Below are 56,420 nucleotides of genomic sequence, written 5' to 3'. Positions count from 1 at the left end.
CGGAAGAGGACAACGTTTTCCAAGGGGCGGCCAGGGCAGACGGACAGGCATGAAGCGTGAGGTGCGAGCGGGAGCGGAGGCCACTCCGCGCCGGCTGAGGCCGGGCGCCCGGTGGGCGTCGTGGCTGTACGCGCTGATGCTCTGCGGGAGCGTCGGCCTGCTGGTGTGGCGGGTGACCGACGGCGATGGCGCGGGCCAGGTGCTCGTGGCGGCCCTGCTGGTCCTGTCGTGGATCTGCCTGCTGGCCGCCAACCTGAGGGCGCGAAACCGACAGCCTTCCTCCTGACGGGAACGGCAGCCCTTCTCCTGACGGGTACGGCAGCCCTTCTCCCGCGCGGTTCGCGATACGGCCGCACGATCTTTCAATGGCGCCGGTGCACCGCGGCTAAGCTGCGGAGTCATGCAGGGGACACGCCTCGACACGGCCCGGATCCGGGCGGCCCGCCGGGTGATCGACCCGGTGTTCCTCGACACTCCGCTGTACCGCTGCGAGGCGCTGGAGCCCGGCTTGGGGTGCGCGGTGAGCGTGAAGCTGGAGACGGCCAACCCCATCCGCAGTTTCAAGGCCCGCGGCAGCGAGGTGGTCGTGAGCCGGCTGATCGCCGACGGCGCGAGGGCCGCGGTGTGCGCCAGCGCGGGCAACCTGGGCCAGGCCCTCGCCTGGTCCGGCCGCGACCGGGGAGTGGAGGTCACGGTCGTGGCGTCCCGGTACGCGACCGCGGCCAAGCTGGAGCGCATCCGCGCACTGGGCGCCCGGCTGGAGCTGGTGGACGGCGATCACGAGAGGGCTCGCGAACGTGCGGCGGCCATCGCCCGCCGTGACGGCATCCGGCTGGTCGAGGACAGCCTGGACATCGAGACCTGCGAGGGCGCCGCGACCATCGGCCTGGAACTCGTGGACGCGAAGCCGCCGTTCGACGTCGTACTGGTGGCCCTCGGCGGCGGGGCGCTGGCGACCGGCGTGGGCCATGTGGTGAAGGCCGTGGCGCCGGAGACCGAGGTGATCTGCGTCCAGCCGCTGGGCGCGCCGGCGATGACGCTCTCATGGCGCCGGCGGAGCGTGGTCACCACCGAGACGGCCGACACCATCGCCGACGGGGTCGCGGGCCGGTACCCCATCCCGGCCGTCCTGGAGGACCTGTTGCGGGTCGCCGACGACGCCGTCCTGGTCCAGGAGGCGTCCATCGTCGCCGGGATGCGGATGCTCCTGGACCACGCCGGCCTCGTGGTCGAACCGTCGGCCGCGCTCGGTATCGCCGCGATCCTCGAGGACCGGGACCGCTTCGCCGGCCGGCACGTGGCGACCGTCGTGTGCGGCGGCAACGTCGACCTGGACGCGTACCACCGCTGGGTGGGCGCGGCGTGACGCGGCATGCCCGGCCGCGTCCGTGCCGAGTGTGTGCGCGGCGATCTCGTCGAACAGCCTGTGCAGGGGGAGGCGGGCACCGCTCGCGGCGGCCTCGGCGCGCGTGCGTTCGCCGAGCTGGTCGCGCAGCCGCCGCTCCTGCTGCCGGACGACGAGGTCGCAGGCCAGGGCGCCGAAGTCGGCCCGGTGGCGCGCGGTGAACGAGCCGAGCAACCGGGCGAGTTGGACGGCACGGCGTACGGCGTTCGGGTCGTAGCAGGTGTCGACCTGTCCGGCCAGCACACCGACGGCCGCCGCGGCTCCCGGGCCACGCAGCTGGGCCAGCGCGCGCCCGACGTACGCCGAGGATTCGGACGGCACCGAGGGTCCCCGGCCGAGCGCCGCGAACGTGCCGAGCCTCAGCAGGAGCGCCGCGCTGGTGAGCCGGTCCCCGCGGCGGGCCGCGCTCGACAGCGCGGCACGGGCCGTCCGGTCGGCCCGCCACCGACGGCCGAGGCGGAATTCCGCGCCGCACAGGTCGAACTCGACGGCGACCGCGCCCGCCTCGTCCCCGATCGCCCGGTAGCGCTCGGCCGCGCGCCGCAGTTGTCCGGCGGCGCGGGCTCCGTCGGTCGCCTGCAACGCCAGCCCGGTGGCGAACATCCGGTGCGCGTCCGCGGCCTCGCCGACCCGCACCGCCGTCGTCGCGACCCCACCGGCCGCCTCGGTCGAGCCGAGTGCCGCCTCGTACTCGCCCAGCCTGGCGAACACCTCGGCGGCCAGCACATGCAACCGGTGTGCGGCACGGTCCGACAGCGACGGCTGACACCCCATCAGCTCGATGACCCAGGAGCGCAGAGTGGGCAGTCCGGCCAGCCACCGCCAGTACGGAGCGAGCGCGGCGACCACCGCCACCGCCCGGCCCTCGCGGCCGTTCTCGACCGCCCAGCGCAGCGCCGCCGAGATGTTGCGCTCCTCCTGCCGCAGACTGAGCAGGGCACCGGACTGCCGCGGCGTCCACACCCCGGCGGCGTGCACCTCGGCCAGGCGCAGGTAGTACGTGCTGTGGGCGCCGCCCAGCAGCCGTTCACCGGCGGCGTCCGGACGCGCCGCCGCGAGTACGGGGACGGGGAGGCGGTAGCGGTGGGCGACGGGTGCGCCCATGGTCGCCGAGAACACCTCCAGAAGCTCGAACCGGCCGTCCACCGTCAGGTGCTGGAGCACGTCCGCCACCTCGGGCAGGCCCGTGAGATGGCTCATCGCCTCGGTGCTGAAGCCGTCGGGACACTGGGAGGCGGCGGTCATGACGCCGCGCACGCACGCGTCGGTCCCGGACCGCCCGCCGGGATCGCGCGTCGTGTCCGTGTCCATGGCGGAAGACCCTAAGCGCTGAATCCCGGGTTCTCTGCCGTTCGGGCTGTCCGGGCTTGTCCGGGACGGCCACGGGCCTGTCCCGGACAGCGCCGGCCTCCTCGCGCCGGCCCGGAACCGGGAGACCGGAGGCAGAATCGGCAATACCCGGCTCGGTCCGGTGCCAGGCACTACGGTCGTGCGCATGATCGAAGACGACACCCTCAACAACACCCGCGAGGCCTACGACGCCGCTGCCGCCCTGTACACGGAGCTCTTCAGCGACGTGCTGCGGGACAGCCCCTTGGACCGCGCGATACTGGGCGTCTTCGCCGAAGCCGTACGCGCGAGCGGGGACGGCCAAGTCGCCGACCTCGGCTGTGGACCCGGCCACATCACCGCTCACCTGGCGGAGCTGGGGCTCGCGGCATTCGGTGTCGACGCCTCTCCGGTGATGATCGAGACGGCTCGACAGGCCCACCCGAGGCTGCGCTTCGACGTCGGCACGATGGCCGCGCTGGACATCCCGGACGGCGAGCTGGGCGGCGTACTGTCGCGCTGGTCCATCATCCACACTCCGCCGCGCGAAGTCCCCGCCATCCTCGCGGAGTTCCGCCGGGTGCTGGCACCCGGGGGCCACCTCCTGATCGGCTTCTCGGCCGGCGAGGACGCGTCTCACCCGACGCAGGTCTTCGATCACAAGGTCGCGCCGGCCTATCGGTGGTGGCCGGATCACCTGGCCGGGCTGTTGCGTACGGCCGGACTGGCCGAGGTCGCGCGGACGGTTCGCGAGCCCGAGCCCACCGACCAGCGGCAGTTCAAGGAGGTTCACCTGCTGGCCCGTAAATCGGAGTGAGGGGGGAGGGAAATCGTGGCTGGACCAGCCACCTAGGAGTACGCGTCGACTGCTAATTGAAAATGATTACCATCTCGTATAGCTTGTCGTGGTGACACGCGGCGAGCTGTCATGGACGGGATGGGGAGAATGGAAGCGCTGACACGTTCCTTGTGTGTGCTGGGGGCAGCGGGCCTGACGGTGTCGGGCCTGGTCCTGACAGGAGGCGAGGCGGACGGCGCGGCCCGGCCGGTGAACGCGGCCTACGCGTCAGCTCTGACCGCGGCAGCCGCGGCAGCCGCTGGAACCGTTGAAGCCGCTGGAGACGTGGTCGATGAGCGGATCGTCATCGACCAGGGCCATGTCGACGCCGTGGCGCCGCGCATCGTCGAGGGCCGGTTCCGGACCCTGTTCCGGGACAGCAGGACGAGTGACATCGTCTGGCGTGAGCCGAGCTCGGTGATCATGCACCTCACGGCTGCTGGCAGGGACGTCGTACCCGACCCCGCCGGCAGCCTCGCCTTCGTCGGTGAGCCGGGGGACACCTACTACTGCATTCCCCAGACCCAGGACCCCGACCTCCTGTGGGCCGGCTGGAGCACGGAGGCCTTCGGCTCCTCCTCCGTCCAAGGCGGACTCAGCTTCTCCCTGGACGAGATCGAGGGGCCGGGCGACCTTCTCGTCTTCGGCTGGTCGCCCTTCGGCGAGCCGCTGATGCGGTTCGACTCCAGCGACGGGCTCCCGGACACATACGCCGTGCCCGCCGTGACCCACGAACACGCCAACTGGGTCTTCACGGAACAGGGCGTCTACCGCCTGACGTTCACCGTCGCGGCCACGCTCGCCTCCGGTGAGCAGGTGAAGGACAGCCAGACGTACACGATGGCCGTCGGTGACGTGGATACCGACGACGTATCTCTCCCCGGTGACTCGGGCGGAAGCCCAAGCGCGGAGCCCAGTGCGGACCCCACTGCGAGTCCCGGCGCAGATCCCACTGCGGACCCAAGTGCGGACCCCACAGCAGACCCCACGGCGGACATCAGTCCTGAGCCGACACCTGACCCGAGTGCGGACAGTAGTACTGACCCCAGCCCTCGTCCGAATGCGGAACCCACTTCTGGCCCCAGTGCGGACACGAACCTCGGGTCCGGCGAAAGCGCCCCCGGCGACGGGGAGTTGGCGCGGACCGGGGCGGGTGTCGGCACCGTGCCCCTCGGCGTGGGTGGCGCCGCCCTCGTACTCGCCGGTGTCGGTGTCGTCCATCTCAGCCGGCGTCAGCGGGGCGGCGATGAGGCGTCCGCGCGTCCTGCCGGTGCCGAGCGAAGGGGCTGAACAGTGGCATCATTCGGGAACCGTCGGTGGACAGCGGCAGTGCTCGGTTCAGCGGCCATCGCCGCCGGGATCGCACCCTCGGCAGCGATGGCGGACTCGGCGGAGAACGGAAACACCGGGTCTTCCCCCTCGGCCGATGTGGTCCTGGCGCTGCACGGGGGCACGTTGAGCCTGGGCTTGCGAGAGCCGGGCGCCGGGGACGGCGGTCGGGCGGGAGAAGCCGTCTCGGAGTGGGACGCGACAGGTGTTCCGGCCGGGAGCGTGGTGGGCGGGACCGTGGAGTGGGCGCTGACCGGCGTGGACGGTCCGGGAGACGTCGCCGTGTTCCGGCCGTCGTCCGAAGCGGTGTCCGAAGCGGTGTCCGAAGGGTCGTCCGGTGCGTCGGCCGACGACCCGCAGGTGCTGTTCGACAGCCGTGACGGGTTGCCCGACGCCCAGCCAGTGGCTGCGGGGGAGACCGGTGAGGCCGTCTGGACGTTCACGGAGCCGGGGGAGTACACGATCACCTCCCGGGCGACCGCCCGGCTCGAGTCCGGCACCGTCACTACCGCTACGGCGGAATGGACGGTGAGTGTGGCGGAGGGGAGCGCCGGAGACGGGGGTGTCGTGGGTGACGGTGGACAGGCCACGGTCGCGCCCGGGGCGTCCTCCGCCCCCTCGGCCTCTCCCGCCGATGACGGGGACAGCGCCCCCTCGGCCTCGCCTGCCGACGGCGGGGGCGGCGCCCCCTCGACGTCCGTGTCCCGGCGCTCCGCAGCAGCGACAGGCGTCACTGCTGCGGCGAGCGCGGACATCGCCACCGAGAAGGTGGTGATCGACGACGGCCACGTGGACGCGATCGCCGGGAAAATGGTGAACGGCAGGCTGCGTACGCTCTTCAAGGACAGCCGTGATCCGTCCGCGGTCGTGTGGCGGGAGCCTTCCTCTGTCGTGATGCATGTGGCACCGGAGGCGAAGCAGACGGTTCCCGAGGACGGTGCCTACTCGTTCCTAGGCGCCGCCGGAAGCAGTTTCTGGTTGATCCCGCAGGTCCAGCAGCAGGGTGTGATCTGGGCCGGCTGGAACACCGAAGATCTGAGCAGTGATGACTTGAAAGGCCCCGTCGACCTGAGACTCACGCACGTGAGCGGGCCGGGGACCCTGGCGATCTGGGAGACCGCCGGGCTCGGGGCGCCGAAGGTGCTCTACAACAGCGAGGACGGGCTGCCCGACAGCCAGAAGGTCGACCTCGGCGTCCACGCGCACGGCAACTGGGCCTTCGGCAAGGAGGGCACCTACAAGGTGACCTTCCAGCTCAGCGGCGCGCTCGCGTCGGGCGGGACCGCGTCGGACACGCGCACCTACACCTTCGCGGTGGGAGACGTCGATCCGAATTCCGTGACCCCGGGCGGGAGCGGCGCGGACGGCAGCTCCACGGGCGGTTCGGACGACGGCTCGACAGGGACCGGATCAGGCTCTGGTTCCGGGTCCGGTTCCGGCAGCGGTACGGGCTCTTCCGGCGGTTCCGGCTCGGGCTCCGCGGCCGACGGCAGCGGGAGCCTGGCCCGCACCGGCGGGGGAGCGACCCTGCCGCTGGCCGCGGGCGCGGGTGCCTTGGTCGTCGCGGGCGCGGCGACGGTCGGTTACGCCCGCAGCAGGCGCCGTAAGACCTCGGACGCCGAGGCCGCCCGGTCCTGAACCGGAACCGGAACCGGGACCGCAACGCACCCCCGAACATGCTCCCCCGAACATGCCCCTCGAGCATGCCCCCCGAACACGCACCACCCCCCAATGCACCACCCCCTTGGAAGGAACTCATGACACTGCCCCTGGGGCGCGTCGCCCGACGTGCCCGTAGCGCTCTTTCACTGCTGTCGTCGGGAGGGGTGCTGGCCCTCGCGCTCGCCGCGCCGGCGAACGCGGCGACCGGCCCGGCCGACGGCCGCGAACTGGTGGGCGCCGGACAGCACGTCGACGCGGTGTACCCCGTGGTCGAGGACGGCCGCCTGGACGTCCGCTCGCTGACGGACGAGGGCGAGGCCGACCCCGACGATCTGGCCCTGCACATACCCGACACCAAGACCTCCCGCATCGAACTGCCGGAGGAGTACGCCTTCCTCGGCACTCCGGGCGACGACGCATGGATCAGCCCGCAGACCCAGGACAAGTCCGTGGTCTGGCCGGGCTGGTCCTTCGAGGGCATCGAACCCGGTGTGCTCAAGGGCACGGTCGCCATGGACTTCGAGGGCTTCGCCTACGCCGGTGAAGCGAAGTCACCCACGTTCGCCGTCACCCAGCCCGGCGGGTTCGGCGACAAGAAGGTCAGTCAACTGATCGTCCCCGGTTCGGCGTTCACGAGCGTGTCGGGAGAGGTCGGCGCGCACACGCACGCCAACTGGATCTTCACGGACCAGGGCACCTACGACATCGACTTCAATGTCCACGTCACGCTCGCCGACGGAAAGGCTCTCGAGGACAGCGCCACCGTGCGCTTCATCGTCGGCCCGGTACCCGACCGGCAGGACGCACCCGTGGCGCAGAAGGTCCGCCACTACAGCGAGGGCACCGACGGCCTGCTGCTGACGCCGAACAAGGTGGACGCGGAGTATTTCGTCGGCCAGACGATCAACCTCACCGCCGCCTCGGACGCGGCCGAAGAGGACTCCCGCTACCGCTGGTACGCGAAGAAGAAGGGCGAGAGCGCCTTCACCGAGGACCCCGAGCAGGACACGGCCGTCTACAGCACCAAGCCGGACCGCGCCCTGGACGGTACGCAGGTGTACGCGGAGCTGCTGAAGGACGGCAAGGCCGCGCAGAAGTCGGAGCCGACGACCGTGCATGTGCGCGCACTCGACCCCACGACGCGGCTCACCGTGACACCCGACCGGAAGACGTACAGCGAGGGTGACACGGCCCGGTTCACGTCCGAGCAGAACCCGAAGACCGATGACGAGCACTACCACTGGTACCTCAAGCGCCAGGGCGAGAGCAGTTACGAGTGGATCGAGGAGTCCCGGCTCGCCGACCAGGAACTCCCCGTGACCGCCGGTCTCGACGGCGCGCAGGTCGTCGCGCGGCTCTTCGACGCCGACCACGCCGTGCTCGCCGAGTCCGCGCCCGTCACCCTGTCCGTCGAGGCGGACACGGACACGGACGCGGGCAAGGCGGGAGCCGCGTCCCCGGTCTCCGTCGGGATCGACCAGGACGCCGAGCGGTACGCGGCCGGTGCGAAGGCCACGTTCACCGCCCAGGTGCGGAACGCGGGGAAGGACTACTCCGTCTCCTGGTCCGTACGGCAGAACTCGGAGAACCCCTTCACCGAGATCGCCGACGTCCACGGGCGCACCCTGGAGCAGACCGTGCCCGCCGACTGGAACGGCGCCCAGGTCCTGGCCTCCGTCAAGAACGCCGACGGGAAGGTCGTCGCCGAGGGCACCGTGCCGGTGCTGAAGGTGACGGCAGCCGGGAAGTCCGGCGTGCGGAAGACCGCCGCCGAGAGCGAGAGCGGGTCCAGCTCGACCGCCTCGGCGGTGCCATGGGCGGCGGCGGCCGTCGTGCCCGTCGTCCTCGTCGCCCTGGTCGGGTGGTGGCTCGTACGGCGGCGCAAGAACGGCACGGCGGATGCGGACGGGCCGCGGTAACGGGCCGACGGCCGCGACCCGGCCGCGACAACGGGCCGGCGGCCACGGACCGGCGCCAGTAGCAGGCCGGTGTCCGCGGACCGGCCGCGGTAACAGGCCGGCGCCGTGCCCCGTAGATCGTCCGCAGTAACAGGCCGGCGCCGTGCACCAGATGCAATAACAGGCCCTTGGCCGCCGCCGCAGTAGCAAGCCCACGCCCCGTGTCCCACACCCCGCGCCCCGCACCCGGCGGGCGCCCTGCCCCCCGACCGGGACGACCCCCTCGTCCCGGCCGGCCATTCCCCCCGTTTCCCCCAGCAGCGTCGAGTCGTCCCGCGACTCGGCGCTGCCCCCTGCCATCGGAGATGTTGCCCATGCACGTGCCCCGACCAGCAACGCGGGCACTGGCCGTCGCCGCCGTGCTCGCCATGACCGTGACCGGGTGCAAGGGTCACGCCCGATCGGGCGCGGCGGACAATCCCGACGCCGCCCTGCGCGTGGTGACCACCACCGAGATCCTGGCCGACCTGGTCAGACAGGTCGGCGGCGACCGGGTCCAGGTCGACTCCATCGTCCCGCCGGGCGGTGACCCGCACTCGTACGAGCCCACCCCGGCGGACGCGGACGCGGTGTCCCAGGCCGACGTCACCTTCACCAACCACCTGCTCCTGGAGGAACACGCGCTGATCAAGACGATCGACTCCAACGCGCGCGAGGGCACCCCGAACGTGTCGCTCGCCGAAGCGTCCGAGACCTATGGCGCCCATGTCATCCCGCTGGTCGAGGACGTGGGCCTCGACGTCATCTGGCTGGGACTGCGCGTGCGCGGAGAGGGTACGGAACGGGGCGCGTCCCGCTCCTCCGACGTGCTGCTCTCCGCGACCGACGTCGAGGGACCCGGCGACCTCGTGGCCTACCTGACGGAGTCACTGGGCCGCCCGGACGTCTACTTCGACTCGGCCGACGGCCTCACCGAGAAGGACACCACGACGCTGCCGCCGGCCGCGCACACCCACCTGAACTGGGCCTTCACCGAGCCGGGCGTCTACCGGCTGACCCTTGAGGCCAGGCTGAAGAACGCGGGCGCGGCCGCCGGCCCGGTCGGCAAGGGGACCTTCACCTTCGCGGTGGGGGTCGACCCGCACACCGTGGCCGACTCTGGTGACACGATCCTCGACGACGGCCACACCGACCTGACCGTGAACATCGACTCGGGGAAGATGTCGGCCTTCACCGACTCGCGTACGGACGGCAAGAAGCAGGAGGAGATACCGCCGGGGGACGTCGTCATCGATGTGCCCAACCGGGCGCTGGACACGGTCCCTTCGGGGTCACAGTTCTCCTTCCTGGGCGAGCCGGGCGCGGAGGTCTACCAACTCCCTCAGGCCGTCCTCGGCAAACACGTGCACGGCGAGATCGACCCGCACCTGTGGCAGGACGTCGAGAACGCGAAGGCGTACGTACAGCTGATCCGCGACACCCTGGAGAAGGAGGATCCGGACGGTGCGGGGGAGTACACCGCCGACTCACGGTCCTACGAGCGTGAACTCGACGACCTCGACGCCTACGTGACGAGCCGGACGGGCCGCGTACCGTCCGACAGGCGGCAACTGGTCACCACGCACGACGCCTTCGGCTACCTGGCCGACGCCTACGGCCTGTCGGTCGCCGGCTTCGTGGTGCCCAACCCCGCGCAGGAACCGAGCGCGGACGACGTACGGAAACTGTCGCGCACCATCAGGAACCTGAAGATCCCCGCGGTCTTCATGGAACCCAACCTCGTCCAGCGGGCCACCGTGCTCAACCAGGTCGCGGAGGATCAGCACGTGAAGGTGTGCACGTTGTACGGCGACGCCTTCGACGACGAGGTGCGGCACTACACCGACATGATGCGCCACAACGCCGACGAGCTCCTTGCCTGCCTCGGAGGCGAGAAGAAGTGATGAAGAGCATGAGCACAGCACTGCTGTCCGTGACCGGGGCACTCTGCCTCGCCCTGCCGACGGCAGTCCCCGCGGCGGCCGGGACCGCCGCGCCAGGGACGACCGCCGGACACACGGTCGTCAGTGACGGCCACATCGACATCGGGCCTAGGTTCACCGAGTCGGGCTGGACCGTGCAGATGCGGGACGACACGGCCGATCCCGCCGTGTGGCGCGACACGGACGACGTCGTGCTCCAGGTCAGGGACGCGGCGAGGATCGAGGTCCCGGAGGCCGAGGAGTTCGGTTTCCTCGGCGCGCCCGGTGACGACGTCTGGGTACTGCCGCAGGCCCAGCAGAAGGGCGTGGTCTGGCCGGGCTGGAACAGCCAGGACCCGACGGTGACCGCCGCGGTGGAGCGCGAAGTGACCTGGGAACTCACCGGAGTCACCGGGCCGGGCGACTTCGTCCTGTTCCTGAACGGCGCCTTCGGCAGCCCGCAGATCGTCTTCGACACGGCCGAGCGGCTGCCGCAGGAGACCGGGATCGAGATCAACAGCCACGTGCACGGCAACTGGGCGTTCACCGAGCCCGGCACGTACCTGCTCGACGTGCGGATGAGTGCGAGGACGAAGGACGGCAGGACTCATGACAGCCGGCGCACCCTCCGCTTCTCCGTCGGCCCGCAGAACCCGGAGAAGGCCTTCGCCCAGCAGCCGAACAGCCCAGTAGGCAGCGGTACTTCGGCGGACACACCCTGGTGGACGATCACCGGCGTCGCGGCAGCCGCCATCGCCGCCACTGTCCTCATACTCGTCGTACTGCGGCGCAGGCGGCGCGGTGACCGCGAGGACGGGACAGCCACCGCCCAGGCAGGCGTGCCCGGCACGGCCGAGGGAGGCACCGATGAGTCGGCGTGAGACGACCGGGGCGGCCGCGCTCGACGTGCGGTCCCTAGCCGTGGAGCTCGGCGGACGCCGTGCGCTGCACGACGTGGACCTGACGGTCCGCACGGGTGAGCTGGTCGGGCTGATCGGTCCGAACGGCGCGGGCAAGACGACGCTCCTGCGCGCCGTACTCGGACTGCTCAGCCCCAGGAGCGGCACCGTCCTGCTCGACGGCCGCCCCGCCGACCGGGCCCGTGGCACGGTCGGTTACGTGCCCCAGCGCCACGAGTTCGCCTGGGACTTCCCGCTGTCGGTGGAGAAGGCGGTGCTCACCGGACGGGTGCACCGTGTCGGATGGCTGCGCCGGGCCGGGGCCGAGGACCGCGAGGCCGTGGCCGGGGCGCTGGAGCGGGTGGCCATGACCCAGCTGCGGCGGCGGCCGATCGGAGAGCTCTCCGGTGGTCAGCGCCAGCGGGTGCTGGTGGCCCGTGCCCTGGCGCTGGAGCCGACGCTGCTCCTGCTCGACGAGCCGTTCACCGGCCTCGACGTGCCCACGCAGGAGCTGCTGACCTCGCTCTTCGGGCGGCTGCGCGAGGAAGGCAGGGCGCTGCTGATGACGACCCACGATCTGCCGGGGGCCGCCGACATGGCCAGCAGGCTCTGCCTGCTCAACAGGACGGTGGTGGCCGACGGGCCTCCGGACACTCTGCGCGATCCGGCGGTCTGGCTGCGCGCTTTCGGGGTGACCGGCTCCGACCAGTTGCTGACCTCGCTGGGGGTGACGAAGTGAGTGCTGTGCTCGACTTCCTGACGGATCCGTGGCAGCACCTGTTCATGCGGCGGGCCTTCGCGGTCGCCGTCATGTGCGGAGTGGTCTCGGGTGTCGTCGGCGCCCATGTGGTGCTGCGCGGTATGGCGTTCATCGGAGATGCGGTGTCCCACTCCGTCTTCCCCGGCGTCGCGATCGCCTTCGTCTTCCAGTTCAACCTGGTCGTGGGCGGCGCGGTGGCGGGGCTGCTGACGGCCCTGGCCGTCGCGGTGTTCTCCCAGAACCGGCGGCTGAAGGAGGACACCGTCATCGGTGTCTTCTTCGCCGCCGCCTTCGGGCTCGGCATCGTCATCCTCAGTACCGCGCCCGGCTACAGCGGCTCGCTCGAATCGTTCCTCTTCGGGCAGATCCTGGGCATCAGCGACGAGGATGTTCTCACCGTCGCGGTGATGGGTCTCGTACTGCTCCTCGTCGCCGGGGCGGTGCACAAGGAGCTGGTCACCGTGAGCCTGGACCGGGAGACGGCGCGCGCGGCCGGACTGCCCGTCTTCGCCCTGGACATCGTGCTGTACGCCCTGGTCACCGTGACCGTGGTGATCTCGTTGCAGGCGGTCGGGAACATCCTGGTACTGGCCCTGCTGATCACGCCTGCCGCGTGCGCGCGGCTGCTCACCGACCGCATCGGCGTCATGATGGTGCTCGCCCCGGTCGTCGGCGGCGCCTCCGCGGTGACGGGCCTGTACCTGTCCTACGCCTTCAGTCTCGCCGCGGGCGGACTGATCGTGCTGGTCGTCACGGCGGTGTTCGTCGTGTGCTGGCTCTTCGCGCCGCGCCACGGTCTTCTGACGGGCCGGGGCCGCCGCCGTGCGCGGGACGGCGCGGAGTCGGAGGCGGAGCCGGATGCCGGGGTCCTCGGCAGCGCGGACGCCCCGTTGGCGCCGTCGAAGTAGCAGAGGGGCGGTCCCGCCTGTCGTAGGCGGGACCGCCCTTCGCGCTCCGCGTTCCGTGGGCGGGACCGCCCCTCGTGCTCCGCGTCAGGCGCGCGGTCAGCCCACGGTGAAGTGGTAGTCCACCGGCTCCGAGTTCACGGTCGTGCCGTCCAGCAGGGTGCCGGTCGCCTCGAAGGTGAGCGTGTAGTCGCCCTCTGCCTCGAAGGCCCAGTTGGTGTGGTGGTGTTCGCCCGCAGTGACGTCCACGGAGTCGGGCAGGCCGTCACCGCTGTCGAATCTCTTGGCCGGGACACCGCCGGCGACGTCGTACACGCTCACCTCGGCCGGTCCGTCGACGGCGGTCAGCCGCAGCCGCACGCCGTCGCCCTGGAACACGCCGGTCTCCACCTCGTGGGCGGCCCAGCCGGCGTACAGCAGCTCGGGGTTGTTGGTCTGGGGGAGGATCCACACGGCGTCGCCGGGGGAGCCGAGGAAGGAGTAGGCGGTGTTGCCGGGGACGGTCGTCCCGGCTTCGGGCTTGACGTGCAGCACGACGTCGGCCGGGTCGCGCTCCACCTCCGTTCCGGTGGTCGCGTCGGCCAGGCCGAGCGTGAGGGTGCCGTCTTCGTAGGCGATGTCGACGGCGTCGACGTGTCCCTCGGAGAGGGTGATCGTGGCCGCCTGGGCGGGGGCGGCGGCGAGGCCGGCGGCGGCGAGGGCGGCTCCGGTGAACAGGGCCGCGCGGGTCATGGACGAGAGCAAGGCAACCTCCTGGTGCTGGCGTGAACATGAGCATCGTATGAAGAGTGATAATCATGTTCAATAAGCCGGGAGGTGACCTAACTCTCGCCCGTGCGGGCGTAGTTGGGTATCCGGATGGGTAAGGTCAGGCGCCTTCGAGGCGGGCGATCCTCGCGATGATGTCGTCGGCGATGGTCTCGTCGGGCCAGGGGAAGACGCGGGTGGCGGCACGCTGGTGCGCGAAGCCGTGCAGGCAGAGCCAGAGGGTGACGGCGTCGTGCTCCGGGTCGGTGACCGCGGACCGGCCCGCGGCGGCGCACTCCGCGAGCAGGTCGCTGAGTCTCCGCATGGCCGCCGTGCCGAGGCCGGTGAGGTCCTCCGCGGTCACGGAGCTGTCGCCGAGGGTCGGCATCCACAGGCCGCCGAACATCGTGCGGTAGCGCTCGGGGTGGCTCTGCGCGTAGCCGAGGTAGGCGCGGCAGACGGCGTACAGCCTGTCCAGCGGATTGTCCCCGGCCTCCTGTGCGGCGGCGCGGAGGTGGGCGTCGAGCGCTGCGAACTCCCGCCGTACGACGGCCAGCATGATGGCCGGCTGGTCGGGGAAGTGCGGGTAGATCGACGGGGCGGCGATGCCGACCTTGCGGGCGACCGACCGCAGGGTGATCGCGCGCTCGTCGCCGGTCTCGTCGAGCAGCGCCGCCGCGGCGTCGACGATGTCCTCGCGCAGCCGGCCGCCCTCGCCGCGCCGGTTGCGCGCGCGTGCCTGTTTCGGTGCGGCCGGGTTCGTCGCGTTTTCGTCGTTCATGAGCGTGACCTTACACGCGAAAGCTTATGAGGCGCAGCGCCTTGCGTTTCTTGAGTTAACAGCTATAACCTTACGGCCGTAAGCAAGCAGCCGTAAGGCTCTTCTCCCAGGGGTATGCCATGAACAGCACCGCCAGTGAGTCCGTCACCGCCGACGTCACCGAGGTCGTCCTGCCCGGCAAGGTCGAGCCGGCGGGCCTGGAGTTCAGGACGCGCGACCTGCCGGCACCGGCCAAGGACCGGGTCGTCCTGCGCATGGAGGCGACCGGTGTGTCCTTCGCCGAGCAGCAGATGCGCCGTGGCAAGTACTACGACCAGCCGCCGTTCCCCTTCGTGCCCGGCTACGACGTGGTCGGCACCGTGACGGCCGTCGGCCCCGCGGTGGACACGGCGCTCCTCGGACGCCGCTTCGCCGCGGTGACCAAGACCGGCGCGTGGGCCAGCCACCTCGTCGTCGACGCCGCGGACCTGATGCCCGTACCGGACACGGTGGACGCGGCCGCCGCCGAGACGGTCGTCGTCAACGGCATCACCGCCTGGCAGATGCTGCACCGCCTCGCCAAGGTCCCGGCCGGCGGGACGATCGTCGTGCTCGGCGCCAACGGCGGCGTCGGCTCCACGCTCGTGCAACTGGCCCGGCACGCCGGGATCACCGTGATCGGCACCGCCTCCACGCGCCACCACGCCACCGTGCGGGACCTGGGCGCGACCCCGGTCGACTACCGCGACCCCGACATGTACGACCGTATCCGCGCCCTCGCGCCGGACGGTGTGGACGCGGTCTTCGACCACGTCGGCGGCGACGCGGTGGAGCAGTCGTGGCAGCTGCTGCGCAAGGGCGGCACGCTGGTCTCGTACGGCACCGCGGCCACCAAGGACGAGGAGGGCAGCTCGCAGCTTCCCGTGCTGAAGCTGTTCGCACGGCTCTCGGCGTGGAACTCGCTGCCCAACGGCAAGCACGCGCACTTCTACAACTTCTGGGCGGGCAGGCGCCGTTGCCGGGCGTCCTGGCAGCGGCGGCTGGCCGAGGACCTGGACCAGGTGCTGCGCCTGGTCGCCGACGGCTCGCTGACCCCGCAGATCGCCGCGCGGCTTCCGCTGGCCGACGCCGCCGCGGCCCTGGAACTCGCCGAGTCCCGCACCGTCAGCGGCAAGGTCGTCATCGTCCCCACAGCCTGACGCGCCGCGCGGTGTTCGCCGACGCGACACCGGCCGCCGTGCGGTAGGCGACTTTCACCGAGGCGAAGGCACGCGCGCCGGGACGAGGCTGGGCAGCGGCAAGTGAAACGAAGATCCGAAGGAGAGCGTGGCGTGTTCGACCGTTTGGCCGAGCTGGCGATTCGCCGGTCCCGGCTGGTATTGATCGTCGCCGTCGTGGCCGTGGCCCTCATGGCCGCCGTGGGCCTCGGCGCGTTCGGCAAGTTGCAGGGGGGCGGCTACGACGATCCCTCCTCCCCGTCCTCCCGGGCGAAGGCCGCCATCGAGGAGGAGTTCGGCGGGCAGACGAATCTCGTCCTGCTGGTGACCGCCGCCGAGGGCGGCGTCGACGCCCCGGCCGCCGAGCGGAGCGGGCGGGCGCTGGTGGCCCAGCTCAAGAACGAGCGGGACCTCGACAACGTCGTCTCGTACTGGGACACGGGCAGCACCGCCCTCCGCTCCGGCGACGGCCGCGAGGCCATGGTGCTCGCGCACGTGAAGGGCGACGCCACACAGCAGGAGAAGAACGCCGAGCACGTCATCGACGCGTACACCGGGACGCGCGACGGCTCCCTGACGGTCCGGGCCGGCGGCGGCGCCGCCGTCAACAGCGACATGGCCGCGCAGAGCAGCGAGGACCTGGTCCTCGCCGAGGGCATCGCGGTGCCGCTGACCCTGGTGCTGCTCCTGGTCGTCTTCGGCAGCGTGGTGGCGGCGCTGCTGCCGCTGGTCATCGGAGTCATCGCCATCGCGGGCACGTTCGCGCTGCTCTACCTGCTGGGCAGCGCCACCGATGTGTCCGTCTTCGCCACCAACCTGACCACGGCGCTCGGCCTCGGACTCGGCATCGACTACGCGCTGCTGATGCTGAGCCGGTTCCGCGAGCAGCTCGCGACGGGCGCGAGTGTCGACGACGCCGTGCGGCACACCGTGCGCACCGCGGGCCGCACGGTCGCGTTCTCCGCCGCGACGGTGGCGGTGGCCCTCGCGGCGCTGCTGCTGTTCCCGCAGTTCTTCCTGCGCTCGTTCGGCTACGCGGGCGTCGGGGTCGTCGCCATCGCGGCCCTCAGCACCCTGTTCGTGATGCCGGCCCTGTTCGCCGTCCTGGGCCACCGGGTCAACAGCGGGCGGCTGCCCTGGGCGAACCGGCCGCGCTCAGGCGCCCGCGCGCCCCTGTGGGGCCGGCTGGCCCGCACCGTCATGCGGCGGCCCGCGTTCACCGCGCTGCCCGTGCTCGCCGTACTGCTGCTGGCCGCGGGCCCGCTGCTGGGCCTGAGCTTCGGCACCCCGGACGAGCGCGTGCTGCCCGAGGACGCCGGGAGCCGCCAGGTGTCCGCCGTGCTCCGGCAGGACTTCGACGGCTCCGACGACGCCGCCGTGCACGTGGTCATCGACCAGCCGGTGAGCGAGGACCCGCTGGCCGTGTACGCGACCGGGCTGTCCCGGCTGCCGGGTGTGGTCCGCGTCGAGGCGAGCACGGGGACCTACACCGACGGGAAAGCCGCGGCCGCGGGTCCCGCCGGCGCGGCGCTCGGGCGTCCCGGCGCGCAGCGGGTGACCGTGGTGAGCGGCCTCACGCCGAAGTCCGAGGCGGCCCAGAGCCTCGTCGGGCGGATACGGGCGGCCGCACCGCCCGCCGGTACGCACCCGCTGGTGGGCGGCGTCGACGCCGAACTGGTCGACTCCAAGCAGTCCGTCAGCGACCGGCTGCCGCTCGCACTCGGCACGGTCGCCCTGACCACCTTCGTGCTGCTCTTCCTGTTCACCGGCAGCGTCGTGCAGCCGCTGCGCGCCCTGGTCCTCAACATGATCAGTCTGGGGGCGGCCCTGGGCGTCATGACCTGGATGTTCCAGGACGGCCACCTGTCCTCCGTGTTCGGCTTCACGGCGCAGCCCATGGACACGTCGATGACCGTGCTGATGTTCTGCATCGCCTTCGGCCTGTCGATGGACTACGAGGTGTTCGTCACCAGCCGCATCAAGGAACTGCACGACCTGGGCGAGTCCACCGAGACCGCCGTGGCCGACGGTCTCGGGCACACCGGCCGCATCGTCAGCGCGGCGGCCTGCCTGCTCGCGGTGAGCTTCTTCGCCTTCGGCACGGCGAAGCTCAGCTTCATGCAGATGTTCGGCCTGGGCAGCGCCCTCGCCATCCTCATCGACGCCGTCGCCGTGCGCGGTGTCCTCGTGCCGGCCGCGATGCGGCTGCTGGGCCGCTCGGCCTGGTACGCGCCGGGCTTCCTGCGCAAGGTCCACGGCCGGTTCGGCCTCAGCGAGGGCGGCCCCGCACCCGAACCGGCGCTCACGCCGGAAGCCGCGCAGCAGCCGACCCTCGTCCGGGACTGACCCCCGCGAGGGCGGATCGATCGACGGAGCGGCATGACATCGGTTCACCGTCCTGGTCAACTCGTCGGCAGGCAGCACGAGATGAGGCACATCGACGAGCTGACCGGCGCCGCGCGCGCCGGCCGGGGTGGGGCCCTGGTCCTGCGGGGCGAGGCGGGCATCGGCAAGAGCGCACTGCTGGAGCACGCCCGGAGGACCGCCGGGCTGCGGACCGTGGCCGCGTCCGGATCGCAGTACGAGCAGGAGCTGCCGTACGCGGCCCTGCACCAGCTGTGCGTGCCGGTGCTGCCCCACCTCGGCGAGCTGCCCGCCCCGCACGCCGAGACCCTGCGGAACACGTTCGGACTGGTCACCGGCGCCCCGGACGTGTTCCGCGTCGGTCTCGCGGCCCTGGAGCTGCTGTCCCGCGCGGCCCGCGACCAGGCCCTGCTGTGCCTGGTCGACGACGCCCACTGGCTGGACACCGCGTCCTCGCAGGTGCTGGCCTTCCTCGCCCGGCGCATCGCCTGTGAACCCGTCGCCATGCTGTTCGCCGCAAGGCCCGGCAGCGTGGCGGATGAGCTGGACGAACTGCCGGGCCTGGCCGTCGGCGGGCTCGGCGACGCCGACGCACGCACGCTGCTCGGGGCGAGGAGCCATATGACCCTCGACGACCAGGTACGCCGGCGGATCCTGGCGGAGGCTCGCGGCAACCCCCTGGCGCTGCTGGAACTCCCCGCGGCCGGAGGCTTCGCCCCGCCGGACGCGCCGTCGGTACCGACCCGCGTCGAGCGCGGCTACCGGGCGAGACTGGCCGGACTGCCCGCGGACGCGCGGCTGCTGCTGACGGTGGCGAGCGCGGACCCGACCGGCGATCCCGGCCTGCTGTGGCCCGCCGCACGGCACCTGGGCCTCGATGTGAGAGCGGCCGGCGAGGCCGCGACCGCCACCGGCCTGATCGAGTTCTCCACCCGGATCGGCTTCTGCCACCCGCTGGCCCGCTCCGCGGTCTACCGGGCCGCGGACCCGGAGCAGCGCCGCACGGCCCACCGGGCGCTGGCCCAGGTCACCGACCCGGCCGCGGACCCCGACCGGCGCGCCTGGCACCGCGCCCAGGCCTGCACGGGACCCGACGAGGACGTCGCCGCCGAGCTGGAACGCTCCGCGTCACGCGCCAGGTCGCGCGGCGGAACGGCGGCCGCGGCGGCCTTCCTCGAACGCGCGGCGGCCCTGTCCCTCGACACCGCGCGCCGGACCGAACGGACCCTGACCGCCGTACGGGCGCAGCTCGACGCGGGCGCCGGTGACACCGCGGCGCGGCTCCTGGAGACCGTCGAGAACACGGCACTGAACGAACTCCAGCACGCCCGGGCCGATCTGCTGCGCGGACAGCTCGCCTTCCTGCGGCACACCGACCTCGACGGCCCGGCGCACATGCTGCGCGCCGCCGAGCGGCTCGCGGACCTGGACCCCGGCCGGTCCCGCGACTGCTTCCTGGACGCGCTGGAAATGAGCCTGGTCGTCGGCCGGGCCACCGGGGTGATGGACACGGTCCTGACGGCGGCCCGGACCTCAGCGCCCGCACCGGACTTACCGGACGTGCTGAGCGCGCTCGTCCGGCTGGACACGGACGGGCACCGGGCCGCCTACCCTCTGATGCGGTCCGTCCTCGACGGGGACGGCGGCACCCCCCTGTGGACACGGCGCCCGGCGCTCGCCGTGATGCTCGCCGGTGAACTGTGGGACCCCCACGCCCGTGCGGCGATCACCGAGTGGCTGCTGAAGACCGGCCGAGAGTCGGGCTCGCCGCTGGTGCTGCGGCTGGGCCTGGCCCAGCAGGCGTCCTGCGCCGTGCTCTCCGGTGACCTGGGGCAGGCGATCGCGGCGATCGCGGAGGAGGAGGCGATCGCCGACGCCGTCGGCGGGCCGCCGGTGACGTACCACCGGCTGCAACTGGCCGCGGTGCGCGGCCGGCGCCGGGAGGCGCTGGAGCTGTTCGGGGCGGTCACCGGGGCGGCGACGGCGAGCGGTGCCGGACAGCTGATCGCCAACACCCACTGGGCGGCGGCCGTGCTCCACAACGGCCTGGGCGACTACCCGGCCGCACTGGCCGCGGCCCGGCAGGCGGCGGCGCACGGTGACCTGTTCCTCGCCGGGGTCTGTCTGCCCGAACTGGTGGAGGCCGCCGTCCGGTGCGGTGAGCATGCTGCCGCCGACGCCGCCCTCGCCTCGCTGACCGAGCGCACCGAGGCCAGTGGCACCGCCTCGGGCCTGGGCGTCGCGGCGTACGCGCGCGGGCTGGTGACCGGGGTCGAGGACCACTACCGGGAGGCCGTCGAGTACCTGGAGAAGAGTCCCCTGGTCGTCTACCGGGCCAGGGCCCACCTGCTGTACGGGGAGTGGCTGCGGCGCGCGGGCCGCCGGCGTGACTGCCGCGGACACCTGCGCACCGCCCACGAACTGCTGTCCGGGGCGGGTGCCGAGGCGTTCGCCCGGCGGGCCGCCGACGAACTGCGGGCCACCGGCGAGAAGGCCCACGCCCGCTCCGGAAGCGACTACGACCGGCTCACCGAACAGGAGCTGTACATCGCCCGCCTGGTCGCCACCGGCGCCACGTCCAAAGAGGTCGCCGCCCGGCTGTTCCTGAGCCCGCGCACCATCGACGCCCACCTGCGCAACATCTTCCGCAAGCTCGGCGTCACCTCGCGCCGCCGGCTCAGGGACCACCCCGGCCTGGGCCTGTGACGAGCGCGCTACGGGACGCCGGGGGCGGCCGGGAGTACGTGGTCGCCGACGCTGTCGGTGCTCAGGCACAGCGAGCAGACGACCGCGTCATGGGTCGAGCAGGCGGCCAGGTCCGGGCGCTCGTAGGGCTGCCGGCAGACGTGGCAGTCGTACGTCGTCGCGCTCGGGTTGCCGTCGGCGTCGAGCAGCGGCTCCTCGATGCCGTCGTCGGTGCGTCGCAGGTAGTAGCGGCCCTTGGTGACGACGGCCGTCAGCGGGGTGAGGACGAAGGCGATGACGGCCGCGGCGACGGGGGAGTACGGCTGGAGGGTGTCGCCGAGGGCGTGGAAGTACAGGGCGATGGACAGACCGGAGGCGGCGACGAACGCCACGACGCCGACCGGGTTGACGGCGTACAGCATGCCGCGGCGGAACTCCGGCCGCAGCGGGGAGAGTTTCAGCAGGTACTTGTTGACGCCGATGTCGGTGGCCACGGTGACGACCCAGGCGATGGCGCAGTTCGAGTAGAAGCCCAGGATGTCGTTGAGGAAGCTGAACATGTCGGCCTCCATCAGCGCGAGCGCGAAGCCGAGGTTGACCAGGACGAAGACCATGCGCCCCGGGTAGTGCCTGGTGACGCGGGTGAAGGAGTTGGTCCAGGCGAGCGAGCCGGAGTAGGCGTTCGTCACGTTGATCTTGATCTGGCTGATCACGACCAGTGCCACGGCCAGCGGGACGATCATCCAGGAGGGCAGCATCGCGTCGAAGGCGCCGCGGAACTGCTGGATCGGTTCGGTGGCCGAGGCCGGGCCGACCTCGGCCAGGATGTAGACGGCGAGGAACACACCGATGGCCTGCTTGAGCGCGCCGAGCACCACCCAGCCGGGCCCCGCCATGACCACCGCGGTCCACCAACTGCGCTTGTTCGCCTCGGTCTTGGGCGGCATGAAGCGCAGGTAGTCGATCTGCTCGCCGATCTGCGCGATGAGGGAGAGGCACACCCCCGCGCCGAGGAACACGGAGGCCGTGTCGACGCCGCCCGTGCCGTCCGTACCCGCGTAGGAGAGGAAACGGTCGACCGTGCCGGGGTCCTTCGCGATCAGGTAGACCAGCGGCGCGACCATCAGCAGCAGCCAGACGGGGGTGGTCCACACCTGGAGTTTGCTGAGCGCCTTCATGCCGTAGACGACCAGCGGGATCACCATCAGGGTGGAGACCAGATAGCCCAGCCAGAGCGGGAGTCCGAGGCCGAGTTCCAGGCCCTGGGCCATGATCGACCCTTCGAGGGCGAAGAAGATGAAGGTGAAGCTGGCGAAGATGACGCTGGTCAGCACCGACCCGTAGTAGCCGAAGCCCGAACCCCGGGTGATCAGGTCCAGGTCGATGTTGTAGCGGGCGCCGTAGTACGCCAGCGGGAAGCCGGTCACGAAGATGACGGCCGCGGCGACGCCGATCGCCACGAGCGCGTTGCCCGTGCCGTGGGCCAGGCCGATGCCCGCGCCGATGGAGAAGTCGGCCATGTAGGCGATGCCGCCCAGCGCGGTCGTCGCCACGACCATGGGCGTCCAGCGGCGGTAACTGCGCGGTGCGAAGCGGAGGGTGTAGTCCTCCAGGGTCTCCTTCGTCGCCTGGTCGGTGGAGTTCGACGGATCTGTCGCTGCGGGCCGGGACTCGGTCGCGCTCACGCCACGCCTCCTTGCTGCGGGTCGGGGACGGCGGAGGGCGCAGGGACGGGGTGGGCCGGCGAGGGTGTTCAGGCGGCTCCTGCGGCCCCTCAGGTGCGGACCACGCCCTCGTGGCCACGGGGGAGGACGCTAGGCATGAGTCGTTTCCCCTGAGGACTTCCCCGATGAAGGAGATGTTTCGGCCGGCGGCTCCCCGTGGGGCGCCGCCGGCCGACGAACGGCCCGTACCGAAGGCGTGCCCGCGGCCGGCCGGTCCCGCGCCGCCGGGTCAGGCGCCGGCGCCGCCGTCCACCGGCACGAGCGCGCCGGTCACCATCGAGGCGCGGTCGCTGAGCAGCCACGCGGCCACCTCGGCGATCTCGCGGGGCTCGGCCATCCGGCCGAGCGGGGTCCTGGCGACGTTCGCCTCGATGATGCCGGGGGTCGCCGCCTCCCACGCGTCGATCATCTCCGTGGCGGTGCCGCCGGGCGTGATGCCGTTCACCCGGATCCGCTGCGGCGCCCAGGTCACGGCGGCGGTCTCGGTGATGCTGTTGAGCGCGCGCTTCATCGCCCCGTACGCCGGGAGGGCGGGGTTCGCGCGGCGGCTGCCGATGCTGGAGGTGTTGACGATGGCCCCGCCGCCGCCCTGCCGCATGAGCGCGGCCTCGACGGTCATGGCGGTCCAGTGCGCGCGGAAGTTCACCGCGAACTGCTCGTCGATGTCCTCGTCGCTGGTGGTGTCGAGCGGTCCGGGCCGCTGGATGGCCGCGCCGTTGTTGAAGGCGCCGTCGAGCCGCCCGTGCAGCTGCGCCGCGCGGTCGACGGCCGCGCGGATGCTCGCACGGTCGGCGAGGTCCACGGGCACGGCGTCCGCGACGCCGCCCTCGGCGCGGATCCCGGTGACGATCCGCTCCAGGGCGTCGGTGGAGCGGGCGGCGAGCACGACGGCCGCCCCCTCGGCGGTGAAGAGCCGGGCCGCCGCCGCCCCGATGCCGCGGCTGGCGCCGGTGATGAACACGACCTTGCCGGTGAGCAGGCCGATGGCGGGGTTGCCGGTGCCGTCTGTCTTGTTCGTGTCGTCGGTGCTGTTCGTCATGGTGGCAGTGTCGGCCGGTTCCCGGAACGGATGCAGGTACAGGCGGTACCAGGGTGTGTCGCCGTCCGGCAGGCAGACTGGGGGTATGGACAAGCAGGAACTCGGGGCATTCCTCCGCAGCCGCCGCGAGCGGCTCAGCCCGCAGGACGTCGGCCTCCCCTCGGGACCGCGACGCCGCACACCGGGACTGCGCCGCGAAGAGGTCGCGGTGCTCGCGCACATCTCCACCGAGTACTACGTCCGGCTGGAGCAGGCCAGGGCGCCGCGCCCGTCGGGCGAGGTGCTGGCCGGGATCGCGGGCGCGCTGCGGCTCACGGACGCCGAGTCCGACCACCTCCATGTCCTCGCGGGCACGGCGCCGGCCCACGCCGGACTGCACCGGCGCGACGTCCGCCCGAGCATCCTCGCGCTCCTTCAGCGGCTGCCGCGGACGGCCGCCTTCGTGACGTCCGCCGCGTTCGAGGTGCTCGCCTGGAACAACCTCGCGGCCGCCCTCATGGAGGACTTCGCCGAGCTCGCTCCCGAGGACCGCAACCTCGCGCGCCGGGCGTTCCTCGCACCGGCGGACGCCACGCCGCTGTACGGGATCTCCGACGCCGCGGAGTTCCGCCACCACGTCGTCGCGCAGCTCCGGTCGACGCTCGCCCGCTACCCGTCCGACCCCGCGGTGACCGGACTCGTCGGCGAACTGCGCGACGGCAGCGGCGAGTTCGCCCGGCTCTGGGAGCGGCACGACGTACAGGCCGCGCCGATGCTCACGAAGACGTTCCGCCACCCGGTCGTCGGTGAGGTCACCGTCGACTGCGACACGCTCGCGCTCACCGACCGCGGCCAGCACGTCGTGCTCTACAGCGCGCCGCCGGGCTCCCCCGACGCCGAAGCGCTGGCCCTGCTCGACGTGCTGGGGGCGGACGTCGGCGCCGTCAGGTGAGGAGACCGGCGCTGGTCAGCCAGATGTGTGCGCAGGTCGCGGATGCCTCCTGCAACTTCTCGCGGGACTCCTGCGAGGCGTGGTAGAAGGTCCGCTCGATCATCCAGCACAGGACGCGCGCCATCGCCGACGCCTGCTCCGGTGCGCTGCCCGGCCGGACGCCGGCACGTTCCAGGACGGCGGTGATGGCCGCGATGAACAGGTCGGCCGTGTGGTTCCACAGCTCGCCGATCTCCGGCACGGTCAACGACCGGTCGATCGCCGTCCGCATGACCAGGCCGTGGTCGTTCCACAGCTCCACGGTGCGCCGCAAGGCCGTCGCGACGGCCTCACGCGGATCGTCCGCCTCGGCGGTGGCCCGTGACCGCTCCCACAGGTGCTCGACGGTCCGGGCCACCAGCGCCGTGACCACCTCCTGCTTCGAACCGAAGTAGAAGTACAGGGCACCGCGCGTGATCCCGGCGCCCTGCGCGATGTCGCCGACGGTCATGGCGTCGTAGCCCTTCTCCGCCAGCAGGGCCTCGCAGGTGTCGAGGATGGCGCGCTCCCGGAGATCGCCCTTGCGTTCGGTGGCGCGCCGGCCGCGCGCGGGGGGCTGTCCGGGCATCAGAGCTGAGCACCCTCGGGGAAGTCGGTCGTACGCGAGAGCGTCTCCCACGCGCGGATGTCCTCGTCCACGGCCATGCGCGCGGCGGTGACCAGCCGCAGCGCGTCCGTGCCCAGGACGAGGTGGGCCGGCGGCCGCTCGACGGTCGTGATGTGTACGACGGCGTCGCCCGCCTTGGCCGGGTTGCCCAGCTGGTTGCCGCTGGCCTTCTGCCGGGCTTCCCGGATGGGGGTGAACAGCTCGTCGTAGTCGTCGACGGTCCGCGCGGCGCGGGTCATGGACCGGCCGGACCAGTCGGTGCGGAAGGATCCTGGCTCGATCGCGGTCACGTGGATCCCGAACTGCGCGACCTCCTTGCCCAGCGCCTCGAGGACGCCTTCGAGGGCGAACTTGCTGCCGCAGTAGGCGGACATGCCGGGCACGGCCATGAGCCCGCCCATGGAGGTGACGGCCATCAGGTGTCCGCGGCGGCGCCGGCGCATGTGGGGCAGCGCCGCCTGGAGGGTCGCCATGGCCCCGAAGACGTTGACCTCGAACTGCCGGCGCACCTCGGCCGGCGGGGTCTCCTCGAAGGTGCCCTCCAGGCCGTAGCCGGCGTTGGCGATGACGACGTCCAGGGCGCCGACGTTCCGCTCCGCCTCCGCGACCACGGCCGAGACGGCCTGGTCGTCGGTCACGTCCAGGATACGGCCGTGGGCGTCCCCGGGCCTGAGCGCCTCGAAGGCGCGCAGGTCCTGCTCGGAGCGCACCGTGCCGACGACGGTGTGCCCGGCGTCCAGGGCGGCCTGGGCGAAGGCGCGGCCGAGCCCCGTGCTGACGCCCGTGATGAGCCAGTTCCGCTTCTGCGCTGCTTCTCGCACTGCTCCTCCAATGGTGTCGGCCCGATGAGGCCGGACGACGGTGCCGGATGTCAAAAGTCTACACCGTGTCGATTTTTATCGTCGAGGTGTAGATTCCGTCGGTGCGCGGCGCGGGAACCGGCTTCGGAGGGTGGGCGTTCAGCCGCAGAATCCGGCGGCCGCGGTCAGGGCGTGGCGGCCGGACTTGAGCGGGCCCAGGTTGTTCAAGGTCTTGCAGACGGGGACGGCTTGCAGGGGGACGGCCAGTACGGGGCCCGTGGGCAGGTCGGCGTTGCCGCACTGGTTGACCGGTCCCGTGAGGGGCAGGCCCACCAGAGCGCCGCCCGCGACGTGCGGGCCCGGGGCGGCGGCGCCCCGCGCGATGACGGCGCCGGCGTCGTTGGCGCAGCCGTTGCCCAGGGCGGGGGACAGCAACCCGCCCGCGCCGCCCGCCCATGCCGCGGACGCCGCGACCCACGGGCCCGCCGCCAGCGCGGCGCAGCAGACAAGGACGCGGAACAAGTCGGCACGTTGCTTCATACCGGGGCAACTGTGCGGACGGTCCGTCGGTCACGGAGCCCGTGGGGTCCGACGCGGGGGACGGAGGAAGCGCCGTCCCGCCCCGTATCCGGTCAGCCGGTGACGGTGGTGAGAACGAGCTTGCCGCGGGTGCGGCCGGCTTCCCCGCGGGCATGGGCCTCGCCGGCCCGCTCGAGCGGGTAGGCCGTCTCCACCTCGACGGTGACATGCCCGGCGTCGATCAGGCCGGCGATCTCCGTCAGCGCCGCGCCGTCCGGCTCGACCAGGAACGGGGTGGCCCGCACGCCAGCTGCCCCGGCGGCCCGGGCCAGCTCCTCGGAGACACCGGCCGGGACCGGGATCAGCAGGCCACCGGGGCGCAGCACCTTCAGTGAACGGGTGCTCGTCCCGTCATGGGCGTCGCCCACCAGGTCGATGACGACGTCGACATCGGCGGTGGCGTCCTCGAAGCGGGTGGCGGTGTAGTCGATGGTCTCGTCGGCGCCGAGTTCCTTGAGCCAGGGATGGCGGGCGGCGCTGGCGGTGGCGATCACATGGGCGCCCAGGTGCCGGGCGAACTGGACCGCGAAGTGGCCGACCCCGCCGGCGGCGGCGGTGACGAGCACGCGCTGCCCGGCCCGGACGTGAGCGGTGTCCACCACGGCCTGCCAGGCGGTCAGCGCCGCCAGCGGCACGGCGGCGGCGTGCACATGATCAATACTGGCGGGCTTACGGGCGAACTGGCGGGCCGGAGCGGTCACATACTCGGCGTAGGCGCTCGCGGCGCGCGGGAACCACGGCATGCCGTACACCTCGTCGCCCGCCTTCAGCGTGGTCACACCGAAGCCGGCCTCCTCCACCACACCGGACACGTCCCAGCCGACGGTGAAGGGCGGCTCGCCCAGTACATGGGCCATGCCGTGGCCCTCGCGGGTCTTCCAGTCCACCGGATTGATCCCGGCCGCGTGCACTCGTACCAGCACCTCGGTCGGCAGCGGCACCGGGCGCGGAACCCGCTGGACCCGCAGCACCTCCGGACCGCCGAAACCGTCCTGGACCACCGCGCGCATCGTGTCTGCGGACATGCGTCATCTCCCTGAGAAGTGCCGTGAAGGGAGGCGCACGGCGCCTCCCCCGTCGATGACCTCGAAGCTATCCCCGCGCATATACTTACCTTCAAGGTCTTCTACTTCCCTTTGGGAAGTTACCTGGCCAGGCGCCTGTTGGGGACACCTGTTGAGGGCGCCTTCTTGAGGAGAGCGAGCATGACGACCACCTGCCCCAGCGGCCGGCACGCGCACCACGACGTCTACGCCGCGCAGTGCCCCTGCCGCGCCCTGCTCGACCTGCTCGCCAACAAGTGGTCCGCGCTGGCGATCGGCGCGCTGGAGGACGGTCCGAAGCGGTTCGGGGAGTTGCAGCGCACGCTCCAGGGCGTCAGCCCCAAGGTGCTCACCCAGACACTGCGCCGCCTGGAGGACGCGGCCATCCTCGACCGCACCATCTACCCCGCCGTCCCCCTGCACGTCGAGTACGCCCTCACCCCGCTCGGCCAGAGCGCCGCGGTCCCGCTCAACGCCCTCCGCTCGTGGGTCGAGGCGAACATCGACCTCGCGGTCCGGACGGAACCGGCCACACCGTAACGGCGTGTCCGCACGGAACCGGCCACACCGTAACGGCGTGTCCGGACGGAGCCGACGGCACCGTAACGACGGCGTGTGATGTCTTGACCGTCGTCCCGCCGGGCAGTTGGATCTTCCGGCATGACGACGGTGACGGGCATCGACGCCCGCGGTATGCGGCACTGCGAAACGACGGCTCTGGGGGTGTTACTCCGGCACGAGGGGCTCGAGCTGTCCGAACCCATGCTCTTCGGCCTCGGCTCCGGTCTGTCCTTCATCTACTGGGACAGCAAGAACATGGACTTCCCGTTCCTGGGCGGGCGGGTCAAACCCTTCGAGCTCACGAAGAACCTGGCCACCAGGCTCGGACTGGAACTCCTGGTCCAGGAGACCACCTCCCCGCGCAGGGCATGGGAGAACGTCACGTCCGCCCTCGCCGCCGGCCGCCCCGTCGGACTTCAGCTCGACAGCTACCACCTCGACTACTTCAGCTCGAAGGTGCACTTCGGCGGCCATGTCGTCGCCATGTACGGCTACGACGACCGGGACGCCTACCTGGTGGACACCGAGCAGCAGGGCGGAGCGGTGTCCACCAGCCTGACCGGTCTCGCCGAGGCCAGGGCCGCACGCGGCCCGATGACCGCCAGGCACCGGTCCTTCACCCTCACCGCCCCGCAGACCCCGCCCCTCTCCCCGGAGAGGATCACCGCCGCCGTCACGGCCTGCGCGGACGCCTTCCTGAACCCGCCCATCGCCAATCTCGGCCACCGGGGCATCGACAAGGCCGGCAAGCTGGTACCCGCCTGGCTCCGGCGCACGGACGACCCGCGGCGGGACCTGCCGCAGGCCGCCCTGCTGATGGAGAAGGCCGGCACCGGAGGCGCCCTGTTCCGCAACCTCTACCGGGACTTCCTCGCCGAATGCGGCCAACTGATCGACAGCACTCACCTGCGCACCGGCCATCGGCTGTACGCCGAGGCGGCCACCCTGTGGACGGAGGTCGCGGCACTGATCGCACAAGCCGGTGAGGCAGGCGATGCGCAGTGCCTCGAACGGGCCGGTGCCGTGCTCGGCGATCTGGCCCGCATCGAGCGCGAGGCCATGGGAGCGCTGAGCCGCCTGGGGAGTTGAGCCGCCCGGGAAGCCGGGACGGCCGGGCACCGCTTCCTTGGTGCCGCGCGGGTTGTATGGGTATCGGCGGCCGGACGCGCACGGCGTGACGGCCTGTGGACGGACTCGTTGACCCGCCATGAGCAGCCGGAGATTTACCCGTACAGCAGTTGTCGCGGTGAGCGTCATGGTCGCGGCCCAGGCGGTTCCCGCCTGGGCGGGCGGCGTCGGGGGTGTGCTCTCGCCGGTGTTCGGACAGAGCTGTGCCATCCGCGAGGCGGCGGTGGACGCCGGTCCCGGCCCAGCGGACTCGCCCGGTGGCGACGCCGGCAACGTCGCGCAGGTTCCGTTCATCGCGCCCTACAGCCAGTGCGGCGACGGCGTCTCGCCGGTCGGCGCGCTGGACGGAGGTGTCGGCTGAGTCTCGGCGCCGGTGCGTCCGGAGCCGTTACGCCTCGGCCGGGCCCTGAGTGAAGAACGCGGTCATCCGCTCGAGGCCGTCCTCGCCGAACATGGTCTCCAGGCCGGCGGCTGACTCGGCGGCGGAGGCCGCGCTGCGCGGGAAGAGCGCTGCCTCGTAGGCGGTGAGGGCGGCCTCGGTGTCGCCCGGGTGGGCGGCGACGGCCGACGCGAGCTCGGCTCCGTCGAACATGGCGAGGTTGGCGCCCTCGCCCGCGAAGGGCGACATCAGGTGGGCGGCGTCGCCGAGCAGGGTCACGCCCGGGACGCGGTCCCAGCGGTGCCCGACGGGCAGGGCGTGGATACGGCGCGGGGTGATCGTCTCGGCGTCGGCGACGAGGCTCCGCAGCCCGCCGTCCCAGTGCTCGAAGCGGGCGAGGACGGCGGCCTTGGCGGTGGCGTGGTCGGTGAAGTCGATCGTGTCGATCCAGTCCTCGTCGGCCCTGAGAGCGGTGTAGACGTGCAGGCTGCCGTCGGTCTCGCGGTGGGCGAGGAAGCCGCGCCCGTCGCCGAGGCTGATGAAGAAGCCGCCGCCGACGAGGGCCGCGCCGCGCGGATGGCGGGTGTCGGCCTCGTACAGGTCGGTCTCCACGAAGGAGATGCCGGTGTAGGCGGGCCGGGCGGCCGAGACCAGCGGCCGGACCCGGGACCAGGCGCCGTCGGCACCGATCAGCAGGTCGGTGGTGATGGCGGAGCCGTCCGCGAAGGCGACCTCGTGGCGGCCGTCGCCGAGCGGGCGGGCGCCGGTCGCCTTGCGGCCCCAGCGGATCGTGCCGTCGGGCAGGGAGTTCAGCAGCAGGTCGCGCAGCTCGCCCCGGTCGACTTCGGGGCGCTCGCCGTGGCCGTCGTCCTCCGTGGCGATGTGCACCGTGCCGTCGGGGCCGACCAGGCGCATGGCCTGCCCGCCCTCATGGATGATCTCGCGGAAGCCGTCGTGCAGACCGGCCGCGTGCAGCGCCTTCTGCCCGTCCTGCGCGTGGATGTCGAGCATGCCGCCCTGGGTACGGGCCTCAGGACCCGCCTCCAGGTCGAAGACCGCCGCTTCGATCCCGTGGACGTGCAGAACCCTGGCGGCGGTGAGCCCGCCGAGTCCCGCGCCGATGATCGCGACGGGGTGGTGGCTGGTGTTCATGGGGACCTCCGGAGGCGGGCGTGCAGGTACGGGGACCGGCGGAGCGTCGGCCCGCAGGGCGGACCGCGGCCGGACATGTCCAGCGTAACGAACGCGTTCGTTCCGAACAAGTTCGTCGAAGCGTAGCCGTCCCTCCGGCCGTGCGTGGAGGCGCTTCTCAGGCGGTCGGGTTTTCCTCGATGCCGCCGGGAACGGGCGTGCCCGTGATGCCGTTGACGAGCACGTCGAAGCTCCAGCGCATACGGTCCCCGCCGGCGCCGCCGACCAGGGCGGGCAGATGGGCCGCGATGGCCGGATGCGTGGACGCGTCTGCGGCGTGCAGAGCGCGGACGGTGGCGTTCCAGTCGTCCTGGGCGGTGGGGTCGTGCTCCTGGGTCGAGTGCTCGGCCGCCGTGGCCGTGGCGTCCTGGAGCAGCTTGTCGACGCCCCAGGCCACCTGTTCGCGCGAGGCCCCGCTGCGGGAGAGCAGATCGAGGATCCGCTCCACCAGACGCAGGTAGTTCTCCCCGCTCGGCCGGGCCACGAGCGCGGACCGGGCGAGCTGCGGGTGCGCGAACAGGGTGAGGGTGTACGAGGTCAGCACGGCCCGGAGCTGTTCGCGCCAGGCGCCCTCGCCGTCGGCGCCCGCTGCGCCGTCCGCGCCGGTCAGGTCGACCTCGCCGAGCAGGTCGTCCAGGACGGCCGCGTGCAGCTCGGCGGTGTTGGCGACGTAGACGTAGAGCGAGGCGGGGCCGGTGTCCAGCTCCTGCGCCAGGCGGCGCATGGTCACCTTCTCCAGCCCCTCGGCGCGCATGATCCGTACGGCGGTGTCCACGATCCAGCGCCGGGACAGGGCGGGCTTCGCCGGACGCTCCCGGCGGCTGATCGGCTCTCGTCTCGCTGTCATCCCCCGATCGTAACGAACACGTTCGGAGTGTCGGTTCGCCCGGGCGGCCGGATTGAGTCCGGGGCGCGCGGGCACGCGCACATCGAAGCGGCGGACGCCGTGTCGTAGGGGCCGGCGCGGACGGCGGGGGAGAGAGGGAGAAGATGGCCGAGCGATCGACGGCGGCGCCGGAGCGGGAATCCCGGACGGCGGAAGGCGACGGAGCACGGAGACCACCGTTGCGGCCCGGCGGGTACGACCCCGCCGACTACGCCGCATGTGTGGTGCGCGGCGCCGCGGAGGCGGGTGTCTCACCCCTGCTCGTGATGACGGTGCTGCACAACGAGGCGTACAAACCGCACCATCCGCTGCTGGAGCGGCTGTGGCAGTGGTGGAAGCCGCAGGCGTCCTTCGGTGTGGCCAACATGCACCGGGCGACGTTCGAGCAGGTGCGGCGCGCCCACGGTCTGCGCGAGCGGTGGCAGGACCTGCGCGACGACCCCGCCTTCGCCATCCGCGCGGCGGCACTGCACCTTCAGGACCTCGACCGGAGCCTGCCGCGGCGGCACGTGCGCCGCTACACCCGCGACGAACTCCTCGCCCTCGGCTACAACGCGGGCGAACGCAACATGCGGGCCTTCGCCCGGGGCGTCCCGCCGGGCCCCATGGCCCGCTCGTACCTGCGCCGCTTCCGCGCGCACCGCGACCGGGCCGCCGAGGCTCTGCCGGACTGAACAACAACAAAGGCAAGGAGAGAGATCTCCGTGCCGTACTCAACGTATAGCGCACCGGGGGGCTTGCGGCAAGACCCGGGTCCCGTCGCAGAATCATCCGCCGAGGCCTCCACCTGCGTGAAGAGCGGGGGAGGCCGCGACATGACGGGGGCGCGCCCGGCGAGCGGTCCGACTCGGCCGCGGGCGCCGATGATGCGATCGGCCGGTGCGGCGCGACAGAGCGCCGCGGCCGCGGAGGTATGTCAGTGATCGAGCAGTACGTGGCGGATCTGCACGAGGTCGACGAGACGCGGATCGCGGACGTCGGCGGCAAGGGCGCGCACCTGGGCGGGCTGTCGCGGATCGAGGGCATCCGCGTGCCGGAGGGCTTCTGCGTGACGACGGACGCCTTCCGGCGGGTCGTGGCTCGGACGCCGGCGATCGGGGACGCCCTCGACCGGCTGGCGGGCTCGGACCCGGCCGACCGGGAGGCGGTCCGCACGCTCAGCGCGGAGCTCCGCCGGACGATCGAAGAAGCCGGCGTCCCGGACGCCATCGCGGCGGCCGTCACCCGCGCGCTGGCCCGGCTCGGCGAGCGGGCCGCCTGCGCCGTCCGGTCCAGTGCGACGGCGGAGGACCTGCCGACGGCCTCCTTCGCCGGTCAGCAGGACACGTACCTGAACGTGGTGGGACCGGCGGAGGTCCTGCGGCACATCGGCCGGTGCTGGGCCTCGCTCTTCACCGAGCGGGCCGTGACGTACCGTCAGCGCAACGGCATCGATCACCGTACGGTCCACATGGCCGTGGTCGTGCAGCGGATGGTCTTCCCGGAGGCGTCGGGGATCCTGTTCACGGCCGACCCCGTCACGGGCGACCGGAGGGTCACCACCGTGGACGCCGGGTTCGGCCTCGGTGAGGCACTGGTCTCGGGGCTGGTCAACCCGGACGTCTTCAAGGTGCGTGACGGCGAGATCACCGCCAGGGCGATCGCCGCCAAACAGCGCGCCGTGCTCGCCGTGCCGGGCGGCGGTACGCGGGAAGCGGCGATCGAGGCGGAGCGGCAGGAGCGGCCCGCGCTGACGGACGCGCAGGTCGTGGAATTGGAGCGGCTGGGGCGGCGGATCGAGGCGCACTTCGGGCGCCCGCAGGACATCGAGTGGTGTCTGTCCGGTGACGGCTTCCGGATCGTGCAGAGCCGGCCGATCACGACGCTGTTCCCCGTCCCCGAGACCGGCGACCAGGACAACCACGTCTACGTGTCCGTCGGGCACCAGCAGATGATGACCGACCCCATGGCACCGCTGGGGCTGTCCATGTGGCAGCTCACGGCCATGGTGCCGATGCACGCGGCGGGCGGGCGGCTGTTCGTCGACGTCACCCGGCGCCTGGCCTCGCCCGCGAGCCGCGCCGGTCTCCTGGACCTCATGGGCAAGGGCGATCCGCTGATCAGGGACGCGCTGGAGACCGTCCTCGACCGCGGCGACTTCGTCCCGTCGCTCCCGGACCCCGAGCCGGATCCTGGCGGCCGAGCGGCGGCCAGGGCCTCCGCGCCCGCCCCGATCGAGACCGATCCGGGCATCGTCACCGAGCTGATCGAGCGCAGCCGGACGTCGCTGGACGCCCTGCGGCGCGACATCGGGACGAAGACCGGTCCGGTGCTGTTCGACTTCCTTCTGGAGGCCTTCGAGGAGCACAAGAAGGTCCTCGGTGATCCGCTGAGCATTCAGGTGATCATGGCGGGGATGGAGGCCACGTGGTGGCTCAACGACCGGCTGGGGGAGTGGCTGGGCGAGAAGAACGCGGCCGACACGCTCACGCTGTCCGCCCCCGGCAACATCACGTCGGAGATGGGACTCGCGCTGCTCGACGTCGCGGACGCGGTCCGCCCGCATCCGGAGGTGGTGGCGTTCCTGGCGGGCGCCGAGGACGACGGCTTCCTCGACGAACTGGGGAAGCTCCCGGGCGGGGCCGGGGCGCGCGACGCCATCGAGGACTACCTCGACCGCTACGGCATGCGCTGCGTCGGCGAGATCGACATCACGCGACCGCGCTGGCGCGAGCGCCCCACCGCCCTCGTGCCCGTGATCCTCGACAACGTCAGGAACTTCGCACCGGGCGCCGCCGGGCAGCGCTTCGAGCAGGGGCGGCAGCAGGCGCGGGCGAAGGAACGGGATGTGCTGTCACGCCTGCGGACCCTGCCGGACGGGGAACGCAAGGCCGCCGAGGCGAAGGAGATGATCGACCGCGTCCGGACCTTCATCGGGTACCGGGAGTACCCGAAGTACCACATCGTCTGCCGCTACTTCGTCTACAAGCAGGCCCTCATGGCGGAGGCCGAGCGCCTGGTGCGGGCCGGTGTGCTGCGGGAGCGGGAGGACGTCTTCCACCTCACGTTCCAGGAACTCCACGACGTCGTACGGTCGCACGCGGTGGACGAGCGGCTGGTCCGGGAGCGCAAGGAGGAGTTCCGGTCGTACCGGGCGCTCACGCCGCCCCGGGTGCTCACCTCGGACGGGGAGGCCGTCGCCGGGTCGTACCGGCGTGCGGACGTGCCGGCCGGCGCCCTGGCCGGGCTGGCTGTCTCGGCGGGGACCGTCGAGGGGCGGGCCCGTGTCATCCACGACATGGCGGAGGCCGATCTCGAGGCGGGCGACATCCTGGTCACGGCCTACACGGACCCGAGCTGGTCGCCCCTGTTCGTCGCGATCACGGGTCTGGTGACGGAGGTGGGCGGCCTGATGACCCACGGCGCGGTCATCGCCCGCGAGTACGGCCTGCCCGCCGTCGTGGGCGTGGAGGGGGCCACCCGGCTGATCCGCGACGGGCAGCGGATCCGCGTCCACGGGGCCGACGGGTATGTCGAGATCCTGGGGGACTGACTCCCGGGGGACCCGGGACGGTCCGCCGCACCGTGTGGAAGTGCGGCGGACGCCCGGTGGACCTGTCCTCGTCTAGCGGCGTGCGGCCCCGCCCGCCGCGGCCACGTCCGCGCGCAGCGCGGGCAGTTGGTCGTACAGCACGGCGCCGGGGCACTCGGTGGCCAGCCAGTCCTGGTGGCCGCTGATCGTGTGTACGTCCTTGGTCACGCCGTTGACCGGGTTGACGAAGGTCACGGCGGCCTGCGGGTCGAAGCCGTGGTAGTCGGACAGGGCCGCGAGCAGGGCGGTCAGCGAGGCGCGGGCCGCCGACGTCTCGGCCTGCTCGGTGAAGGTGCCCAGGAGCGCGATGCCGATGTTGCCCGAGTTGTAGCCCGAGGTGTGGAAGGCGGTCACCATGTCGCCGTCCGCGTCGTGCGCGGGGATACCGTCCGTGCCCGAGTAGCGGCCCTCGTAGACGAGACCGGCCTCGTCGATCAGGAAGTGGTAGCCGATGTCGCCCCAGTCGTTCTCGATCGCGTGGAGGTAGTAGTAGCCGCGGATGGTGGCCGCCGGGTCGGGGTCGCCGTTGGCTCCGGCGGTGTGGTGCACGGTCAGCGTCTGCGCCGGGTAGTACGTCTGCGGCGAGTTCTCCGTGCCGTCCTCCTTGAAGCGCAGGGATTCGTCGGCGCCCCACCCGGCCCGGGTGATGACTTCCACGTCCCCGATGGTGGCGGTCCGCGCGGTCGCCGCGACCTCGATCGACGGTCCGTCGACCGTGTCGAGGGCGGTGGAGCGCACGTCCTTCACCCCGTGCGGCAGCCGCAGTTCGTAACCGGCGGCCCCGCCGGCCGGGAGCAGGACGCTCGCCCTCGCCCCCGCCTCCGTCCCGTCGGCACCGGCCGTGCACAGGGGGCGCAGGGACGTCCAGGCGCCGCGGGTGCCGTCCTCGGCTATCAGCCGGAGGGCCACCCCGCGCGGGGTCCCGGTCCAGGAGACGCCGACGTGTCCGATGGGGAACCGCGTGCGGACCGGGGCCAAGTGGGCGCCGGGGCCCGTGACCGAGTGCGCGACGGTGCGCGGGATCCGGACGGTCCGGGAGCGCGGAGCGGCGGCCGCGGGCGCGGCCGCGGACGTGACCCCGAGGGCCGATGCTGCCGCGACCCCGGCGGCACCCTGGAGGACCGCACGGCGACTGGCGGCGAATGACTGACGCAAGGTTGGTTCCTTTGCGATCGACTGTGGAGGGCTTGCCCGACGAACTGTACGTTCAGTCAACGGCGCATATTCAACGGCGGGTTGGCCGTCCGGTGCGGGTGTGGCGCCCGGTCGGCCGGTGACCCGTGTGCGGCCGGGGTCATGCCCCGTAGCGGACGGCCAGGGCGCGTGCCGTCTCGGTCATCCGGGCGCGCAGTTCCGGCGGGGCGAGGACCTCGATGTCGGTGCCCAGCCGCAGGAACTCCCGGTGGGCGTGGTCGATCGACTCGATGGGCACCCGGGTCCGCGTCCAGCCGTCGCCCTCGGGTGTCACCCCGAGGCGGCGGGCGCCCTCCGGTGTGAGCCGTACCAGGGCCTGGCCGGTGTGCAGCCGGGCCCGGAAACCGGCCAGGTAGCCGCGCCAGTACGCGGACAGGGCGAACCCGTCGGGGAGGGTGAACTCCTCGTCCAGGCAGTCGAGTCCGGTGATCTTGTCGACCCGGTAGGTGCGGATTCCGGACGCTCCGGCGGCGACCAGGTACCAGCGCCCGGCCTTGAGCACGAGGCCGTACGGTTCCACCCGCCGCTCGATCTCCTCCGGCGCGCGCCAGCGCCGGTACCGCAGGACCACCGCCCGCCGCGCCCACACCGCGGTGGCGACCGCGGCCAGGTGAGGTGTGCGGTCGGCGTCGCCGTACCAGCCGGGGGCGTCCAGGAGGAAGCGTTCCTGGACGCGCCCGGCGTGCTCGCGCAGTCCGGCCGGGAGCGCCGCCCGCAGCTTGAGCTGCGCGGTGGCCAGTGCCTCGCCGAGGCCGAGTTCGGCGGCGGTGCCGGGGAGCGCGGCGAGGAACGCGGCCTGCGCCTCGTTTGCGGTCAGCCCGGTGAGCCGGGTCCGGTAGCCGTCGACCAGCCGGTAGCCGCCCGCGTGTCCGGCGGCCCCGTACAGCGGGATCCCGGCGGCGGCCAGCGCCTCCACGTCCCGGTAGACCGTGCGGACGGATACCTCCAGTTCCCCGGCCAGCTGCTGAGCCGTCATCCGGCCCCGGTTCTGGAGCAGCAGAAGCAGGGTGACCAGCCGGCTCGCGCGCATGCCGCCCAGTATCCACTGACAGAGGATGTCAGTGGAGGACTCCTAACCTGCGGCGCATGGACGACTTCGACTTCGGCCACGGTTCGGCGCGCATCGTCGAGCTGCGGCAGTACACCCTGCGTCCCGGCGCCCGGGAGACCCTGATCGAGCTGTTCGAGCGAGAGTTCGTCACCGGCCAGCAGGCGGTCGGCATCACCGTCGGCGGACGGTTCCGCGACCTGGACGACCCCGACCGCTTCGTGTGGCTGCGCGGGTTCCCCGGCATGGCGCACCGACGGCGCGCGCTGGAGGCGTTCTACACCGGCCCGGTCTGGCGGCTCCACCGCGACGCGGCCAACGCCACCATGGTCGACAGCGACGACGTCCTGCTGCTGCGCGGCCCGTGCCTGCTCCCGGAGCCGGGCACCCGCGAGGTGGTCGCGACGGTCTGCGAGCCGTCCGACGCGGCCGCCTTCGACGCGTACGCCGCCCGGCACCTCGGCCCAGAACACGCGCTGCACCGCACCGAGCACGCCGAGAACGACTTCCCCCGGCTGCCCGTCCGCACCGGTGCGGACGTCCGCGTCTGGTTCGGCCCGGCCGAGCCGCCGCCCTGGCCGAACCGGCGGCTCCGGCTGGAACCCGTGACGGTGCGCAGGCCCTGACGGGGTCGGCGTGCCCAACTGCCGTCAGGACTTCTGACTCGCCGTCCGTTCACGCAGGGCCCCCGGTCGACGGCGTCGCGCACGCGGGCGTCCTCGCGCCGCTTGCGGCGGACCAGCGGGAACACGCCGACGGCCGCGGCGCCCATGGCGTCACCCATCGCGTAGCCCACCGCGGCGACGCCCGCGCCGGTGCCGACCCGGTCGCCAGGCCCCCGGCGCCGCGGCCCGCGCGGCCGGATCAGCGCCTGGTGCTCGGGACCTTCGGGTAGCACCAGTCGCGCATGGCACCGGCGTTGTCGAGGACGCTGTTGCCGGTGTTCTTGCCGACGATGCCGTCGACCGTCAGCCCGGACGCCTTCTGGAACTTCTTGACCAGGGCCAGCGTGGCCGGACCGAAGATGCCGTCCACGTCGATCGGATTCGCCTTGCCGGTACGGGTGGCCCAGTTGCTCGTGGCGAACTGGACGCACCACACACCGTCCCGGTTGCCCGACCCGTACGAGATATTGGCGACGCCCGGCGCGGCGGACGCCGTCGTGGCCATGAAACCGCCGCCTGCCAGCGCGGAGGCCACGGCCAGTACGCCTGCCGCTCGGACCGCCTTGTTCCTGAGTGCCATGTGTGTCGTCTCCTTCGTCGTCCCCCGGACGGCGCTGTGCGGCCGCCGAGGTTCGGGTGGATCCGTGTCGCCACCGAAACTACGGACCGCACAGGTCACAGGCGTCAAACCCAGGATTGAGGCCGCTGTAAACCTGTGGGGTAGCGGCGGCCGGACGTATCCGCTCAGGCGTCGTCGACCAGCGGCGGCGGGAGCGGCTGAGCGCGTGGTGGTGGCCTCCCCGACCGGGTTCCTGGCCGCCTTTGGCATGGACACCCTGCGCTCGCCGACCCGCGCCGGTGAGCCCGCGCGCCGGCTCCGCAACGCGGACCTCGCGTCCGCGGCGGGGGCGGACCACGCGCCCGAGTGCTGTGAGTCGCCCCCGACCTGCGGTTTTATGAGTCCTCCGAGGTGCGTATCGTATGTCCGCATACGGGGCGCAGGGGGAGGAGACAGGTATGAACGGGTCGCAGCCGTACGCTGCCATGCAAGTGGGGCCCTATACCGTGGAACGGGCGCTCGGCGAAGGCGACATGGGCGTCGTCTATCTGGCCAGATCGCGCGGTGGCCGGCCGGTCGCGGTCAAGGTGGCCCATGCCGAACTGGCCCGGGACCCGGCCTTCCGCGAGCGGTTCCGCGCCGAGGTGCAGGCCGCCCGCAGCGTGGGCGGCTTCCATACGGCGTCCGTGGTGGACGCCGATCCGGACGCCGAGCCGCCGTGGCTCGCCACCGCCTACATACCCGGCCCCACCCTGGCCGCCCAGCTCGCCGAGCAAGGTCCGATGCACGAGGCCCGGCTACGTGGTCTGGGCGCCGCCCTCGCCGAGGCGTTGCAGGCGATCCACGCCTGCGGGCTGGTGCACCGCGACCTCAAGCCCGGCAACATCATCATGGCCGCCGACGGCCCCCGCGTCCTGGACTTCGGGATCGCCCGAGCCGTCGAGGACTCCCGCCTGACCATGACCGGAACCGGCATCGGCACCCCCGGCTTCCTCGCTCCGGAACAGGCCGAGGGCCTTGATGTGACCGGAGCGGCCGATGTGTTCGCCCTCGGTGCCGTCCTCGTGGCCGCGGCGGGCGGCAGCGCCTTCGGCGGCGGCACCCCCATGGCGCTGATGTACCGCTCCGTGCACCACGACGCCGACGTCAGCGCCGTCCCGGCGGCCCTGCGACCGGTCGTGACGGCGTGCCTGGCCAAGAGCCCGGCGCAGCGTCCCACCCCGGAACAGCTACTGGAGCAACTGACCGCCCCCGCACCGGTGGACCCCGCGGCCACCACGGCCCCCGCCACCCAGCCCGCCACCATCCAGTCCTCCGCCGTCCCTCTACTGCCTCCGCCTCCGCCTCCGACGACGCCCCCGCACTACGTCCCGACCGCTGTGGCCTCCGTCCCGCCCGTAGTCCCGTCGCCGCTCCCTCACCTTCCGACCGCCCTCTCACCGGCGGCCGGGCATGAGGAGGAGCCCGAGTTCCTGGCCACGGACCGCAAGAACGCGATCCTCGCCGACAACCGTGGCATCTCCCTGGGCACGGACGGCACCACCGTCGACCTGCCGTGGCCGTCGATCACCCAGGTCACCTACGACCAGACCATCCGCACCTTCGGCTACACGTTCACCGTGACCGTCCGCATGAGCGGCGGCGGGCACTACGCATGCCAGGTGAAGACACGTCAGGCAGAGCGACTGGAGGCATGGATCGACGAACTGGAGATCCTGCTCGAACGCCACCTGCCGCACAGCTGAACGCGCCTCGGCCCACCCGGTCGTCCGAGCGCGCCTCGGCCCACCCGGTCGTCCGAGCGCGCCTCGGCCCACCCGGTCGTCCGAGCGCGCCTCGGCCTGCCCGGTCCGAGCCGGCTCGGACCGCCCGGCACATCCCCGTGCCCCGGGTCATCAGGGGACGGCGCCCTCGTCGTCGAAGAGGCCGCCGCGCGGCCCGTCGTCCGGGAGGGCGGCGAGCAGGCCGGGCTGCTCCCTGACGGGCACGCCGACGTGGCACTCATGTACCGCCCGTACGACGACCTGGCCGGTTGCGACACCGAGGATCTCCACACCGAAGGCCAGGTCGCGATCCTCCGGGCGGGGCACCCGCTCGCCTCCCGCGGCGGACACTCCTCGTCGTCCCGGCCTCCCCCTGGCCCCCGGCCGGCCGCTCCCTGGAGACCGCCTCCCCCATCCGCGCGGCTCAGACCTCCGGAAGGGACGGATCCGGTGTCCAGGGGGCCGGTGCGGTGAGGGACCAGCGTTCGTGGTCGCGCCAGGCGCCGTCGATGTAGAGGTAGGCGGGCGACATGCCTTCGTAGCGGAAGCCCAGTCGTCGGACCAAGGCCGAGGACGCCTTGTTCGCGGGCTGGATGCCGGCCTCCAGCCGGTGCAGCCGCAGGTCGGTGAAGGCGTGTTCCAGGGCGGCGGCGAGTCCTTCGGTCATGTAACCACGTCCCGCCGAGGGGGCGAAGGCCGCGTAGCCGAGGGAGGCGCCCTGGTAGCGGCCCCGGATGATCGAGTTGATGTTGACCAGACCGGCGGCCTGGCCGGTCTCTCGGACCCGGACCAGGAAACCCAGGTTGGTGCCGTCGTCGAAGCGGTGCATCCAGGCCCGGAACTCCTCGGCGGAGGCGGGTAGTTGCATCCATGGATGATGCAACTCGGCGCTGGCCCGCACCAGAGCGCAGAACTCGTCCTGGTCGGCGAGTGCGAGCGGGTGCAGTTCGACCCGTGACGGCAACTTGGGCATGGACATGGGCCAACGTTAAGGCCTGTGAGCCGTGCGTCATCCGGGTGATCCACGACTCGCGCTTTTCTACCTGCCGTTCGCGGGCCGTCCTCCTCGGTGGAGGAGTCCTGCCGGGTCTGGACGGGGACTGTCAGGCTGCCTCGCTCATGACAACGTCAGGACGGAACTCCGTGACCGTATCGCCCGCCGCCGGCGTCGTGTCCTCGCCCCTTCCCTCGCCCACGGCCGTACGCGGTGCGAGCGCGCCGGTGGCGATGGACGTGGCCATCGCGTTCGCCGTGTCGTGGAAGCCGTTGGTGAAGTCGAAGGCCAGCTTCGTGACGATGACGATGACGACGAGGAACGTGATCTGCTCCATGACTCGATGTAAGCAAGCACGGGCCAATGCCCGGCGAACGCGAGGCAGAGCGCGTGCCAGGTATCTCTGTTGATCTCGTGTGCTGATGCCACGCCCCGCTCGTGTGGCGGCAGGGGCGGCGGCGCAGACTTAGGCGTATGACGACGTACGCAGAACTGCTCCGTTCCTTCGCCCGTACCCGTGCCTCGCTCGACGGCGAGGAGGTCACGTACTGGTGGTCGGGAGACGTGTACTCCTGGGCGCCCGACGAGCCCTACCAGCGGGTCTTCGGGTTCGAGGGGCTGAACGTCGCCCGCCTGGTCCAGGACGCCGAGGCCGGCCCGGACGCCTATCAACTGCTCACCCGTGAGGCCGCGTTCTATCTGGATCCCGCCAGCCGCGAGATCCTGGAGACCTGGCAGGACCTGCCGGTGGTGCACGTGTGGAACGACCCGGCGAACCAGAAGTGGCGCCCCTTCCCGATCCCCACGACCGAGCTGGGCGAGCAGGTCTGCTTCAGCCTGGAGATCCCGCTCGCCTACCCCTCGCCGCTGCCGGTGGCCCAGTACCCGCTTGCCTCGGCGGGGGACACGTACAAGGCCCTGGAGCTCTTCCAGTTCTTCGCCGACCGGGCCGACCTGGACGGTACGGCGCCGAGCGTCCCGGCGACCATGTCGTGGTCGCGGATGTCGCCGTGGCTGCCGTGGATGGCGCGCGGCCAGCGCCCCGGGGGGCTCACGTTCCACTGCCGGGGCCGCAAACTCGGCTCGTACGCCGAGGTCCCCGAGCGCACCCGTGCCTACATCGCCGACCACCACCCGGAGTTCGCCCGGGCGCCGCGGGAGTGGAGCGAGCCGAACGAGACGAGCTGGACGTACTGGCGCAAGCTCAACCCGCCGCAGCAGCCGGAATGATGATCTAGAGTTCCCCTGCGCGGCAGGCAGATGACCTGCGGCGTTTACATTCGAATCAGGGGTGGGGATTGATCACTTCGAAATCGGCTGCCGCTTCGCGGCGGCACAGACCCCCGGCGGCGCGGCGCATGGCCGCCGCGGCGGTGGCCGGGGGCATGACACTGGTGGGCTGGGGGCTCACCACACCGGCCGCACACGCGGCCGAGAGCGACATCTCGTTCTCCAACGTCGTACTCAACAACGGCAAGCCCGTCGTCGTCGGCATCAGCGCCGCGGTCGAGGCCCCGTTGACGTACACGGTGAAGAGCAAGGTGACGCTCGACGACTGGTGGGTCGAGGCGTACCGGGGCACCTACGGGAAGAACGAGTACACGCTCGCGGCCTCCGTGATCCGGTGGAGCTGCGCCAAGTCGTCCGCGGGCGGTTACACCTACCGCGACTGCGACGAGACGATGTACATCGACCCCGACGACATGCCGGTCGGCAATGGCAACCGTCTCGTCAACAGTGACGCCACCGCGTGGAAAAGCCTCGGTACGGCCATCAAGAAGGACGGCAGTTGGGACACCGACCTGCTGTCCGCGACGGTCCGCCTCCAGCGGGCCTCGCGGATCCAGAAGATGAACGCCTCTCCGGAGCCCGTCACCAAGGGCAAGCCGATCACCGTCACCGGTGTCGTGCAGCGCGCCAACTGGGGTGCGCACCGCTACGACAACTATGGCGGCCGGTCGGTGAAGTTGCAGTTCAAGCCCGCCGGTTCCAGCACGTACACCACGGTCAAGTCGGTGACCGCCAGCAGCACCGGTCAGCTCAAGACCACGGTGACCGCGTCCAAGGACGGCACCTGGCGCTGGCGCTACAGCGGCAACACCACGACCGGGGCGAGCAACTCCTCGGGTGACTACGTGGACGTGAAGTAGCCCCTGGCTGCTCACGGACCGTGTCCCGGCCGGTCACCGCACCGGCCGGGACACGGTCCGGACACCAGGTCCGGCCGCGTCGGGCGTCGAAGGCGGGTCCAGGTCCCGATCGTCCGCATCGGCGCACCATGGCAAGGGGTCAGAGGCTCACCGTGTGTTCCGAGCAGCACGGTTCCCGGTGCAGCTGCCGGGCCACGTCCAGCCACGTTGTCGTGTCGTTCGGCGCGTGCTCGCCGTCTCCGGCGGTGTCGTAGGCGTCGATCAGGTCCTGGCGCCGGTGGACGGTGCCGTCGCGCATGACCCAGGAGGTGTTGACCAGGGTGTCGAAGTCGGTGAAGGGGTCGCCGTCGACGGCCACGAGGTCGGCCAGCCTGCCGGGTTCGAGGGTGCCCAGGTCGTCGTCCACGCCGAACAGCCGGGCGGGGACGGCCGTCGCGGTGCGCAGCGCCCGCGCGGGGGAGAGACCGGCGGCGTGCAGGGCGCGCAGGCTCAGGTGGAGGTGGAGGCCGATGGGGGTCAGGGGCGCGTCCGTGCCCAGGGCGACGGTGCCGCCCGCCGCCATGACGCGCAGGTACGTGGCCATCTCGTCGTCCAGGGCGAGCAGGGCCTCCGGGGACGGCGGGGTCGCGGCGTAGGTGCGGACGGCCGCGGTGTCCCAGGGCGGCATGAGGACGGTGACCCGGGGATCGTCGGCCAGGCCGGGCGTCAGCCCCAGCAGGGAGAGGGCGGAGAACGGGGTGATGATCAGCTTGAAGTCGCCGCCCCGGTAGGTCTCCACCACGTCCTGGCAGGAGTGGCCGGTGGGCGTCCGCGCACGGCCGTACTCCGACCGCTGGGTGGCGTGCAGATGCGTGGTGAGGTCCTGCCCGACGTTGGCCCCGGGGGACAGCAGATGGCTTCCGGCCGGCACACCGAGCCGTTCGTGCGCCGTCCGGGCCGCCTCCCGCATCGTCCACGCGGGCGCCCGGACATAGGTCTTCACGAAGTCGTAGTCGAGGTCGACGGCCCGTCGCAGCGAGCGCCGCACCCCGTCGCGGGTCCGGTGGGCCCGGCCCATGCTGTACGCGACCCGGCTGCCGTCGATCAGCTCGCCGGTGCCGAACAGCCGGGGCGCCGTCATCCGGCCCGCGGCCACGGACTCGCGGATCCGCACGGCCTCGTGGGCCTGGCCGCCGAGCGAGACGTTGGTGGTGACGCCGTAGGCGAGCATGAGGCTGCCCTGCCGTCCCCCGTAGGTGCCCTGCCAGGGGTGGGTGTGGGCGTCCCACAGGCCGGGCAGCACGGTCGAGGAGGAGGCGTCGATCCGCCGCGCCGCGGCCTGGCCCCGGCCCCGGTGCGGTTCCACGGCGACGATGCGGTTGCCGCGCACGAGGAGGTCGACGTCGTCGCGGACCGTCTCGCCGGTGCCGTCCCACAGGCGGCCCGCGTGCACCCGTACCACGTCCGAACGGGCGGGCACGTGGTGCCGGTACTCCAGCGGCACGTGCACCGTGCGGGACCGGAAGCGGCCCCGGTCGACGAGTCTGAGCCGGCCGCTCGCCTCGTAGAGCAGGGTGGCCGAGTCGCCGGACCAGGAGGGGTGGTCGGCGGCCTCGTCCGTGATCCGCCGCGGCCGGCCGGCCGGGCTGCCGTCCTCGTGCACGGGCAGGACCCACAGGGCGGACTCCATGACGAAGGCCATGGCCGAGCCGTCCGGCGCCCAGACCGGGCCGGCGTTGCCCCGGTCGGCCAGCGACGCGTGCGGCGCGGGCTGGTGGACGCTCCACTGCCCGGTGCCGGTGTCGACGACGCGGATGAGGTTGTACCCCTCGCGGAACCGCTGGTTGAGCCGATTGCGGTCGCAGAAGGCGAGGTAGCGGCCGTCGGGCGACCAACTCGGCGCGCTGGGCAGCCCGTTGGCCCCCAAGGGCGTGACGAGCTGCCTCTCGGCGCCCGTCGCCAGGTCCCTGACGATCAGGTTGCCCGTACTGTCCTGGCAGGCCAGCCGGGTGCCGTCGGGGGAGAGGACCGGGTTCAGCCGGCCGCCGGTCGCGAGCACCTCGTCGCGGCCGTCGGCCGGCCAGTGGCGGTGCACGCCGATCAGGCCGTTGCCGTCGGGACCGCCCTCGTAGGAGTAGAGGACGCTGCGTCCGTCCGGTGCCCACGACGGCATCTGGACGTAGGCGGACGCGTCGCCCCGGACGATCCTGCGCGGACGGCGGCCGATCGGCATGACGTACAGGCCGTCCAGCGCGGCGAACGCGACGGACGCCCCGTCGGGGGAGAGCGCGGGGAGGTGGACGCCACGGACCGGGCGGGCGTCCGTGGAGTCGAAGTCGCGGATCTTTCGGCGGTAGGCGGGGCGGGGGACCTCGATGGTCGCAGCGAACGGAACCCGCTCGGCGCTTGTGGTTGCTTCGGACCCCTCGGACCCCTCGGATCCGCCGTCCGCAGTCGATCCTCCGGGACGCCGGACCCGTACCTCCCCGTCCGCGACGTAGAACAGCTTCCCGTCGTCGCTCCACGACGGCGGCTGGGGCGACACGTCCTCCCCGTCGGTCACCGGCTCGCCGTCCACCGCCAGGACGGAGGTCGCCGCGTTGGCCTGCTGGGCGGGGGCCGCGACATGGACGTACGCCACCTGCCCGGTCCTGCTGACGGCGGGGCCGACCAGGGTGCCGGTGTCCACGGTGCGCTCCACCGCCACGGCGCCGCCGCCGGCCGGTACGGAGGCCAGGACGCGGGCGCCGTCCGCGCCGGCCCTGACGAAGAGGACCCGCTCCCCGTCCGGGTACCAGGCGGGGTCGGAGTCCTCCACGCCGCTGTCGGCGGTGAGCCGGGTCAGCTCGCCGGAGCGCACGTCCACCGTCCAGATCGAGTAGGAGCTCCCCTTGGCCGGATCACCGCCCCGTTCGGACGCGAAGGCGATACGTGAACCGTCCGGCGACCACGCCACGGCGCGGTCGTCCCAGGGACCTGACGTCACCTGCCGCAGCCCGGAGCCGTCGGCGTCCATCGTCCACACGTGGAAGCCGCCGCCCCGGTAGGCGCACACGGCCAGCCGCGAGCCGTCGGGCGACCAGGCCACCCGGGCCGGTTCGAGTTCGGGCCCGGTCAGCGCGGTCGCCGTCCCGCCGGCACGGGGGAGCGACCACAGCACGCCCTGGACCTCGATGACGATCCGTTCGCCGGAGGGGGAGACGGCGACGGAGGCGTTGGTGCCGCGCGTGTAGGTCAGCGTCCGCGCCGGTCCGGCGTCCGCGTCGGTTTCCGGCCGGGTCCCGGAGACCGCGGCGTGTGCCGCGGCGGGTGAGAGGGCGATGGCGCCGGCGCCGAGGGTTCCGGCCTTGAGAAGTCCACGACGGGAGACCGCACTGAACTCGTCCATAGGGCGTAACCAATCACACGCGTGTCCTGATGCCACGGCACTTTCACGCCCTGTCGGCCGGACGGGGCACCCGGCCGGGCCACGGTCGGCCGATCCACAGGTTCTAGGTCTAGACCAGTGATGCGGGCGGTACTACTGTTCGGGCCGGAATCCCCGCTTCCCCACCTCGGCCCCATCTCGGCCCCACCTCCCGCTCACCCCCACCCTGCCTCCGCTCACTCCGCATCGCCCTCCACTCACTCCCCTCCGGAGAACGCCACCATGCTGTCTCGTCGTGCCCTCCTCAAGGTATCCGCCGCCACCCTCGCCGCCCCGGCCGTCCTGGCGACGGCCGGACCCGCCTCGGCCACCGCGTCGACCCTCTCCATCGACCTGGTGAACAACACCGGGTCCAACACCGTCTACGCGTACGTCAGCGGCCTGGCCCTGGACAACAACAACGCCTGGTGTCTGGTCCGTTCCGACGGTCGGACCCCGTACTACCCGACCTCCCCGTCCGCCACCGGCACGCCCCTGCCGGTGGACTGCGCGATCCCGCTGAACGCCTCCGGCGCGGCCGCGAGACGCATCACGATCCCCCGGCTCGCGGGCGGCCGGCTGTGGTTCTCCATCGACCAGAAGCTGACCTTCCTGCTCAACCCGGGCCCGGCCCTGGTCGAGCCGTCGGTGACCAATTCCTCCGACCCGAACATCGACATCCAGTGGGCGTTCAGCGAATTCACCTTCAACGCCTCGGAGTTGTACGCCAACGTCACCGCCGTCGACTTCGTCTCCATCCCCGTCGGCCTCAAGCTGACCAACACCTCGGGCGGCACGCAGACCGTGCAGGGACTGCCGAACGGCGCCCTGGACACCATCTGCGCCGGGCTCACCGCACAGCACGCCGCCGACGGCCAGGGCTGGGACCAGCTCATCGTGACCTCGGGCGGCCAGAACCTGCGCGCCCTGAGCCCCACCAACGGCATCGTCCGCAACTCCTCCCTCTTCTCCGGCTATTACGCGTCCTACGTCGACCAGGTGTGGTCGAAGTACGCCTCCACCCCGCTGACCGTCGACACGCAGGCCGCCTGGGGCGCCGTCACCGGCACGGTCTCGGGGGGCCTGCTGACCTTCCCGGGCGTCGGCACCTTCGCCAAGCCCTCCGCCGCCGACATCTTCAGCTGCAACTCGGGGCCGTTCGCCGTCGGCAACGACGAGATGGGCGCCATCACCGCCCGCCTCACCGCCGCCCTCAACCGCAGCACCCTGCTGGCCAACGCCAACCAGCCCGACGGCGAGAACCCGGCCGCCTACTACACGGCCTCGCCCACCAACCACTACGCCCGCTTGGTGCACGCCACCTCCCTCGACGGCCGCGGCTACGCCTTCCCGTACGACGACGTCGTGCCGAGCGGCGGCACCGACCAGTCGGGCGCCGTCCGAGACAGCAACCCCAGCCTGCTGACCGTCACCCTCGGCGCCGTCCACGGCAGCGGCACGACGCCTCCGTCCAACGGCGGTTCCACCAGCGCCTTCTCCACCATCCAGGCGGCCTCCTACAGCAGCCAGAACGGCACCCAGACCGAGACCACCACCGACACCGGCGGCGGCCAGGACGTCGGGTACATCGCCAACGGCGACTGGCTGGCCTACGCGAACGTCGACTTCGGCAGCGGCGGCGCCACCCAGTTCGTCGCCCGGGTCGCCTCCGGCGCCGCGACCGGTGTCAGCGGCCTGGTCCAGGTCGCCCTCGACAGCCCCGCCGCCACACCCGTCGGCAGCTTCGCGCTCGGCAGCACCGGCGGCTGGCAGAACTGGCAGACCGTACCGGCCAACATCAGCAAGGTCACCGGCACCCACACCGTCTACCTGACCTTCGCCAGCGGACAGCCGGCCGACTTCGTCAACCTCCACTGGTTCAACTTCAAGGCCTGACGGGGCTTGTGGGAGCGCTTCCAAGGTTGCACGATGTCGCAGTGATCCCGTCTCCAGCCGTACGGCTCTGCCGCCCCGAGGACCAGGAAGCCCTCGACGACATCTGCATCAGGACCGCGCACAACGGGCAGGACAGCCGGCCCGTGTACGCGGACCCCGGCATCTTCCCGATGACCTTCGAAGCTCCCTACGTGTACCTGGAACCGGAGCTGGCCTTCGTCCTGGACGACGGGCAGGGGCGTGCGGTCGGCTACGTGCTCGGCACCGCCGACACGCCCCGGTTCGTCGAGGAGTACCGGGCCCGGTGGCTGCCCCTGGTCGCCGGGCGCTACCCGGAACCGAGCGGGCCGCCGCTCACCCCGGACGACACCATGATCCCGCTGCTGCACCACCCGGAGCGGATGATCGTCCCCGAAGTCGCCGCGTACCCCGCCCACTTGCACATCGACCTGCTGCCGGACTGGCAGGGGCGGGGTTACGGACGGGCCCTGATGCGAGCGTTCCTCGGGGCCCTGGGGGAGCGGGGCATCCCCGCCGTCCACCTCTGCATGGTGACCGCCAACACCCCGGCCAGAGCCTTCTACGACCGGCTCGGCTTCCACGAGATCGACGTCCCCGACCCCGGACCGGTCACCTACCTCGGCCGCAGCACCACGGAGCTGGACACCCTGTGAACACCCGGCCGTTCTCCTCCCCGGCCTGGGCGTACGAACTGGCGGAGGCGCTGCTGAGCGAGGTGCTGCCGCGCCGGTGGGCGCACTGCCGGGGCGTCGGCGGCCGTGCCGCCGGGCTCGCTCCGGTGCTGGGCGAGCACGCGGCACTGCTGGAGTCGGCCGCCGTGCTGCACGACATCGGCTACGCCCCGCCGCTGGCCGGAACCGGCTTCCACCCCCTCGACGGCGCCCGCTACCTGCGCGACCGCACCGGGGCCGACGACCGGATCGTGCGTCTCGTGGCCAACCACTCCTTCGCGCTCCTCGAAGCCGAGGAGCGCGGTCTGCGTGCTGAGCTGGAGGCCGAATTTCCGCTCCTCGACGACGAGTTGCTCGTGGACGCGCTGGTCTACTGCGACATGACGACGACGCCCGACGGACAGGTCACCACGGATCGGGCGCGGATGGACGAGATCGTCGGGCGGTACGGGGCGGACAGCGTCGTGGGGCGGTTCATCCGCAGGGCCGCGCCCGGCATCCGGGCGAGCGTGGCGCGGATCGAGGCCCGGGTGGCAGAGGGTGGATGAGGCCCATCGGCCGATGCCGTAGGGGTGCCCGGCGGTGGGTGGTCAGTGGTCGCGGGCGTTCGGGCGCAGACGTACGGGCAGTGACAGGTGTCCATTGCTGATCAAGGTGGGCAGGGGCCGCAACTCGGCAGCGGGAACGGCGAGTTCGAGGTCGGGGAAGCGGTCGAAGAGCAGCCGCAGGGCGGTGGCGACCTCTAGGCGCGCCAGGGGAGCGCCCAGGCAGAAGTGGACGCCGTGGCCGAAGGCGAGGTGGTCCTTCGTGGGGCGGGTGACGTCGAAGCGGTCGGCGGTCGGGCCGTGCCAGTCGGGGTGGCGGTTGGCGGCGGCGTAGGAGGCGAGGATCGCCTCGCCCCGCGCGATCGTCCGCCCGTCGGGAAGGGGGATGTCGGTGAGGGCGAAGCGCAGCGGCAGATGCTTGATCGCGGGTTCGTGCCGCAGCGTCTCCTCGACGACGTCGCTCCAGTCGGCCCGGCCGGCGCGGAGATGGCCGAGCTGTCCGGGGTCGGTCAGCAGGGCGGTGACCGCCTGGTCGATGACGTTGACGGTGGTCTCGTAGCCCGCGCTGATCATCAACAGGAGGGTGTCGCGCAGTTCGCCGTCGGTGAAGCCGCTGCCGTCGCCCTCGTGGTCGCGGGCGGCGATCAGGAGCGAGGTCATGTCGTCGGCGGGTTCGGCGCGCTTGTCCGCGATGAGCTCGTCCAGGGCCTTGTACAGGGAGGCGGTGTTCGCGGCGGCCTCCTCGGCGGTGAGGGTGGTGTCGAAGACGCCGTCGACCACGGAGCGGAAGCCCTGGAGCCGGCTGTCGGGGACGCCCATGAGCCGACCGATGACCGCGATCGGCAGGGGGTAGGCGAAGTGCTCGCGCAGGTCCACGCTGTCCCCGGCGGGCCGGGAGCCGAGGTCGTCGAGGAGGCCGGTGACGATGGATTCCACGACCGGTCGCATGTCCTGGATACGGCGGGCGCTGAGGGCCGGTGCGACCATGCGGCGCAGTCTGCGGTGGTCGCCGCCGTAGGCGGTGAACATGCTCTCCACGGCGATCCACAGGGCCAGCGGCCAGGTGGACACCGTCTCGGCGAAGGCCGGCCAGTGGGCGCGGCCGTCCTTGGAGACCTGTGCGCTGGTGAGCAGCTGCTTGAGGAGGGCAGGGTCGGTGACCGACCAGACGGTCAGGCCGAGGACGTCCACCCGGGCGGCCGGGCCCTGGCCGCGCAGGGCCCGGTGCTCGGCGTGGTGGTCGGTCGCTTCGGGGTCCAGGACGAGTGTCGGCTCTTCGGGCACGGAGGGCTCCTTCACAGGGCGGGGTCCGCCGCCGGGAACGCGTCGGTGAGGTGCCTGACGGCGGCTCCGGCGACGGTGTCCCCGCGGGTGCGTGTCGGTCTCGTACGACTGACCGGGCGGCACCCGCGGCTGTGACACATGGCCGGAAAGGCGGGACACGCCGTCCGCACCCGCACCCGCACCGGGCGTTGAGCCCTCAGCCCCTCATGCGAAAGCCCCTCATGCGAAAGTCCTTGTGCGAAAGTCCCTTGTGCGAAAACCTCTCATGCGAGGCGGCCGAAGACGTGGTTGGCCGGTGCGTCGGGGTCGTCGCCGTAGAAGAACTCGGACGCCGCCCTGTGGTATTCGGTCCGTGACAGGGCGCCGGAGGCGTCGAGGTCGAGGGCGTGGAAGACCTCGGCGCACTCGTCGTCGGCGGCCCGGCCCGTGCTGCCGAAGATGTGCGTGAACTCGGTGAGGCTGATCGCGTCGTCGCCGTCGTCGTCGGCCAGGTCGAAGAAGCGGTCGGCGACCGGGGCGAGCTCCTCGGGGTAGCGGGCGCGGTCGGTGAAGGCGCCGGCGAAGGCCTGCGTCATCTCCGCCGACGTCACCCTGTCGTCCTTGTCGGCGTCGGCGGGGGCGATCACGGTCTCCCAGAACCCGTGCATTGTGTCGAGCATCTGCTGTGCTTGCAGGGCGCCGGGCGGGATGCCCCTGGCCCGGAGGTAGCGCTCGCCCATCATGACGACGTCCTGCCGCGTGATCGCACCGTCGCTGTCCACGTCGGCGGCGCGGAACCACCGCTCGTACTTGCGTTTGCGCAGCTCATCCAGCAGCTCATCCATAGGCGCAAGGTAAGTCCGCGGCGGCGGTCCGGCCAGGCCGATTCCCGGTCGGTCGCCGTCGTGGAGCGGGAATCGGAAGCCGCGGTGGAGCACTGCTTCCGGGACGGCGGCTACTCCTCGGCGGTGCGGTCGAGCAGGTGCAGGGCGCGCAGGGACGCCTCCAGGGCGAAACGGTGGTCGGGGTCGGCGAGACGGTCGCCCAGGAAGGTGTCCAGATTGCGCAGCCGGTAGCGGACGGTCTGGGCGTGTACGCCCAGCATCTCGCCGACCTGCTCGGCGGGTGCCCGGGTGGAGACGTGCACGCGCAGGGTCTCCACGAGCCGGTCGCGGCGGCTGGAGGGAAGCTGGTCGATCGGGGCCAGCTCGCGGGCCGCGATGTGGGAGACGAGGGCCGGATCCGACAGCAGCCACAGTGTCACGAGGTGGTCCTCGCAGCGGACGACGGGAGCGTCCTCCACCACTCCGTCGTCGATCAGCTGGAGCACCCGCCGGGCCCAGCGGACGGAGTCCGCCGCCTGGGCCAGCGGCACGGTCAGCCCCACCACGGCGCGTGAGCCCGGCAGGGCCGCGTCGAGCATCGCCCGGCGCTCCGGGGTGAGCGCTCCGGGGATCAGCAGGTGCGGCTGCGGGTTGTCCAGGTCCGCCAGGACGTCGTCGGCCAGCCCGGCTTCCAGGTGCTCCGGCACCGGCGAGCGCAAAGCGATCATGGTGATGTCGGTGGGCAGTTGCCAGGCGGCGGCCTCGCAGAGCCCGGTCAGCGCCTGGGGCAGGGGCGGAGCGGCGAGAATGAGGTGCAGCAGCCGTCTTCGCTGCGCCGACACGTCGGAGAACGCCCGCGACTGCGCCTCGACGTAGCCCTCGCGGGTGATCCGCCCCAGCTCCTCGACGTAGGCGAAGAGGGCGTCGGCGAAGGCGAGGATCAGGGTGGGGGAGAGCCGGTACTGCTGGCCGACGGCCTTGGCGCGGCGGAGTGCGATGCGTGCGCCGAGCCGGTACGCCCCTTGCAGGGTGTCCAGTTCGCGGCCCTCGTAGGCTTCCACGCGGCCGAATCTGCGCAGGAGTTCGTCGCGGACCGCGGCGTTCTTGCCCGGGTCGGCGACGCGGTCCACGAAGGCGTTGAGGGCCTGTTCCACCCCTTGCCGGATGGCGTCGGCGTTGGGGCCGTTGAGCAGACGGCCGTAGACCGGATAGGCCCGGGTGACCTCGATGCGGATCTCCTGCATGAGGCCGGGTAACTGCGGTCGCATGAAGGCGGCGAACTCCTTGGGAAGGGGTTCGAGCGGTTCCCCGATCTCCGGCGGCCGCGTCATTGAAGGCATGAGTGCCGTCCCTTGCTCTCCGGTGCCCACGGTGCGCCGGCCGTGTGCCTCCCGGGGCCCGTGAGAGGGAGGCGCACGACCGGACTTGAGGTGATGCGTGTCTGGGCTGTTGAAGCTAAATCATGTTGGGTGGGACGTACACAGGCTGTACACATTCGGAGGGGCGGGGACGGGACCGGGCTGCCGAGATGGCCGGGAATCGCCGTCGCGTGGCCGTTAGTCGACGGCCGAGTGCCAGTTCTCCGAGAGGCGCTTGCCCGCGTCGGGGGCGACGGTGCCGGGGGCGTTCAGACCGGCGAGGGAGGTCTGGGTGTCGTTGAGCGTCAGGCTGTTCTTCCCGGCGGCGGAGGGCAGCCCGGTCTTGGCGTTGACCGCGGCGTCGATCAGGCCCAGGCTCAGGCCACAGCCGCTGGCGCCCGGCACGGCGAAGGTGCTGTCGTTCTGGGACGCCCCGGTGAGGTTGATGCGGCTCATCTCGCCGTCGTCGGCGACCGTGCCGTCACCCTTGAAGAAGGACATACCGAACTCGGGGTACTGCACGTTGCTCGGGTGCAGGACGACGGGGTTCGCCTGGGTGCCGATGTAGCACTTGCTGCCGAGGAACGGGTTCTCCAGGTGGATGCGGACCGGGATGGCGACGATCGGCCGGCCGGTGACGATGCCGGCGGTCTGGTCGAAGTCGTAGGGCGCGCCGACCGATTCCACCGTCGCCGTGATCTTGTTGAGGGAGCTGTTGCTGAGCTGCTCGCAGATGGCAGTGATCGCGGGCACGTTGCTCGGGCACATCAGCCCCAGCAGACCGCCGGGGACGGTGGCGGAGTCGGCGACGAGGGCGCCGCCGGCCGGTGCCACGACGGAGCTGGTGCCGTCGGAGTTCTGGATGACGCCCATCTGGAGGTTGGTCCTGCCCGTGGTCACGGTGGTGTTGCCCAGCTTGATGGACCCGCTCGCGGAGGAGGAGACGACGCACTGCGGGGTACGGGCCAGGCCGTCCGCGGCCAGCATCGCCGCCGCGTCCACGGGACAGCGGGTGAAGGGCGCCCACTCCCCGTTCGGCTGCGCGGCGGCGGCCGTCGCGGTGCCCATGGAGGCGACGGCACCGAGCGCGGTGCCGAGCGCGGTGGCGGTGGTGGCGAGTCTGGTGCCGAGGGAGAACCGCATCATGTGGCCTTCCGGGAAGGTGGATCGGGGCGGGGTGGGTCAGCGTTCGGGTACGGGGATCTTCTTGGGCCGGCCGTCTTCGGTGCACTCGTCCGGGTTGAGCACATCGGCCGAGACGAAGCAGGTCTGGCCCTGGATCTGCTTGGTGTAGTTGTCGGGGCCCGAGACGGAGGCGGTGAGCAGGCGGTCGAGGTTCTCGCCGTCGGCCGTGCCGCAGCCGGTGAAGGCGGGGATGCTGAACGTGCCGGTCAGCGGGCCGCCGGAGAGCAGCAGATAGCCGGTGGCGACCTCGCCGGTGGTCTGTTCGCCCCTGCCGTGCAGGATCAGATGGTCACCGGGGAACTTCTCCGGCTCCGGGTCCTTGGAGGCCAGGGACGACTTGGTCCGGCAGTTCGCGCCGACGTCCAGCTCGGTGCCGTTGACCTCCAGGGACGTCACCCGCAGCACGATCGGCGCCCGGACGTAGGTGTCCGTGCTGGTGAAGACGAAGTCGGTGGTGCCGTAGGAGTCGATGGTCATCGGGCCGGCCTGCTCCAGCACCATGGTGGCCGTCGTCGGTGTGAAGTCGAAGGTCAGGAACGTCGCCTTGAACGGCTGGGTCTCCTTGCGCTGCTGGTACCAGAGGTCGGCGGTCGAGTGCTGGGTGATGCTGGCGCCGCTGAAGTCGGGGAAGAACTCGAACTGCGGCTCGCCCTGGGTGATGAGCGTGCAGAACGGCGGGATCAGCGCGGCCCCGTCGAGCTTCTTCACGTTGGAGTAGCCGGTGATGTAGGCGTCCAGCGACATCGGTCCGGCCGGGTACTTCTCGTCGTACTTGCAGGGCGGCACGGTGCTGTCGGCGGCCGTGCCGCCCGCCTGGGGATCGGCCACCTTCGGGGCACGCTCGCCCTGCCCGCCCGCCGGGTCCTCCTCCGACTGCCCCGGTGTCCCGGAGGCGGAGGGCGATCCGCCCGGGGACTCCGTACCGCCGCCCTGGTCCGCGCCGAGGGAGACGGTCGCCAGCAGGCCCCCGTCCGGTGCCCCGTCGGCGAGGCGGCAGTCGACGGTCAGTGACTCGGGGTCGGCGGTGCCGCCGTCCTCGGCCGACAGTGTCAGGTCGACGGCGAGGTCCCCGGCGGTGAACGTCAGGTCGTGCGTGCCCTGTCCGGTCACCGAGGGGACGTCCCCGGTCGTGGTCAGGGTCAGCGGCCCGGACGGCGGCAGGGTAACGGGTTCGGCGCTGCCCCGCCAGGTCGCCCCGGCGCCGGCCTCGCCCTGCGCGACCTCGACCCCGAGCCTGGTGGCCGCCCGGACACCTGCCGCACCCTTCGCGGTGAGGTCCTGCACCGCCTGCTCCGGCAGCTCGACGGTCGTGGACACGTCCGTGGGCCCGACCGGCTCACCGGCGGCCGCCCGCTCCGGCAGGGTCGCCGAGACGCGTACCGTCGCCTGCTGCTCTCCGGACGGGAGCGTGCACACGTACGGCAGGGCTGCGTCGACCACCTGCGCGCGGGCCGCGCCGGCCGCGACGGGCACGGTGGCGGCCAGCACGACGAACGCGGCGACGGCCGCGCGCCGGGCACGGCCGCGGACCGGGGGGCGAAGGGTGGTGGAGGGGCCTGTCATGCGTCGCTCCGTTCGGGCCGAGCGGGGTCGTGGGCGTACGGCGGGCGGCTCGTGAGCGCTCAGCTCGCGAGGAGCAGCCGGGCCAGCAGGGGCCGGAAG

46 protein-coding genes and 2 pseudogenes are annotated in these 56,420 nt (G+C 72.1%); 27 read left to right on the top strand and 21 right to left on the bottom strand.

Annotated features, from left to right (window positions below; genetic code table 11):
• The first annotated feature begins 49 nt into the window (after window positions 1-49).
• The 10 genes from ACFV6E_RS31185 to ACFV6E_RS31140 all read left to right on the top strand — a co-directional run bounded on the left by ACFV6E_RS31185 (window position 50) and on the right by ACFV6E_RS31140 (window position 12,989).
• On the top strand, window positions 50-286 hold the full coding sequence (locus ACFV6E_RS31185; protein ID WP_385172692.1) for a hypothetical protein: 237 nt from the start codon (window positions 50-52) through the stop codon (window positions 284-286).
• A gap of 114 nt (window positions 287-400) precedes the next feature.
• Window positions 401-1,366, top strand: coding sequence for a threonine/serine dehydratase (locus ACFV6E_RS31180; RefSeq protein ID WP_385466149.1), 966 nt, complete (start codon window positions 401-403; stop codon window positions 1,364-1,366).
• A gap of 1,534 nt (window positions 1,367-2,900) precedes the next feature.
• Complete coding sequence (locus tag ACFV6E_RS31175; protein ID WP_385466146.1) at window positions 2,901-3,551, top strand: class I SAM-dependent methyltransferase; 651 nt, start codon at window positions 2,901-2,903, stop codon at window positions 3,549-3,551.
• 306 nt (window positions 3,552-3,857) lie between these two features.
• Entirely contained in the window at window positions 3,858-4,862 is a 1,005-nt protein-coding gene (locus ACFV6E_RS31170; protein ID WP_385466143.1) for a choice-of-anchor M domain-containing protein, read from the top strand.
• An 87-nt stretch (window positions 4,863-4,949) separates the two neighbouring features.
• Entirely contained in the window at window positions 4,950-6,539 is a 1,590-nt protein-coding gene (locus ACFV6E_RS31165; RefSeq protein WP_385466140.1) for a TIGR03773 family transporter-associated surface protein, read from the top strand.
• A gap of 119 nt (window positions 6,540-6,658) precedes the next feature.
• Window positions 6,659-8,482, top strand: coding sequence for a choice-of-anchor M domain-containing protein (locus tag ACFV6E_RS31160; RefSeq protein WP_385466137.1), 1,824 nt, complete (start codon window positions 6,659-6,661; stop codon window positions 8,480-8,482).
• A gap of 353 nt (window positions 8,483-8,835) precedes the next feature.
• Window positions 8,836-10,404, top strand: coding sequence for an anchored repeat ABC transporter, substrate-binding protein (locus ACFV6E_RS31155; RefSeq protein ID WP_385466134.1), 1,569 nt, complete (start codon window positions 8,836-8,838; stop codon window positions 10,402-10,404).
• 8 nt (window positions 10,405-10,412) lie between these two features.
• Window positions 10,413-11,303: a TIGR03773 family transporter-associated surface protein gene (locus ACFV6E_RS31150; protein ID WP_385466131.1), complete on the top strand. Its 891-nt coding sequence runs from the start codon at window positions 10,413-10,415 to the stop codon at window positions 11,301-11,303.
• Window positions 11,290-12,060, top strand: coding sequence for an anchored repeat-type ABC transporter ATP-binding subunit (locus ACFV6E_RS31145; protein WP_385171866.1), 771 nt, complete (start codon window positions 11,290-11,292; stop codon window positions 12,058-12,060). Before ACFV6E_RS31150 ends, ACFV6E_RS31145 begins: the two co-directional genes overlap by 14 nt.
• A complete protein-coding gene (locus ACFV6E_RS31140) occupies window positions 12,057-12,989 on the top strand; it encodes an anchored repeat-type ABC transporter permease subunit (RefSeq protein WP_385171869.1) in 933 nt (310 codons plus the stop codon). Before ACFV6E_RS31145 ends, ACFV6E_RS31140 begins: the two co-directional genes overlap by 4 nt.
• A gap of 96 nt (window positions 12,990-13,085) precedes the next feature.
• On the opposite strand, the gene ACFV6E_RS31135 is transcribed toward ACFV6E_RS31140, so the two are convergent.
• Together ACFV6E_RS31135 and ACFV6E_RS31130 are read right to left on the bottom strand one after the other, a co-directional pair.
• Window positions 13,086-13,730 (bottom strand): choice-of-anchor M domain-containing protein, encoded by a 645-nt coding sequence (locus ACFV6E_RS31135; RefSeq protein WP_385171872.1) that lies wholly within the window; start codon window positions 13,728-13,730, stop codon window positions 13,086-13,088.
• Between the two features lie 124 nt (window positions 13,731-13,854).
• The gene (locus tag ACFV6E_RS31130; protein WP_385466128.1) at window positions 13,855-14,514 is read right to left on the bottom strand and encodes a TetR/AcrR family transcriptional regulator; all 660 of its coding nucleotides are present in this window, start codon (window positions 14,512-14,514) and stop codon (window positions 13,855-13,857) included.
• Between the two features lie 119 nt (window positions 14,515-14,633).
• Between ACFV6E_RS31130 and ACFV6E_RS31125 the strand changes: the two genes are divergently transcribed.
• From ACFV6E_RS31125 to ACFV6E_RS31115, 3 genes are all read left to right on the top strand, one after another.
• The gene (locus tag ACFV6E_RS31125; RefSeq protein WP_385466125.1) at window positions 14,634-15,692 is read left to right on the top strand and encodes a medium chain dehydrogenase/reductase family protein; all 1,059 of its coding nucleotides are present in this window, start codon (window positions 14,634-14,636) and stop codon (window positions 15,690-15,692) included.
• Between the two features lie 132 nt (window positions 15,693-15,824).
• Complete coding sequence (locus ACFV6E_RS31120; protein WP_385466122.1) at window positions 15,825-18,056, top strand: MMPL family transporter; 2,232 nt, start codon at window positions 15,825-15,827, stop codon at window positions 18,054-18,056.
• A 33-nt stretch (window positions 18,057-18,089) separates the two neighbouring features.
• Window positions 18,090-20,780 carry an AAA family ATPase gene (locus ACFV6E_RS31115; protein ID WP_385466119.1) on the top strand — a complete coding sequence of 897 codons (2,691 nt, stop codon included), beginning with the start codon at window positions 18,090-18,092 and terminating at the stop codon, window positions 20,778-20,780.
• 8 nt (window positions 20,781-20,788) lie between these two features.
• Here ACFV6E_RS31115 and ACFV6E_RS31110 read toward each other — a convergent pair whose 3' ends face one another.
• Window positions 20,789-22,444: a purine-cytosine permease family protein gene (locus ACFV6E_RS31110; RefSeq protein ID WP_385171885.1), complete on the bottom strand. Its 1,656-nt coding sequence runs from the start codon at window positions 22,442-22,444 to the stop codon at window positions 20,789-20,791.
• A 268-nt stretch (window positions 22,445-22,712) separates the two neighbouring features.
• Complete coding sequence (locus tag ACFV6E_RS31105) at window positions 22,713-23,522, bottom strand: SDR family NAD(P)-dependent oxidoreductase (RefSeq protein WP_385466116.1); 810 nt, start codon at window positions 23,520-23,522, stop codon at window positions 22,713-22,715.
• An 85-nt stretch (window positions 23,523-23,607) separates the two neighbouring features.
• Here ACFV6E_RS31105 and ACFV6E_RS31100 point away from each other — a divergent pair, with 85 nt between their 5' ends.
• The gene (locus tag ACFV6E_RS31100) at window positions 23,608-24,453 is read left to right on the top strand and encodes a helix-turn-helix transcriptional regulator (protein WP_385466113.1); all 846 of its coding nucleotides are present in this window, start codon (window positions 23,608-23,610) and stop codon (window positions 24,451-24,453) included.
• On the opposite strand, the gene ACFV6E_RS31095 is transcribed toward ACFV6E_RS31100, so the two are convergent.
• The 4 genes from ACFV6E_RS31095 to ACFV6E_RS31080 form a co-directional block, all read right to left on the bottom strand.
• Complete coding sequence (locus ACFV6E_RS31095) at window positions 24,446-25,060, bottom strand: TetR/AcrR family transcriptional regulator (protein WP_385171894.1); 615 nt, start codon at window positions 25,058-25,060, stop codon at window positions 24,446-24,448. The two genes, ACFV6E_RS31100 and ACFV6E_RS31095, sit on opposite strands and share 8 nt — an antisense overlap.
• On the bottom strand, window positions 25,060-25,920 hold the full coding sequence (locus tag ACFV6E_RS31090; RefSeq protein ID WP_385466110.1) for an oxidoreductase: 861 nt from the start codon (window positions 25,918-25,920) through the stop codon (window positions 25,060-25,062). Before ACFV6E_RS31090 ends, ACFV6E_RS31095 begins: the two co-directional genes overlap by 1 nt.
• Window positions 25,921-26,058: 138 nt before the next feature.
• Entirely contained in the window at window positions 26,059-26,439 is a 381-nt protein-coding gene (locus ACFV6E_RS31085) for a hypothetical protein (RefSeq protein WP_385466107.1), read from the bottom strand.
• Window positions 26,440-26,531: 92 nt separating this feature from the next.
• Window positions 26,532-27,503, bottom strand: coding sequence for an NADP-dependent oxidoreductase (locus ACFV6E_RS31080; RefSeq protein WP_385466104.1), 972 nt, complete (start codon window positions 27,501-27,503; stop codon window positions 26,532-26,534).
• Between the two features lie 180 nt (window positions 27,504-27,683).
• On the opposite strand from ACFV6E_RS31080, the gene ACFV6E_RS31075 reads away from it, so the two are divergent.
• The 3 genes from ACFV6E_RS31075 to ACFV6E_RS31065 all read left to right on the top strand — a co-directional run bounded on the left by ACFV6E_RS31075 (window position 27,684) and on the right by ACFV6E_RS31065 (window position 29,571).
• Window positions 27,684-28,061, top strand: coding sequence for a winged helix-turn-helix transcriptional regulator (locus ACFV6E_RS31075; RefSeq protein ID WP_385171904.1), 378 nt, complete (start codon window positions 27,684-27,686; stop codon window positions 28,059-28,061).
• Window positions 28,062-28,181: 120 nt separating this feature from the next.
• A complete protein-coding gene (locus ACFV6E_RS31070; protein WP_385171906.1) occupies window positions 28,182-29,171 on the top strand; it encodes a BtrH N-terminal domain-containing protein in 990 nt (329 codons plus the stop codon).
• A gap of 166 nt (window positions 29,172-29,337) precedes the next feature.
• Window positions 29,338-29,571: a chaplin family protein gene (locus tag ACFV6E_RS31065; RefSeq protein ID WP_385171908.1), complete on the top strand. Its 234-nt coding sequence runs from the start codon at window positions 29,338-29,340 to the stop codon at window positions 29,569-29,571.
• A gap of 27 nt (window positions 29,572-29,598) precedes the next feature.
• On the opposite strand, the gene ACFV6E_RS31060 is transcribed toward ACFV6E_RS31065, so the two are convergent.
• Both ACFV6E_RS31060 and ACFV6E_RS31055 read right to left on the bottom strand, forming a co-directional pair.
• Window positions 29,599-30,741, bottom strand: a complete 1,143-nt coding sequence (locus tag ACFV6E_RS31060) for an FAD-dependent oxidoreductase (protein ID WP_385466101.1) — start codon at window positions 30,739-30,741, stop codon at window positions 29,599-29,601.
• A gap of 157 nt (window positions 30,742-30,898) precedes the next feature.
• A complete protein-coding gene (locus tag ACFV6E_RS31055; protein WP_385171913.1) occupies window positions 30,899-31,627 on the bottom strand; it encodes a TetR/AcrR family transcriptional regulator in 729 nt (242 codons plus the stop codon).
• 143 nt (window positions 31,628-31,770) lie between these two features.
• Between ACFV6E_RS31055 and ACFV6E_RS31050 the strand changes: the two genes are divergently transcribed.
• Both ACFV6E_RS31050 and rph read left to right on the top strand, forming a co-directional pair.
• Entirely contained in the window at window positions 31,771-32,340 is a 570-nt protein-coding gene (locus tag ACFV6E_RS31050; RefSeq protein WP_385466098.1) for a lytic transglycosylase domain-containing protein, read from the top strand.
• A 245-nt stretch (window positions 32,341-32,585) separates the two neighbouring features.
• The gene (rph, locus tag ACFV6E_RS31045; protein WP_385466185.1) at window positions 32,586-35,198 is read left to right on the top strand and encodes a rifamycin-inactivating phosphotransferase; all 2,613 of its coding nucleotides are present in this window, start codon (window positions 32,586-32,588) and stop codon (window positions 35,196-35,198) included.
• 72 nt (window positions 35,199-35,270) lie between these two features.
• Here the strand turns inward: rph and ACFV6E_RS31040 are convergent, their stop codons facing one another.
• Both ACFV6E_RS31040 and ACFV6E_RS31035 read right to left on the bottom strand, forming a co-directional pair.
• The gene (locus tag ACFV6E_RS31040; protein WP_385466095.1) at window positions 35,271-36,392 is read right to left on the bottom strand and encodes an N-acetylmuramoyl-L-alanine amidase; all 1,122 of its coding nucleotides are present in this window, start codon (window positions 36,390-36,392) and stop codon (window positions 35,271-35,273) included.
• Between the two features lie 139 nt (window positions 36,393-36,531).
• On the bottom strand, window positions 36,532-37,461 hold the full coding sequence (locus tag ACFV6E_RS31035) for a helix-turn-helix transcriptional regulator (protein WP_385177704.1): 930 nt from the start codon (window positions 37,459-37,461) through the stop codon (window positions 36,532-36,534).
• A 56-nt stretch (window positions 37,462-37,517) separates the two neighbouring features.
• Here ACFV6E_RS31035 and ACFV6E_RS31030 point away from each other — a divergent pair, with 56 nt between their 5' ends.
• On the top strand, window positions 37,518-38,105 hold the full coding sequence (locus tag ACFV6E_RS31030; protein ID WP_385177702.1) for an NIPSNAP family protein: 588 nt from the start codon (window positions 37,518-37,520) through the stop codon (window positions 38,103-38,105).
• Window positions 38,106-38,343: 238 nt separating this feature from the next.
• Here the strand turns inward: ACFV6E_RS31030 and ACFV6E_RS31025 are convergent, their stop codons facing one another.
• Window positions 38,344-38,724, bottom strand: coding sequence for a peptidoglycan-binding protein (locus tag ACFV6E_RS31025; RefSeq protein ID WP_385177698.1), 381 nt, complete (start codon window positions 38,722-38,724; stop codon window positions 38,344-38,346).
• A gap of 464 nt (window positions 38,725-39,188) precedes the next feature.
• On the opposite strand from ACFV6E_RS31025, the gene ACFV6E_RS31020 reads away from it, so the two are divergent.
• Together ACFV6E_RS31020 and ACFV6E_RS31015 are read left to right on the top strand one after the other, a co-directional pair.
• Window positions 39,189-40,448 (top strand): serine/threonine-protein kinase, encoded by a 1,260-nt coding sequence (locus tag ACFV6E_RS31020; RefSeq protein ID WP_385466182.1) that lies wholly within the window; start codon window positions 39,189-39,191, stop codon window positions 40,446-40,448.
• Between the two features lie 210 nt (window positions 40,449-40,658).
• A pseudogene (locus tag ACFV6E_RS31015) lies at window positions 40,659-40,808 on the top strand (LysR family transcriptional regulator); the annotation flags it as partial.
• A gap of 82 nt (window positions 40,809-40,890) precedes the next feature.
• Here the strand turns inward: ACFV6E_RS31015 and ACFV6E_RS31010 are convergent.
• Both ACFV6E_RS31010 and ACFV6E_RS31005 read right to left on the bottom strand, forming a co-directional pair.
• A complete protein-coding gene (locus ACFV6E_RS31010) occupies window positions 40,891-41,439 on the bottom strand; it encodes a GNAT family N-acetyltransferase (RefSeq protein WP_385174832.1) in 549 nt (182 codons plus the stop codon).
• Window positions 41,440-41,659: 220 nt separating this feature from the next.
• A pseudogene (locus ACFV6E_RS31005) lies at window positions 41,660-41,797 on the bottom strand (inorganic phosphate transporter); the annotation flags it as partial.
• Between the two features lie 137 nt (window positions 41,798-41,934).
• On the opposite strand from ACFV6E_RS31005, the gene ACFV6E_RS31000 reads away from it, so the two are divergent.
• Together ACFV6E_RS31000 and ACFV6E_RS30995 are read left to right on the top strand one after the other, a co-directional pair.
• Window positions 41,935-42,690, top strand: a complete 756-nt coding sequence (locus ACFV6E_RS31000; RefSeq protein ID WP_385174802.1) for a DUF1838 family protein — start codon at window positions 41,935-41,937, stop codon at window positions 42,688-42,690.
• Window positions 42,691-42,818: 128 nt separating this feature from the next.
• Window positions 42,819-43,610, top strand: coding sequence for a hypothetical protein (locus tag ACFV6E_RS30995; protein WP_385174805.1), 792 nt, complete (start codon window positions 42,819-42,821; stop codon window positions 43,608-43,610).
• Window positions 43,611-43,749: 139 nt separating this feature from the next.
• Here ACFV6E_RS30995 and ACFV6E_RS30990 read toward each other — a convergent pair whose 3' ends face one another.
• Complete coding sequence (locus ACFV6E_RS30990) at window positions 43,750-46,977, bottom strand: amidohydrolase family protein (protein ID WP_385466092.1); 3,228 nt, start codon at window positions 46,975-46,977, stop codon at window positions 43,750-43,752.
• Between the two features lie 261 nt (window positions 46,978-47,238).
• Here ACFV6E_RS30990 and ACFV6E_RS30985 point away from each other — a divergent pair, with 261 nt between their 5' ends.
• From ACFV6E_RS30985 to ACFV6E_RS30975, 3 genes are read left to right on the top strand one after another with little or no spacing between them, the layout of a single operon-like run.
• The gene (locus tag ACFV6E_RS30985) at window positions 47,239-48,891 is read left to right on the top strand and encodes a beta-1,3-glucanase family protein (protein WP_385466089.1); all 1,653 of its coding nucleotides are present in this window, start codon (window positions 47,239-47,241) and stop codon (window positions 48,889-48,891) included.
• Between the two features lie 41 nt (window positions 48,892-48,932).
• Window positions 48,933-49,565, top strand: a complete 633-nt coding sequence (locus ACFV6E_RS30980) for a GNAT family N-acetyltransferase (RefSeq protein ID WP_385174814.1) — start codon at window positions 48,933-48,935, stop codon at window positions 49,563-49,565.
• A complete protein-coding gene (locus ACFV6E_RS30975) occupies window positions 49,562-50,131 on the top strand; it encodes an HD domain-containing protein (RefSeq protein WP_385174817.1) in 570 nt (189 codons plus the stop codon). Before ACFV6E_RS30980 ends, ACFV6E_RS30975 begins: the two co-directional genes overlap by 4 nt.
• Before the next feature lie 42 nt (window positions 50,132-50,173).
• Here ACFV6E_RS30975 and ACFV6E_RS30970 read toward each other — a convergent pair whose 3' ends face one another.
• The 5 genes from ACFV6E_RS30970 to ACFV6E_RS30950 all read right to left on the bottom strand — a co-directional run bounded on the left by ACFV6E_RS30970 (window position 50,174) and on the right by ACFV6E_RS30950 (window position 56,321).
• A complete protein-coding gene (locus ACFV6E_RS30970; RefSeq protein WP_385466086.1) occupies window positions 50,174-51,412 on the bottom strand; it encodes a cytochrome P450 in 1,239 nt (412 codons plus the stop codon).
• Between the two features lie 263 nt (window positions 51,413-51,675).
• Window positions 51,676-52,236 carry an EF-hand domain-containing protein gene (locus ACFV6E_RS30965; RefSeq protein ID WP_385466083.1) on the bottom strand — a complete coding sequence of 187 codons (561 nt, stop codon included), beginning with the start codon at window positions 52,234-52,236 and terminating at the stop codon, window positions 51,676-51,678.
• Window positions 52,237-52,346: 110 nt separating this feature from the next.
• A complete protein-coding gene (locus ACFV6E_RS30960; RefSeq protein ID WP_385174825.1) occupies window positions 52,347-53,555 on the bottom strand; it encodes a helix-turn-helix domain-containing protein in 1,209 nt (402 codons plus the stop codon).
• A gap of 216 nt (window positions 53,556-53,771) precedes the next feature.
• Window positions 53,772-54,719, bottom strand: a complete 948-nt coding sequence (locus tag ACFV6E_RS30955) for a hypothetical protein (RefSeq protein WP_385174827.1) — start codon at window positions 54,717-54,719, stop codon at window positions 53,772-53,774.
• A gap of 36 nt (window positions 54,720-54,755) precedes the next feature.
• On the bottom strand, window positions 54,756-56,321 hold the full coding sequence (locus ACFV6E_RS30950; RefSeq protein ID WP_385174830.1) for a DUF6801 domain-containing protein: 1,566 nt from the start codon (window positions 56,319-56,321) through the stop codon (window positions 54,756-54,758).
• Between the last annotated feature and the right edge of the window lie 99 nt (window positions 56,322-56,420).

This window comes from Streptomyces sp. NPDC059785, from assembly GCF_042732375.1.
Taxonomy (GTDB): domain Bacteria; phylum Actinomycetota; class Actinomycetes; order Streptomycetales; family Streptomycetaceae; genus Streptomyces.
The sequence above is the reverse complement of the archived record's forward strand: the minus strand, read 5'-3'. Positions and strand labels throughout refer to the sequence as shown.

What these genes read in the sequence shown, in the direction of transcription:
- ACFV6E_RS31185 (WP_385172692.1), top strand. Translation starts at nt 50, where the DNA reads ATGAAGCGTGAGGTGCGAGCGGGAGCGGAGGCCACTCCGCGCCGGCTG.
- ACFV6E_RS31180 (WP_385466149.1), top strand. Translation starts at nt 401, where the DNA reads ATGCAGGGGACACGCCTCGACACGGCCCGGATCCGGGCGGCCCGCCGG.
- ACFV6E_RS31175 (WP_385466146.1), top strand. Translation starts at nt 2,901, where the DNA reads ATGATCGAAGACGACACCCTCAACAACACCCGCGAGGCCTACGACGCC.
- ACFV6E_RS31165 (WP_385466140.1), top strand. Translation starts at nt 4,950, where the DNA reads ATGGCGGACTCGGCGGAGAACGGAAACACCGGGTCTTCCCCCTCGGCC.
- ACFV6E_RS31160 (WP_385466137.1), top strand. Translation starts at nt 6,659, where the DNA reads ATGACACTGCCCCTGGGGCGCGTCGCCCGACGTGCCCGTAGCGCTCTT.
- ACFV6E_RS31155 (WP_385466134.1), top strand. Translation starts at nt 8,836, where the DNA reads ATGCACGTGCCCCGACCAGCAACGCGGGCACTGGCCGTCGCCGCCGTG.
- ACFV6E_RS31150 (WP_385466131.1), top strand. Translation starts at nt 10,413, where the DNA reads ATGAGCACAGCACTGCTGTCCGTGACCGGGGCACTCTGCCTCGCCCTG.
- ACFV6E_RS31145 (WP_385171866.1), top strand. Translation starts at nt 11,290, where the DNA reads ATGAGTCGGCGTGAGACGACCGGGGCGGCCGCGCTCGACGTGCGGTCC.
- ACFV6E_RS31130 (WP_385466128.1), bottom strand. Translation starts at nt 14,514, where the DNA reads ATGAACGACGAAAACGCGACGAACCCGGCCGCACCGAAACAGGCACGC.
- ACFV6E_RS31125 (WP_385466125.1), top strand. Translation starts at nt 14,634, where the DNA reads ATGAACAGCACCGCCAGTGAGTCCGTCACCGCCGACGTCACCGAGGTC.
- ACFV6E_RS31115 (WP_385466119.1), top strand. Translation starts at nt 18,090, where the DNA reads ATGACATCGGTTCACCGTCCTGGTCAACTCGTCGGCAGGCAGCACGAG.
- ACFV6E_RS31105 (WP_385466116.1), bottom strand. Translation starts at nt 23,522, where the DNA reads ATGACGAACAGCACCGACGACACGAACAAGACAGACGGCACCGGCAAC.
- ACFV6E_RS31100 (WP_385466113.1), top strand. Translation starts at nt 23,608, where the DNA reads ATGGACAAGCAGGAACTCGGGGCATTCCTCCGCAGCCGCCGCGAGCGG.
- ACFV6E_RS31095 (WP_385171894.1), bottom strand. Translation starts at nt 25,060, where the DNA reads ATGCCCGGACAGCCCCCCGCGCGCGGCCGGCGCGCCACCGAACGCAAG.
- ACFV6E_RS31085 (WP_385466107.1), bottom strand. Translation starts at nt 26,439, where the DNA reads ATGAAGCAACGTGCCGACTTGTTCCGCGTCCTTGTCTGCTGCGCCGCG.
- ACFV6E_RS31080 (WP_385466104.1), bottom strand. Translation starts at nt 27,503, where the DNA reads ATGTCCGCAGACACGATGCGCGCGGTGGTCCAGGACGGTTTCGGCGGT.
- ACFV6E_RS31075 (WP_385171904.1), top strand. Translation starts at nt 27,684, where the DNA reads ATGACGACCACCTGCCCCAGCGGCCGGCACGCGCACCACGACGTCTAC.
- ACFV6E_RS31070 (WP_385171906.1), top strand. Translation starts at nt 28,182, where the DNA reads ATGACGACGGTGACGGGCATCGACGCCCGCGGTATGCGGCACTGCGAA.
- ACFV6E_RS31065 (WP_385171908.1), top strand. Translation starts at nt 29,338, where the DNA reads ATGGTCGCGGCCCAGGCGGTTCCCGCCTGGGCGGGCGGCGTCGGGGGT.
- ACFV6E_RS31060 (WP_385466101.1), bottom strand. Translation starts at nt 30,741, where the DNA reads ATGAACACCAGCCACCACCCCGTCGCGATCATCGGCGCGGGACTCGGC.
- ACFV6E_RS31055 (WP_385171913.1), bottom strand. Translation starts at nt 31,627, where the DNA reads ATGACAGCGAGACGAGAGCCGATCAGCCGCCGGGAGCGTCCGGCGAAG.
- ACFV6E_RS31050 (WP_385466098.1), top strand. Translation starts at nt 31,771, where the DNA reads ATGGCCGAGCGATCGACGGCGGCGCCGGAGCGGGAATCCCGGACGGCG.
- ACFV6E_RS31035 (WP_385177704.1), bottom strand. Translation starts at nt 37,461, where the DNA reads ATGCGCGCGAGCCGGCTGGTCACCCTGCTTCTGCTGCTCCAGAACCGG.
- ACFV6E_RS31030 (WP_385177702.1), top strand. Translation starts at nt 37,518, where the DNA reads ATGGACGACTTCGACTTCGGCCACGGTTCGGCGCGCATCGTCGAGCTG.
- ACFV6E_RS31025 (WP_385177698.1), bottom strand. Translation starts at nt 38,724, where the DNA reads ATGGCACTCAGGAACAAGGCGGTCCGAGCGGCAGGCGTACTGGCCGTG.
- ACFV6E_RS31020 (WP_385466182.1), top strand. Translation starts at nt 39,189, where the DNA reads ATGCAAGTGGGGCCCTATACCGTGGAACGGGCGCTCGGCGAAGGCGAC.
- ACFV6E_RS31010 (WP_385174832.1), bottom strand. Translation starts at nt 41,439, where the DNA reads ATGCCCAAGTTGCCGTCACGGGTCGAACTGCACCCGCTCGCACTCGCC.
- ACFV6E_RS31000 (WP_385174802.1), top strand. Translation starts at nt 41,935, where the DNA reads ATGACGACGTACGCAGAACTGCTCCGTTCCTTCGCCCGTACCCGTGCC.
- ACFV6E_RS30995 (WP_385174805.1), top strand. Translation starts at nt 42,819, where the DNA reads ATGGCCGCCGCGGCGGTGGCCGGGGGCATGACACTGGTGGGCTGGGGG.
- ACFV6E_RS30990 (WP_385466092.1), bottom strand. Translation starts at nt 46,977, where the DNA reads ATGGACGAGTTCAGTGCGGTCTCCCGTCGTGGACTTCTCAAGGCCGGA.
- ACFV6E_RS30985 (WP_385466089.1), top strand. Translation starts at nt 47,239, where the DNA reads ATGCTGTCTCGTCGTGCCCTCCTCAAGGTATCCGCCGCCACCCTCGCC.
- ACFV6E_RS30965 (WP_385466083.1), bottom strand. Translation starts at nt 52,236, where the DNA reads ATGGATGAGCTGCTGGATGAGCTGCGCAAACGCAAGTACGAGCGGTGG.
- ACFV6E_RS30960 (WP_385174825.1), bottom strand. Translation starts at nt 53,555, where the DNA reads ATGCCTTCAATGACGCGGCCGCCGGAGATCGGGGAACCGCTCGAACCC.
- ACFV6E_RS30955 (WP_385174827.1), bottom strand. Translation starts at nt 54,719, where the DNA reads ATGATGCGGTTCTCCCTCGGCACCAGACTCGCCACCACCGCCACCGCG.
- ACFV6E_RS30950 (WP_385174830.1), bottom strand. Translation starts at nt 56,321, where the DNA reads ATGACAGGCCCCTCCACCACCCTTCGCCCCCCGGTCCGCGGCCGTGCC.